The following is a 40,460-nucleotide window of genomic DNA, read 5'->3' as shown; positions in this document are numbered from 1 at the left end:
GAGGCGCGCATTCTACGCTTCCCTCAGGGCCTGTCAAGCGTTTATTTTGAAGTTTTTCGTTCAAATTCAACTGCTTGACTCGCTGCGATCTCTCGTTAGCGGGAGGCGAATTCTACAGCGTTTCAATCCGCTGTCAACCGCCTTTTTCACCGCTAGCGATCTTTCGATCGAAGCCCTTCCAACACCATCATGAACCGCTAACTCTTTGAAACTCAAGGAGTTTTTAGTTCCGACTGCGCCGGAAGAGGTGCGAATTATAGAGAGATTAAATCGAGCGTCAAGGCGTAACTCAGGAAAACCCGAACAAAAGAATAATGCGCAGTATATTGCTCATCTTTTGACCTTTGCGCATCATAATGCCCCACGCCTCTTCTTATATAAGGAACGCCCCTTCGCAATGAACAGCCAACCCCGCAGCCTGGCCGCCACGCTCTTCCCTATCGGCTTGCTGCTGATCGCCATGGCCTCGATCCAGTCCGGCGCCTCCCTGGCCAAGAGCATGTTCCCGATCGTGGGGGCCCAGGGCACCACCACCCTGCGCTTGATCTTCGCCAGCATCATCATGCTCCTGCTGCTGCGCCCCTGGCGTGCCAAGCTCAGCGCCAACACCCTGCGCACCGTGATCATCTACGGCATGGCCTTGGGCGGAATGAACTTCCTCTTCTATATGTCACTGCGTACCGTACCCTTGGGGATCGCCGTGGCACTGGAATTCACCGGCCCCTTGGCCGTAGCCCTGTATGCCTCGCGACGGGCCGTGGATTTTCTCTGGATCGGCCTGGCGGTCATTGGCTTGCTGCTGTTGATTCCGATCGGCCAGACCAACGCTGGTATTGACCTGGTCGGCGCAGGCTACGCGCTGGGAGCCGGAGTGTGTTGGGCGCTGTACATTCTATATGGGCAGAAAGCCGGCGCTGAGAACGGTATCCAGACCGCTGCCCTGGGCGTGATGATCGCCGCGCTGTTCGTCGCGCCCTTCGGCATCGCTCATGCCGGCAGCGCGTTGCTGACCCCCGCCCTGCTGCCGATCGCCCTGGGTGTAGCGATACTGTCCACGGCCCTGCCCTACAGCCTGGAAATGGTTGCACTCACACGCATGCCGACACGCACCTTCGGCACCCTGATGAGTATCGAGCCTGCCTTTGGTGCACTCTCCGGCCTGCTGTTCCTCGGTGAAGTGCTGAGCGCTGTGCAATGGCTGGCAATCGCCGCAATCATCACCGCTTCGGTCGGTGCCACCTTGTCGCTGCGCAAGGAAAGCCCACCGCTGGTCGCCGCCGACTGATTTGAGAAATATTTGCATTTAAATAGACACTGGTCATTGTGCCGGGCAGCCGCCATCTTTAAGCTGTAACTCAACGTCAATCTTGTAGATATCTAATTGACCAGGCAAGGACGCGAACAAACCGCAGGACGACGGACAGGAAATTAGACACGGGCGCCAGACCCGGTAAGCATTAAGGACAGGAATGAAACGAATTTTGCTCATCCTAGCCATATTGGCTGTCGCGGGATGTGCGGCGACGGCGAAGACCGAAGTCAAACGAGGCAAGAAAGGCCTGCATATCAATTGTTCCGGCCTGTCTTCATCCTGGGAGAAGTGCTACACCAAGGCCACCGCCTCCTGTGGCAGTAAAGGTTACAAGGTGATTGCCCGCTCAGGTGACGACGACTCCGAACCCGGAGACTATCCCTTTGGCCTCAATCCGGCCGGCTATACCAGCCGCAGCATGATTGTGCTCTGCAAGTAAGCACCTTCCAGTAAAAAGGGCAGCTCATTGACTGCCCTTTTTTGTGTCATGCCGCTGCAATCAAATTGCCGCAGCACGCCGCTGCAGCCACTCCAAGGCCTCGCCTTCGAGCAATGGCGCCAGGCGCTCGCGCACTTGGGCATGGTAGCCATTAAGCCAGTCACGCTCCTCAATAGTCAGACGCTCCGCCAGCAGGCAACGGGTATCGATCGGGCACAACGTCAGGGTTTCAAACTCGAGGAAGTCGCCAAACGCACTCTTGCCCACCTCGCGATTGAACACCAGATTCTCGATACGCACACCCCACTCACCCGGGCGGTAGGTACCTGGCTCAATTGAGGTAATCATGCCTGCCTGCATGGCAGTTTGTGCGGCGGCGACCGCCTGATAAGCGATGACCTGCGGCCCCTCATGCACATTCATGAAGTAACCGACGCCATGCCCGGTGCCATGCCCGTAGTCGACTTGCTCAGCCCAGATAGGCGCCCGGGCAATAGCATCGAGCAGTGGCGACAGGATGCCCCGCGGGAATCGCGCCCGGGACAACGCGATGACCCCCTTGAGCACGCGGGTGCAGTCGCGCTTTTGTTCAATAGTAGGGTTGCCGATCGGCACCATCCGGGTAATGTCGGTAGTGCCGCCCAGATACTGCCCACCAGAATCGATCAGCAGCAGGCCATCACCTTCAATTCGTGCGTGAGACTCATCGGTAGCGCGGTAATGCGGCATGGCGCCATTGGCATTGAAGGCCGCAATGGTTGAAAAGCTCAAGGAGACGAACCCGGGGCGACGGGCACGCGCTGCACTGAGCTGCTCATCCACCGTCAGTTCGGTGATCGGCTCGCCACGCTCGCGGGCCGCCTCGAACCAGGCGAAGAATTCACACAGTGCCGCGCCATCCTGCTCCATCACCTTGCGAATATGATTCAGGTCGGCCGTGCTTTTCTGCGACTTGGACAGCGTGGTCGGATTCAACCCCTCGACCAGGCGAACCCCGTTGACGGTGTTGGCCAACAGGCCGCTGGTGACGCGGGCCGGGTCTAGCAACAGGCTCGCGCCGGCAGGGATTGCCGCTAGCGCCGGGGCAACCTCTGCGTAATCACGCAAGGTGATGCCGTCGACCTCCAACACATAGCGCAGATGCTCGTCGACCTTGCTCCGGGCGACGAACAGGATGGCCTGGTCCTGACTGATCAAAGCAAAGGAGACAAACACCGGGTTATAGGAAACGTCGCTACCACGCAGATTGAACAGCCAGGCGATGTCGTCCAGGGTAGCGATGAAATGCCAGTCGGCGCCGCGTTCGCGCAAAGTCTGGCGCAGGCTGGCCAACTTCTCGGCGCGACTGACCGTGGCCTCGGGCGGCAAGTGCTGGTAGACCGGATTCTCAGGCAGCGCCGGGCGGTCATCCCAAACCTGCGCCAGAAGGTCTTTTTCGGTGAGCAACTGGATGCTGCGCGCCTTGAGTCGCTCGCCCAGCTGGCGTGCGGAGGCCAATGCCATCACCGCCCCGTCAACCGCAACCACCCCACCTTCAGGCGCCTGCTCGGCCAACCAGTCCAGCGGCCCGGGCTGGCCCGGCTGCAACTTCACCAGTTCGATGGTGCTACCCGCCAGCTCCTTTTCCGCCTGTTCCCAATAGCGGCTGTCAGCCCACAGGCCAGCAAAACTGGCAGTGACGATCAAGGTGCCCACCGAACCGTGGAACCCTGACAACCATTGCCTGGCCTGCCAGTACCCGGGTAGGTACTCGGAAAGATGCGGGTCGGCCGACGGTACCAACAGGGCGTCGACACCCTCGCGCTGCATTACTTCCCGAATACGTGCCAAGCGCGTATTCACCGCTTCCTGCGTTGAAGACTGAGTGTTCATGCTGACTCCTGCTACCACGGCATCCATTGTTATTGACGCAGATAATGGAGCAGGCTTCAGCCCCGGGCAACTGCCCAGAAGGGTTGTGACTGTAACGAGGCCTTTATCGCCCGCACGGCCTGGTCGATATCCTGCATCTGGGTGTAACGCCCCAGACTCAGGCGAATGCTCTGGCGCGCAGCCTGAGGCTCATGCCCAAGCGCCAGCAATACGTGGGAGGCAGCATTGGCTGCCGAGTTGCAAGCCGAGGTGGATGAGAAGGCCAGGGCGTGCGCTAACTGCTGCAAATCAGGATGCTCGCCTCGGAAGGTCAAGCTCAGCGTGTGCGCAATGCGCTGCCCGGCACTGCCATTGAGCTGTATCCCAGGTATGCCCAGCAATTGTTCCTTGAGCCGTTGCTGCAAGTGGCGAATACGCTCGGACTCTTCTGCGAACAGTGTCTGGGCCAGGGCAAACGCCTCGCCCATGCCCACGATCTGATGCGTCGCCAGGGTCCCGGAGCGCAGGCCGCCCTCATGCCCGCCGCCATGCATCTGTGCCTGCAGCAAAGGCCTGGCACGCTCACCGACATACAGCGCACCGATACCTTTGGGCCCGTAGACCTTGTGCGCGGAAAAAGACATCAGATCGACCTGCCAACGAGCCAGGTCAATCGGCAACTTGCCCGCGCCCTGCGCCGCATCCACGTGCAGCAACGCACCGTGCTTGCGAACCACCTCGGCCAACACCGGGATGTCGTTGACGGTCCCCAGTTCGTTGTTCACCAGCATGACTGAAACCAGAAAGGTATCTTCGCGCAGGGCACCACGCAGCGCCTCGGCGCTGATCAAGCCCTGCTCGTCAGGCGCAAGCAAGGTCAGGCTAAACCCGTCCCGCTCCAGCTGGTGCAACGTATCGAGCACTGCCTTGTGCTCGAGCTGGCTGCTGATGATGTGACCACCCTGGCGCCCCTGGGCGATCCCCTTGAGCGCCAGGTTGTTCGATTCAGTGGCGCCGGAAGTCCAGATGATCTGCTCGGCCTGGGCACCCACCAGCCCGGCGACCTGCTCCCGTGCATGCTCCACAGCCTCACGGGCACTGCGCCCATAGCAATGGGAGCTGGAAGCCGGGTTGCCGAAATTGCCCGAGGCGCCCAGACACGTGACCATGGCCTGGATGACTCGCTCGTCGACTGGTGTCGTGGCGGCGTAGTCGAAGTACAACGGTAGGGTATTCATGACAGCAGGCTCTCTGGTTGTCGTCGCCCTTTGAAGCAGGCGCTTCCTGAATCTATGTAGGCAAATTCACAAGGCATAGTGCATCAACCTTTCATAGAACTGTAAATTATTGATTTGCATATTTATATAACCAAAAGTACATTCCTCAACTACCTCGCTGAACTTCTGTAGTTTCTGGACTTCACAATCAGTACAGCCCTGCACGGAAGAAATCGCAATGACACAGGGAAGCAAAGCCAGGGAAAGCCCCCCCCTGAATCACCTCGAGGATCTGCCCATGCTCCGATCGACCGACCGCAAGCAAGGCGTGGTCTTGCTGGATACCCGTCAGCGCACCCCCGAGCATGAACACAGCGTACACCTGAAGCTTGCCGAACGACTGGCGCAACTGTTTGACACCGAAGTGGTAGAGCCCGGCAAACCACCGACAGCCAGGGAAAACTTCTACTACCTGCCCACTGAAACCCTGATTGGCACCGAACACTATCGGGACATGGGCATTGCCGCAGCGACGGACCTGTTTGGCGGCCTGGTCAGCCAGCCCTACATGGCGACCAAAGCAATCTCTCACCCGCTACTGACCGATGCACGCTTTCCGCTGGGCTGGACCGATGACTTTGCCCGCCTGGCCCAGGATGCGCTGCTGCGTGGCTACAGCGTTTTCAGCCTGAGCGATGCGGTTCGCGCAGCGCAACTACTACTGCGCGAGGGTCCGCTACGGTTCAAGCCCGTGCGTGCTACCGCCGGCCGCGGGCAAAGGGTGATCACCAGCATGAAAGCGCTGGAGCAGGCGCTTGAGGGCATGGATGAACAGGAGATCGCCCTCTGCGGCTTGACCCTGGAGGAAAACCTCAGCCAGGTGCAGACCTTCAGCGTCGGCCAGGCTCTGGTAGCCGGGATTCTCTGCAGCTATTACGGCACCCAGCAACTGACCCACGACCACCAGGGCGAGGAAATCTACGGGGGTTCCGATCTGGTGCTGGTACGCGGGGACTATGACGCCCTGCTGCAACTGGAACTGGAAGATCACCTGCGCCTGGCCATCACCCAGGCCAGGACTTACGAGCAAGCGGCACTGCAGGCCTTTCCAGGCTTTATTGCCTCACGGCGCAACTATGACGTAGCGCGCGGTCTGAACAGCCAAGGCAAGATACGCAGTGGTGTGCTCGAACAATCCTGGCGCGTCGGTGGCGCCAGCAGTGCCGAGGTTCTGGCGCTGCAGGCATTTGCCGCGGACCCTGCGCTCAACCGCGTGCGCGCCTCTACTCATGAGGCCTTCGATGCGCCGCCGTTGCCGGCCGATGCTACGGTTTTTTATCAGGGGGACGACAGCGAACTCGGACGCGTCTGCAAATACGCACGGATCCGCGACTATGACCATCCATAGCGAACCGATCGAGATCCAGGTAGATGGCCAAACCATCGCCGGGACCATCGTCAGCCCCGGCGCCAAGGTTCCCGGGATCCTCTTTGTCCACGGTTGGGGCGGCAGCCAGCAGCGCGACCTGGCCAGGGCCAAGCAGATCACTGGCCTGGGTTGTGTGTGCATGACCTTTGACCTGCGCGGCCACGAGAAAACCCAAAGCCAGCGTCTGAGCGTGACCCGCGAGCAGAACCTGGCCGACCTGATTGCCGCCTATGATCGGCTGGTCAGCCACCCGGCAGTCGATACCAGCGCCATCGCCCTGATCGGTAGCAGCTATGGCGGTTACCTGGCGGCCCTGTTGACGGCATTGCGGCCAATCAAATGGCTGGCATTGCGCGTCCCGGCGCTTTACTGGGATGACGAATGGAGCCTGCCCAAACAGGCTCTAGACCGTCAACGCCTAGGCGACTACCGTCAGCGCCAGCTAGGCCCCGGCGACAACCGCGCCCTGGGCGCCTGCGCCGAATTTGCCGGGGACGTGCTGCTAGTCGAGTCAGAACAAGACAACTATGTACCACACAGCACCCTGATGAGTTACCGCTCGGCTTTCGTCAGCGCCCATTCGCTGACCCACAGAATCCTCGACGGTGCTGACCACGCCCTGTCCACCGACCGTAGCCAGAAAGCCTACAGTTCGATACTCGGTGCCTGGATCAGTGAAATGGTCATTGGCGCGCGGCTTGATCGCTACCCGCACCATTCACCCTGGTATTCCTGAGGCCATCGGCAGTTGGCAATGCAGCCCGTGTTCGGCAGTGCGTGCCAGGCTGCTGAGGGTCTGGAAGGCATTGAAATTAACGCCCCTGGCCTGGTGCTCACGAATCAGCTGCAGGAAAGGTTCCTGCTCAAAGCTGCTGACCGCCGCTTCCCAGGCCGCCCGCGATTGCCATTGCAGGTATTGCAGGACCCGGCTGCCATCGTCGCTGGCCTGAACACTGGCAGCGACCAAACCACCATGCTGTACGGCCAACTGCTCGCTGCGCGCTACCAGGGCTTGAGCCAAGGCGTGTTGACGCGCCGGTGCGACCTCGAATTCGATCATCTGGGTAAACCCCAGGCTATTGGCTAAAACCCCCATGAACTTGCTCCCTCTGCCTTTGCACTTGCGGTGCGATGGCAGGCAGGGTAAAACCTCGAGCTAACTAGAGGTCAAGAGAAAATTGTGCCATGCCCGAGTCAGCCCAGAGCGTCCTCAGCGTGGGTCAGTTGTCGGCGCGCAGCGGCGTCGCCGTCACCGCCCTGCACTTTTACGAAAGCAAGGGCCTGATTTACAGCACGCGCAGCGCCGGCAACCAGCGGCGCTACTCGCGCAATACGCTGCGCCGGGTCGCGGTGATCAAGATGGCACAGCGTCTGGGTATCCCCCTGGCAACCATACATGCCGCATTGCAGACATTACCGGTAGGCCGTGCACCGAGCGTGAAGGACTGGCAGCGGCTATCGGAGCAATGGCGCCAGGACCTGAGCCGGCGTATCGACAAGCTGATGGTGCTGCGTGACCAGCTTGACAGCTGCATCGGCTGCGGCTGCATGTCGCTACAAAGCTGCCCGCTACGCAACTGTAACGACCAACTCGGCGAACAGGGCCCGGGGCCGCAATTGCTGGAGCCGGGACCCGAGCGCGATGACTAGAAGGTGCTTTCCCACCACCGGCCGCGCAAGCATAGGTATCTACACATCCCTCGATTGGGTGATGACGCAAAGGCGCAAGGCTTGAGATGAGGTCAAGCCTGCCAGGCGTATGCCGCAAGGCTTGTGGCGCACTTGAGATCGAGCGCCGCCCGCGCGGCGCATCGCCGGCAACGCCGGCTCCCACATTTTTTGCAACGTGCCATGGCCTGTGAGAGCTGCATTCTCCGTCTTATGTGCAACGGACAAACGCGCAGCCCACACCGGATCAAATCAGGATCAGTTCGCAACGCCCGCAAGGCGTCGCCGGTAATCGCTGGGGGCGAGCCCGGTCACTTTGAAGAACACTTTACGAAAGGCGCCCGGGTCCTGGTAACCGACGCCCCAGGCAATCTGGTCAATCGAGCGGTTAGTGAACTCAAGCATTCGGCACGCCCGGCCAACCCTGACCTGCTGGCAATATTCGGTAGGTTTGAGGCCGGTAGCACTGCGAAAACGGCGCAGGAAGGTGCGTTGTTCAAGGCCGGCGCAAGCAGCCATGACGGCCAGTGAAACCTCTCGCGCACCACTGCCCTGCAACCAATGCTGGACCTTGAGCACCGCCTCGTCGCCATGATCCAGGCGCGGGCTGAAGACGCTGCCTGGGTGTTGCCCACCACTGGCCCGCTCGACCGCCAGAAAGCGCGCGGTCTCCGCCGCCAGGGTCTCACCCAGATAGCGCTCGACCAGTCTCAAGCCCAGGTCAGTCCAGGCCATCAACCCGGCTGAGGTAATGATGTCGCCATCATCGAGTAGCGGCAGGTTGGCTTCGACCTGAACCTGGGGAAAACGCTCGACCAGTGATTGCGCGAAATTCCAGTGTGTGGTCGCCGGGCGGCCATCGAGCAGGCCGCTGGCAGCGATGAAGAACACTCCGACGCAGACCGACACCAGCAGCGCCCCGTCAGCATGCCATTGGCGCAGGTTGGCACAATAGCGCTCGAGTAATTCCGGCGCAGGGGCCTGGGTCAGGCTTGGCGGAACAATCATCGCTCGCACCTGGTGCTCCGCGCCAGGGTGCGTGTCGAAGGTTACCTGCAATGGCTGACCAGTGCTCTCGCTCCAGTGGCTGACACGCAATTGCGGTCGCTCCAGCGCTCCCAGCTCCAAACGCAGGCGGTTGGCCACCGCAAACAGGTCGGTCAAGCCATGGACGGCGGCCAACTGCGCACCGGGATAGACCAGCACGCCAATTTCCAGAGTGTCCTGCGCCGTTGCCATTGTCAGTTTTTCCCGCCAATTTGTCGTTCGCGCCAATCCGCAAGCGCATCGCTCAAGCCTATAACTATCACCACGCCACAACCACTCCCTGACATGAGGCTTTTGACATGAGCAAGCAGGCACTGATAGTCATCGACATCCAGAACGACTACTTCCCCGGCGGCCAATGGCCCCTGGACGGCGCCGATGCGGCAGCCGACAACGCCGCCAGCATCCTTGAGGCCGCCCGCGCCCGCGCAGACCTGGTGGTGCATGTGCGCCATGAGTTCGAGTCCAGTGATGCGCCGTTCTTCACCCCGGGCTCGGAAGGCGCGCAGATTCACCCCAAGGCGGCCAACCGCAAAGGTGAGCCGGTGTTGCTCAAGCACAAGGTCAATTCCTTTCTCGGTACCGGGCTCAAGCAATTGCTCGATGACGGGAAAATCAGCCACGTCACGGTGATCGGCAGCATGAGCCACATGTGCATCGATGCGGTCAGCCGCGCGGCTGCCGATTATGGTTATGGCGTAACAGTGATTCACGACGCCTGCGCGACCCGTGCCCTGGAATTCAACGGTGTCACCGTACCGGCGGCGCAGGTGCATGCAGCCTTTATGGCGGCCCTGGCCTTCGCTTACGCCCAGGTGATTTCCACCGAGGACTATCTGACAAGCGTCACGCGCTAGGTGCACTGACCCGCTGCGTGCTCAGATCACTACATTGCGCACAAAGCGGGTCGCCACCTCGCCGTCATTGCGATAGGTATAGCGGCGGTTGCTGGCAAAGGTGAAGAATTCGCCGGAATTGAGCAGGTGCTTTTGCCCCTCGACGTCAAGGGTCAGGCAACCTTCGAACACGAACAACTGCTCGCTCCAACCATCAGCATCGGGCTCGCAGGGATAGACCTCACCAGGCTCCAGGCGCCATTCCCACAACTCAACTTCACGGCTGGCGGCGGAGCTGGCCAGCAGCACGGCCTTGCTGCCAGGATGCACACCGGTCCAGGCCAGCTCGTTGATCCGGCTCGGGTCGCGGTTGTCTGGCGCTTTGATCAAGTCGCTGAAGGCAACTTGCAGGGCTTCGGCGATCAGGTCGAGGGTGGTCAGGCTGACATTCTTCTCACCGGCTTCGATGGCCACCAACATGCGCCGGCTGACCCCGGACTTCTGCGCCAGGGCACTCTGGCTCAAGTCGGCGGCATGGCGCAGGCGGCGAATGTTCTGGCTGACATGTTGCAGCACGGACGCGCGCTGACTGGAATCTTTGTGCACTATATTGCTCATTAATAGGGGTTGCGCAGTATACTGCCCACTTTCGCCGCAATTGTGCGTCGACCTTCATCCGTGTGCAAGGCCATGACCCCGACGAACTCCGCTGAACGCCCTTCCGTTTCCTTCCGGCTGAGCAAGGCCGAACTGGTGCTGGTGTTTATCACCATGCTCTGGGGCGGGACGTTTTTGCTGGTGCATAACGTGATGACGGTCAGCGGCCCGATGTTCTTCGTCGGTCTGCGCTTCGCCGCCGCAGCGCTGTTCGTCGGTCTGGTCTCGGCCCGCTCGCTGTCCGGCCTGACCGCCACCGAACTCAAGGCCGGGGTGCTGATCGGTGTGTCGATCATGCTCGGCTACGGCCTGCAGACCGCTGGCCTGCAAACCATCAGCAGCAGCCAGTCGGCGTTCATCACGGCGCTGTACGTGCCCTTCGTGCCCTTGCTGCAATGGCTGGTGCTGGGCCGCCGCCCGGGTTTGATGCCAAGCCTGGGTATCGGCCTGGCGTTTGCCGGGCTGATGCTGCTGGCTGGCCCTGGCGGTGGTTCCCTGCAGTTCAGCCCCGGCGAGATCGCCACCCTGATCAGTGCCGTGGCCATTGCCGCAGAAATCATCCTGATCAGCCGCTACGCTGGCCAAGTGGACGTGCGCCGGGTGACCGTGGTGCAACTGGCTACCGCCTCGGCGTTATCATTCATGATGGTGGTGCCGACCCAGGAACGTCTGCCGGACTTCTCCTGGCTGTTACTGCTCAGCGCCGTGGGCCTGGGGGCAATGAGCGCAGTGATCCAGGTGGCGATGAACTGGGCGCAGCAATCGGTTTCGCCGACCCGCGCCACCCTGATCTATGCCGGTGAGCCGGTCTGGGCCGGCATCGTCGGGCGCATCGCCGGCGAACGCCTGCCGGGGGTGGCTTTGCTTGGAGGGCTGCTGATTGTTATTGCCGTGGTGGTCAGTGAACTAAAGATTCGCCGCCGTGACCAGGAGCAGCCCCGGGAGATCGCCAGCGAAGAACGGGAAGCGGGCCTCTGATCTGCAAATGCAGGCTATCCTTTGAAAAAAACTGTTATAAAAAAAAGGATTGATACAGCGCTCTTGTAGGATTCTGCGACAGCTTGCGGGTTGGTGATCCACCAGTCGCCACGTATGATCCCTTACAAACTCCTGCAGATTAGAAATCTATGTCCTTGATAGTGCTACTGCTTCTGCCGTTTGTCGGCAGCTGCCTGGCGGCTGTCTTGCCGCACAACGCACGCAACAGCGAATCGCTGCTGGCCGGTCTGGTCGCCCTAGTGGGCACCGTCCAGGTCGCCTTGATGTACCCGCAGATCGCCCATGGCGGCGTGATCCGTGAAGAATTCCTCTGGCTGCCGAGCCTGGGCCTGAATCTGGTCCTGCGCATGGACGGTTTCGCCTGGCTGTTCTCCTTGCTGGTGTTGGGCATCGGCACTCTGGTATCGCTGTACGCGCGCTACTACATGTCCCCACAAGACCCGGTACCGCGCTTTTTTGCCTTCTTCCTGGCGTTCATGGGCGCGATGCTCGGCCTGGTGATTTCCGGCAACCTGATCCAGATCGTGTTCTTCTGGGAGCTGACCAGCCTGTTCTCGTTCCTCTTGATTGGTTACTGGCACCACCGCGCCGACGCCCGGCGTGGTGCCTACATGGCCCTGATGGTCACCGGTGCAGGCGGGCTATGCCTGCTGGCGGGGGTACTGCTGCTCGGCCATGTGGTTGGCAGCTACGACCTGGACAAGGTCCTTGCTGCCGGCGAGCAGATTCGCAACCATGCCCTGTATCCCATCCTGTTACCCCTGATCCTGCTTGGCGCGCTGAGCAAAAGCGCGCAATTCCCCTTCCACTTCTGGCTGCCCCATGCCATGGCGGCGCCTACGCCTGTCTCGGCTTACCTGCACTCGGCAACCATGGTCAAAGCTGGGGTGTTCCTCCTGGCGCGCCTGTGGCCTTCGCTCTCCGGCACTGAAGAATGGTTCTGGATCGTCAGCGGCGCCGGCGCCGCCACCCTGGTGCTGGGCGCCTTCGCGGCGATGTTCCAGAACGACCTCAAGGGCCTGCTGGCCTACTCGACCATCAGCCACCTGGGCCTGATTACCCTGCTGCTCGGCCTGAACAGCCCATTGGCGGCGGTCGCAGCAGTGTTTCACATCCTCAACCACGCGACCTTCAAGGCATCGCTATTCATGGCCGCAGGCATCATCGACCACGAAAGCGGCACCCGAGACATTCGCCGCCTCAGCGGCTTGTTCCGGTTGATCCCCTTCACTGCGACCCTGGCCATGGTGGCCAGCGCCTCGATGGCCGGGGTGCCGTTGATGAACGGTTTCCTGTCCAAGGAGATGTTCTTTGCCGAAACCGTGTTCATCAATTCCACCGCCTGGGTCGAAGTAGCCCTGCCGGTGATTGCCACCCTCGCCGGCACCTTCAGCGTGGCCTATGCCTTGCGCTTTACCGTCGACGTGTTCTTCGGCCCTGCGGCCAGCGACCTGCCGCATACGCCCCACGAGCCGCCTCGCTGGATGCGTGCACCAGTCGAATTGCTGGTGATGACTTGCCTCGTGGTCGGCATCTTCCCGGCACAGTCGGTCGGCCCGCTACTGGCCGCCGCCGCCTTGCCGGTCGTCGGCGGCACGCTGCCCGAGTACAGCCTGGCCATCTGGCATGGCTGGAACGCCCCGCTGATCATGAGTCTGATCGCCATGAGCGGCGGTATCGTGCTCTACCTGCTGCTGCGCAACCAGTTCAAGCGTGGGCGCTTCCCCGCACCACCGCTGATCGAGCGCTTCAACGGCAAACGTCTGTTTGAGCATGGCCAGGTGCTGATCATGCGTATCGCCCGACGTTTCGAGCGGGTGTTCACCACCCGTCGCCTGCAGAAACAGCTGTTCATGCTGGTACTGATTGCCCTGCTGGCCGGCTTGCTGCCGATGCTGCACAGCGGCCTGAGCTGGGGCGACAGGCCGAAGATCCCGGGTTCCGGGGTATTTGTCATGCTCTGGCTGATCGCCATTGCCTGCGCCCTGGGCGCGGCCTGGCAGGCCAAGTACCACCGCCTGGCGGCCCTGACCATGGTCAGTGTCTGCGGCCTGATGACCTGCATCACCTTCGTCTGGTTCTCGGCCCCGGACCTGGCCCTGACCCAACTGGTGGTCGAAGTGGTCACCACGGTGCTGATCCTGCTCGGCCTGCGCTGGCTGCCACGGCGAATCGAAGGCGTCTCGCCGCTACCAGGCACCCAGGAGCGCGCACGCCTGCGCCGCTTGCGCGACCTGCTACTCGCGGTAGGCGTGGGCGGCGGCATGGCGTTGCTGTCCTATGCCATGCTGACCCGCCCGACGCCCAACGACATTTCCTCGTTCTACCTGAGCCGCGCCCTGCCCCAAGGCGGCGGTAGCAACGTGGTCAACGTGATGCTGGTGGACTTTCGGGGTTTTGACACCCTCGGCGAGATCACCGTGCTGGTGGCCGTGGCCCTGGCGGTATTCGCCCTGCTGCGGCGCTTCCGCCCGCCCAAGGAGAGCATGCAACTGCCGGCCCAGCAACGGCTGCTGGCCCCGGACGTGGTCACCGACCTGGTCAACCCGCGCCACGCCGCCGACACTGCGCTGGGCTTCATGATGGTGCCGGCTGCCCTGGTGCGACTGCTGCTGCCGATTGCCCTGGTGATCTCGATGTACCTGTTCATGCGTGGTCACAACCAGCCCGGTGGCGGCTTCGTGGCCGGCCTGGTGATGTCGGTGGCGTTCATCCTTCAGTACATGGTGGCCGGCACCCAGTGGGTCGAGGCGCAGATGAGCCTGCGGCCGCTGCGCTGGATGGGCACCGGCCTGCTCTGCGCGACCCTCACCGGGGTCGGGGCCATGCTGCTCGGCTACCCGTTCCTCACCACCCATACCGCGCATCTGCACCTGCCATTGCTGGGTGACACCCACCTGGCCAGTGCGCTGTTCTTCGACATCGGCGTGTTTACCGTGGTGGTCGGCTCGACCCTGCTGATCCTCACCGCGCTGGCGCACCAGTCGGTGCGTGGTCACCGCCCGGGCGGCCAACACAAACCCACCCAAGCAGGAGCCGCCTGATGGAAGAAGTCATTGCAATTGCCATTGGTGTGCTCGCCGCCTCGGGGGTCTGGCTGATCCTGCGGCCACGCACCTTCCAGGTGGTGATGGGCCTGTGCCTGCTGTCGTACGGGGTCAACCTGTTCATCTTCAGCATGGGCAGCCTGTTCATCGGCAAGGAACCGAGCATCAAGGACGGCGTGCCCCAGGACCTGCTCCACTACACCGACCCGCTGCCACAGGCGCTGGTGCTCACCGCGATCGTCATCAGCTTCGCCATGACCGCACTGTTCCTGGTAGTACTGCTGGCCTCTCGCGGCCTGACCGGGACCGACCATGTCGATGGCCGGGAGCCTAACGAATGAATGCGATGAACCAATTGATCGTCGCACCCATTCTGCTGCCACTGCTGACGGCGGCGCTGATGCTGCTGCTCGGGGAAAAACGCCGCCCCCTCAAGGCCCGCCTCAACCTGATTTCCAGCCTGGTTGGGCTGGGCATCTCTATTACCCTGCTGCTATGGGTACAGGGCCAGGGGCAAGCCAGCTCAATCGGCGTGTACCTGCCCGGCAACTGGCCGGCACCCTTCGGTATCGTCCTGGTGGTAGACCGCCTTTCGGCCCTGATGCTGGTACTGACCGGCATCGTCGGGGTCAGCGCCCTGGTGTTTGCCATGGCCCGCTGGGACGGCGCCGGCGCCAGTTTCCACGCTTTGTTCCAAATCCAGCTGATGGGCCTGTATGGGGCGTTCCTCACCGCCGACCTGTTCAATCTGTTCGTGTTCTTCGAGGTCTTGCTGGCCGCCTCCTACGGCCTGATCCTGCATGGTTCAGGCCGCGCTCGGGTCAAGGCCGGGCTGCACTACATCGCCATCAACCTGCTGGCCTCGTCGTTGTTCCTGATTGGCGCGGCGATGCTCTACGGCGTCACCGGCACTCTGAACATGGCGGACCTGGCCGTGAAGATCCCGCTGGTGCCAGAGGCCGACCGCGGCCTGCTGCATGCCGGTGCGGCGATCCTGGCTACAGCGTTTTTGGCCAAGGCCGGGATCTGGCCGTTGAACTTCTGGCTGGTACCGGCATACTCCTCGGCCAGTGCGCCGGTGGCTGCGCTGTTCGCGATCATGACCAAAGTCGGCTTCTATACCGTGCTGCGCCTATGGACCTTGCTGTTCTCCGGCCAGGCCGGTGCCTCGGCGTACTTTGGCGGCGACTGGTTGATCTATGGCGGCCTGGCCACCCTGGGTTGCGCGGCGGTCTCGATCCTGGCAGCCCAGCGCCTGGAGCGCATGGCCAGCCTGAGCATCCTGGTTTCAGCCGGCACCTTGCTTGCGGCCATCGGCTTCGGCCAGGCGGCCCTGACCGCAGCGGCGCTGTTTTATCTGGTCAGCTCGACCCTGGCGCTGTGTGCGTTGTTCCTGCTTGCTGAACTGATCGAACGCTCACGCTCGGCCAACGATATCCCGCTGGACGATGACGGTGAGGGCCTGCCCTCGCCGGTGGAGTCGCTGCATCCACCCAAAGGCATCAACCTGGATGATGAACAGAAGGCGGTGATCGGCCAGGTGATTCCCTGGACCATGGCCTTCCTGGGCTTGAGCTTCATTGCCTGCGCCTTGCTGATCATTGGCATGCCACCGCTGTCGGGCTTCATCGGCAAGCTCAGCCTGATCAGTGCACTGTTCAATCCGCAGGGCCTGGGTGTAGCGCCGGAGCAACCGCTGAGTGTCGCTGGCTGGATGCTGGTGGCCTTGCTGGTGCTCTCGGGCATGGCCTCACTGATTGCCCTGACCCGTGTCGGCATCCAGCGCTTCTGGACGCCACAAGAACGCCCGTCGCCACTGCTGCGCCGTTACGAATGCATACCGATCGTGCTGCTGCTGGGCTTGTGCGTACTGCTCAGCCTGCGCGCCGAACCCTTGCTGCGCTATACCCAGGATACCGCCGCAGCCCTGCAGGACCCGGAGCAGTACGTGAATGCCGTGTTCGGTACCCGACCGATTCCGGGCCCCACCAGCCTGGCCGCCAGCGCCGGGGTGCAGCCATGAAGCGCCTGTTCCCTGCTCCGCTGCTGTCATTTTCGTTGTGGCTGTTGTGGCTGGTGCTGAACCTGTCGCTCAGCCCCGGCAATCTGCTGCTGGGTGCCCTGCTGGGCTTCATTGCGCCGCTGCTGATGGCGCCATTGCGGCCGCTGCCAGTGCGCATCCGCCGCCCCGGCACCATCGTGCGCCTGATCCTGCGGGTTGGCGTCGACGTGCTGGTGTCCAACCTACAGGTTGCCCGTGCCGTATGGACAGCCAAGCGGCGCCCACCGCGCTCACGCTTCGTCCACATCCCCCTGGACCTGCGCGACGCTCACGGCCTGGCGGCCTTGTCGATGATCACCACGGTGGTCCCCGGGACCATCTGGTCGGAACTGGCACTGGACCGCAGTGTGCTCTTGCTGCATGTTTTCGATCTGGGTGACGAGGCGCAGTTCATCGAACATTTCAAGCACACCTACGAACGCCCGCTGATGGAGATCTTCGAATGACTGGCCTGCTTGCCAACGCCATTCTCGCCAGCCTGTTCATCTTCTCCCTGGCCATGGCCCTGACCCTGGTGCGACTGTTTCGTGGTCCCTCGGCACAGGACCGGGTACTGGCGCTGGATTACCTGTACATCCTGGCCATGCTGATGATGCTGGTGCTGGGTATCCGCTATGCCAGTGACACCTATTTCGAAGGCGCCCTGCTGATCGCCCTGTTCGGCTTTGTCGGCTCCTTCGCCCTGGCCAAATTCCTCTTGCGTGGCGAGGTGATCGAATGATCAATGCCAATGAATTGCCGTTCTGGGTAGAAGTCCTGGTCGCCAGCCTATTATTGCTGAGCAGCTTGTTTGCCCTGAGCGGCGCTGTCGGCCTGATTCGCCTGAAAGACTTCTTTCAGCGCATGCACCCGCCGGCACTGGCTTCGACCCTGGGCGCCTGGTGCGTGGCCCTGGCCTCGATCCTGTACTTTTCCATGCTCAAGCAAACGCCGGTGCTGCATGCCTGGCTGATTCCAGTGCTGCTGGCGATCACCGTGCCGGTCACCACCTTGCTGCTGGCACGGGCGGCGTTGTTTCGCAAGCGCATGGCCGGTGACCAGGTACCTGAAGAAATCAGCAGCGGGCGTGATCGCGGAAACTGAAATCAGCCACTGAGGTGTTGCAGCTCGCGGCGCACCATGGCCGCGTACTCGGGCGGGCTCAATGTGTAGAGCTCTGTGGCGACCCAGTCGAACCAGGCAGCCTGCAGGCGCGGACGCTCGGCAAGCCATTGCTCGGCCAAGGCACGTGCATGGGCCTGGTGCCGGGCATGAAAGTCAGCACGACGGGTACGCTCGACAGGCTCGTTCACTCGCTGGCCTTGAAAGTGGTCAGCTCACCCTTCTGCCATTTGGCAACCTTGCGGGTCACAGCCTTGAGCGTCTTGCTCAACCCTTCCTGCAACTGCTCATGGGCAGCAAACACCAGCACCACACCTTGCCCTTCTTTGAACACGATGCCTTCGCCTTCGGGCACCGATACAAAGGCGTAGTCGCCCAGGCCATAGACCGTCAGTTTTATTTCACGAAAGCGGATTTCCAGCTTGCCACCTTCGCGGCTGGGCAACACTGCGGCGCGAAAATGATCGCCGACCTTGAGCTCCAGTCGCTGCTTGTCGTCCACCACCAATGCGGCTGCAGTATCGATCTCAGCCATGTAAAGGCCTTCCGCGCTCTGTTCAGTGACATAAACAAAACGCGATTGAAACTGTTTGACCAGTTTCGCCCTGAGGTCGCCCAGAACAAACAGGGCATGTGTATCCAGATTGCTGACTGCCAAAGAAAAATTCCTCAAAAACCGATTACACGCCGCTCCCCCAGTGGGCCGCAAGGCAGCCACAGGGCAGCGGTACTTCAATTCGAAGTCCGAAAGACTAGTAGATTTGTGCATGAAAAGTCTGTGCAGACCGGCAAAGCAACCCGCAGGAATCTTTACCCAATGCTGCAAGCTATCGTCAGCTTGCAGATTTTCAGTAGATTTCCTTAAACGTAGAAGCTTTTTCTGACAGCACTATCGCAATAAAAGTGCGATAGATGAGAGCAAGCCCTTCACCAGGGCGGGCTCCTGATCATCATCCATAGTACACAGGGAAGTGAATATGCACGAAAACACCGAATTGCGTCGAGAGCCTAAAGGCGTTTCCTACCTAGAGTATACAGTTCACTCACCCGACAGCACCCCACGCTTTGTCGTGGTGGCGGCCGGTATCGGCTTCTTTCACATCACCGAGCAAGCCACCGGGCGCGTCCGCGGCTTTCGCCGCGAACATACCGAAGCCTGCGCCCTGGCCCGTCATCTGGAAAATTGACCACGCCCTGGCTCAACCGGCCTGACGCGCAGTAACGGGCCAGACCACCCCACACAAAAGCGCCTCAGGCTGCTACCGCCTGCTGCGGCCGATAACCCAAACGCAAGCCACCCCAGTGCCGGCCTTGCACCTGGATCGGTACCGAGAGGTCATGCATCAGCTCACCGGTATCGCGGGTATAGGTCTGCAGCAGCACGGCCTGCTGGTGGCTGCCACAACGAATACCTGTACGGTCGTCGAACTTGCGCTTGCTACGGTTGTGCGCGGTATCCACGGCTTGATCGCCGGTCAAGGGTTGATTGAAAGCATTGTTGTGAGTAGGCACATAGCCCTGCGGGGTACAGGCAATGGCAAACACCAGGCCGTCATGCTGGGTGAGCAACGGCTCCTGGATTGGCGGCAGGATCTGGTCGGTGTACTGGTCAAAGCGGGTCCGGTAGCGCGCCGGGGCAGTACCCGGCAGCTGCTGGTAATGCCGGTCAAACAGGTCTTCGAGGCTGATCCGCCCCTGGGCGATATCGGCCTCGAACTTCGCGGCAATCTGTTGTGCACCTGCCCTGGCCAGGTCATAGATGCGCTGGTGGTATTCATCCAGGCCCACCTCGGCCAAGCGCTCGCTGATGCTTTCGGCCTGTCCTTCCAGTTGCACGGCGGCCTGGGCCAGGCGTTGGGTCTGCTGATCGCTGACCTGCAGGTCGCCGCGCATGCGCGCAACCGCCTCGAACAGGCTGTCCAGTTGCAGACGATTGGTTTCGGTACCCTCGGCGATGGTGCCAATCTGCTGCTCGACCCCGGCGGTCAGCCCGGCAATGCTGTCCAGTTGCTCCCCGGTATGTTCAACCTGGTCCACACCGCGGTGCAGGTCATCCGACAGCTCGCGGATCTGCTCCACCACCTGCGCCGTTCGCTGCTGGATGTCGGCGACCATCTGTCCGACTTCTTCGGTGGCGCTGGCGGTGCGTCCGGCCAGGCCGCGCACTTCATCGGCCACCACGGCAAAGCCGCGGCCGTGATCTCCCGCCCGGGCTGCTTCGATGGCAGCATTGAGGGCCAGCAGGTTGGTCTGGCTGGCAATGGTCTGAATCACCAGGGTGACCCGGGCAATGTCTTCGCTGCGCTGGTGCAACGCCTCGATCAACTCGCGGCTGGCAGTAGCCCGAGCACTCAGGTGATGCATGCGCTGGATCGATTCGGCCAGCACGTTGCGCCCGTTGGCGCTGCTTTCATGAGCGCTGCGGGCAGCGACCAGCGCTTGCTGGCTGAGCTGCGAGGTGGCCTTCTCTGTGCCAATCATCACTTCAGCATTGCTGACAATCTGCGCAGCGGAATCCAGTTGCGATTGCAGCTTGTCCGCCAGTTGCTTTACCGAAAATGCAACGCCGGCTGCCGACAAGGCATTATGGCTGGTGGTACGAGACAGGTCGCGGGTAAGCTCGGCCAGAGGATCGCTGAGCACCTGCGCTGCCCGTGCGGGTTTGCGCAGGCGGGGCAGCCACAGCGCCAGCAAGGCCAGCGGCAGGACGAGATAAAACGAAAGCCCGGCAAAGGCCGTAGCCGCCAGCAACCCCGCCAGCACCACACTCTGCAACAGCGTGTCTGACCACGGCGCAATACTCAACGGCGCAGATTGTCCTTCAACCACGGCGCCGGGCAGAGATCCTTCTCGCAACATGTTATGGCTCCAGTGCAGCACATCGTTACTGTCCGGCCATTTAACGCCACTATTAGGCCATTAGCCATGCTTCCTTGAGTGTAAGACTGCAGCCATTGATGCAACGCAAGAAAAACAAAACCCCCGAAGATCGCTCCCCGGGGGTTTTGTCTGACACCTGCGCAGGTCAGGCCTGGCGCTGGTGCTTGTCGATTTGCTCGTGGCGCTCTTGCGCTTCGATGCAGTATTTGGTGGTAGGGCTGATCAGCAGGCGCTTGAGGCCGATCGGCTCGCCGCTGTCGTCGCACCAGCCAAAGCTCTCGTCGTGGATCCGGCCCAGGGCCATTTCCAGTTGCGGCAGCAGACGCTGATCACGGTCGATCGTGTTGACCAACCAGTGGCGCTCTTCTTCAACCGAGGCGGCGTCGGCAGGATCGGCAGGCGTGTCCAGGCTTTCGATGGTTACACGGCTTTGCTCGATGCGCTCATGGATCTCGACCTTCATCGACTGCAACAGCCCGGTGAAGAAAGCCAATTGCTCAGCGTTCATGTAGTCATCGGCCGGCATGGCCAGCAACTTTTCCTTTGTCATTGATTTCTCTATAAAAAATACGTGCATTAAGGCGAATCGGGTGCTCCTGGCGAACAGCGCGCCAACAGCGGAATTCTTCAAGCACCATCCGGCACTCAATTTACAGGGGGCGGCAGTCTAAGGCCGAGATTCACACTGGGCAACAGAAATGACGGTGGATTTGACCGAAAAGGTGCCAATGGTCCTCTCCTGGCGCTGGTTTATAACAAAAAAACCGCGTCGTAGGCGCTTTCTCGGGGACAGACGGTAGCCCTCCCACAAAAACCTTGTAACAAAGATCCTCGTGTCGGAGCAACTGGCTCAGCAACGCCGGGTACTACTCCAGTACCACCGTGCAATCGGCCTTGCACTGTTCAATCAGCATTCCACCCGCTACCAACCATTGGAGTGACTGCATGATCACGGATGACCATACCCAACGACTTGCCCGCAATATCAACCTGCCTTGCGCTGTCGCCAAGCGTTTCGACGCCCGCCCGCTGCTGTTCGAAGTGGCCGGTCTGGTGCTGCTGGAGCAATGGTCAGACTATCAACTGGACGCTGCGCTCAACCCGGTCAACCTGTTCATCATCAGCCCTAGGACGACACCGGCGAGCCCCTGGATTCGCCCACTGAACTATCTGCTGGTCGAGCGCTACTGCCACAGGCAAACCCTGAACCTGACCCCAGGGGAGGATTTTGTCAGCTACCAGGCGAATGCCGATCTTGCCTGGCAAGTCGATGTTGACCTGTCCAGGCTCGAACAGTTAATCAACGAGTGTGGCCCGCTGCTCATCGAGCGCTACCAACAAACACTGGTCGACTTCTGGTGTTACGATGACCAGAGCGGGCAGAGCCCCTGGCAGTGGTACAGTGCTTTTCTGCAAACCCAGCTACAAAACGCGATCAGCGCCGGAGTTCGCACTGCCAACCTCAGCAGTGCCCAAGCCGCCACTGCGCAATTGCTCAACATTTACCCCCGGAGCCAGGATCGCGAGCGCTATAACAATACGCTGCACATGAAGGTATATGCGCTTGATGTCGACCTGCCGGCGTTAAGTACCATGGACACCGATCTTGCCTGTGCGGTGATGATCGAACAGGCCGATCCACCCTTCAAGCGCTCGTTCAGCCTGCTGTACACCTTTCTCGGCGACTTGGTAAGCTTTGACTCACGCCAGGCGTTTCTGCAAATCCTCGGGCGGCAATGGCCACAACGTCTGGCGCAGTGGGTGCCCGCTGTCACCCTCACGCCATCACAGGGCCAGGTGTTCGAAAACCAGGCTCGTGGACTGTTGTCACATCAATTACGACTGCTCCAGGCGATCGGCGCAGGATACCGGTCGCGCCAAAATGCCCTGGAATTGGCGCTGTCGCTGGATCGGGTAACCTCGATGCTGGACATGTGCAGCGCCGCCGAACAATCGTACCGTGAACTGCTGGCAGCACAGCTCCCAGCCTGGATCCGTGATGCCGACAGTGCCCAAGCGATTCGCTTCAGTGGCATGCTGATCGAAGTCGCCCGGGCAACCCGAGACAGTAAGGACCAGTCCTGGCTCGATGGCATCGAGGATTTCCAGGCCTATGCCTTCACGCAACTGGCCGCCCGTATCAGCGCGGATCATCCCGATTCGCTACTGGCGGTGCACGATGTGGTAGTACGCAATTATCAAGTGCTGGGCGCTGCCGTGCCCGGTCAAGAGGCGGTGATTACCGACGGCAGCGTCAGGCTCGTCGAGTATTCCCTGGCACAACTGGCAATCGGCAATTTAGGGCTGCTCAAGTCTGGAAAAGTCGAACTGCGCACTGGCAGTGGCGTGGCCCTGCCCCCCTGGATGGATGAACGCTACCTGCGTGAACTGGTCACGGCCCTGGATGTGGGGACCAGCTATCCGCAAATGCTCAAGCAAAAGCTATTAGACGATCAAGCACAGCGCCAGACTCGTGGACGCCTGTTCTCCAACCAGCTACAGGCGCAGTTGCCTGCCAAAGTCATGGAGATGCACCTGCGTAATCAGGGAATCAGCCTGCCAGGTGTCGACGCCGTGGCCCGGATGCTCCAGCCCGCACTCAATACCGAGCAACCAAACTGGGTGCTGCGCCCGCTGGGATTGGTGCGCGAGCCGGGCGCTGACGCGGACCTTGTCCTTAATACCTGGCTGATCGAAGCAGAACAGCCTAGAGCGACCCTATGCCTGCTGTATCGCCCCCTGCATGTCGACAGCCTGCTCGAGTACCCGGATCGCTTGGCGTTGCTGGTTGCCATTGCAACCCCCGGGGCACTACAAAACGACCTGCTCTGCCGCTTGCCCAGTAGTGTTCGCGCTATCTACGCCCACGGTGGGTTTCGCGAGCCACACCTGTTTTTTCCACTGGATGACACCTTCGCGGTACCGCATGGCACACCTGCGCCTGTCACCCTGGCGCTGACACCTGCCAGCAGCGACCCGGGCCTGGACATTTATCTGGCCAGTGCCAACGAGAGCGTCCAACGCGCGCAAAACCAATCCAGCAGTAACGCCGAGGCCCGCTGGACCCGTTGGACCGAGCTGGGCGCCCTGCTGTTCAACAGCCTCTTGCCACTGGCCACCGGCCCCTTGGCCAAGGCTGCCTGGCTGCTGCAAATGGAGCTCGACCTGGCGCAAGTCCTGAACCCGGACAACGACAATACGCTGACTCGACATGCGAGTCTGGTCAACCTACTGGCCAGTGTCTCCGTGCTGGCATTTGGCCATGAAGTCAAACGCATTGCGCGCTTCCATCAGCCCACTCTCCCGGCCTCGCCGAACACCGCGCAAAAACCTGCGGCGATCTTGCTCGACAACCCAAGCGCACAAACCCTGCTGGATTTCAGCTGGTCGCGCGCCACCCCTGTGCTCAGTACCGAACAGCAGGCGGCACTGGCCGGATTGCGCGCGCAGACGCTCCCGGTTTCGTTGGGCCAGCCCATCGAAACCGGACAATGGCGTGGTCTGTATCTGCAGGATGACCAGTTCTGGGTTGCGCTTGACGGCGCCGTCTACAACACCGTGCTTGACCCTGAGGTCGGGCAGATGCGCATTGTCGGCCCGTCCAGCTCTGAGTTGCCCGGTCCATTTCTGGCACGCGATGACCTCGGCCGCTGGCAGCTGGACCTGAAGTTGCGCCTTCGCGGCGGAGCACCGATGCCAAAGAAGATCCAACAACTGCGCCAAGCCAATGCTGCTCGCAGGGATGCCCTGCTCCGCCAGCTACAGGAAGAAGTGGCCTATATACAGGCGCAGTCGCAACAGGCCAAAACCGCGATCATGGCGCTCAACCCGGAGACCACGGAACTGCAACTCAACACCTTGCTTGAACAACAGAAGGCCTATTGCACCTACTTGGACAAGCACCTGCAGACCCTGGAAGCCTGCAACGAACTCAACGTATTGGCCAACTACAAAGTCGTGAAGGCGGAGGCGGTGTTTCAGCAGAAGCAGAACGCTCAGATCATGTATCTGATCCTCGAACTTCTGCACAGGCCCCTGCGCCAGCAACTGATAGCGATGATTGAGCAACAATCCGAAGGAGGGCAACCGAGTGCACAGCCTGGCAAGCTACTGGACAAGATCGCCCCATTACTGGATCAGTTGGTGACCACCAGCCAAAGCCTGGCCCGCAGTCACGAGCAACTGACGCGACTGGCCAGCCTCAGCCAACCAAGGATCAAGCAGTTACTGGAAACCAGCAACAGGACACTGCCGCCACCCTACTTTGCACTACGTTGGCAGCGGTTGCGTATCGAACTGGCAAGCAACCGCCTGATACTGCTCCAGCAACTGGATATGGAGGCCTACTATTGGCTGGAACGTTGCTGGGACAACCTCGAGTTAGCCATGCGCCAGCATCGTGAACACACCAGCACAGCAGCGCTTGGCGAAGAGCTGCAGGTTCGGTTGCTCAAGACCAGCCGCCGCTTGCTGCACACCGCCCGCCGGCAATTGGGCAACCTCGAACAACTGCTGACCCAGGCCGACGCCATTGCCGCGACCCGGGTCATCAGCGCCGACCTCGACAGCTTGAGCGGACTTGTCCAGCAGGCCCTGGATGATCTTCCCGATTACCCTGAGCAAAATACCCTGCAACAGTTGCGCATCCATCAACCCTCTCTGGTCGAACGCGAGAACGACGGCCTGCTGCTAGGCGCCGCGCAAGCCGATAGCGAAGTGGCGACTATCGCCCAGCGCCTGCAAGACACCACGCTAGAGGCGCCGACCAGCAGCGCCAGCACTGCTGAAAAAGGCGCCATCGACCGACAGGTCGCCGCGCTGCTCGATCGCGGCAAGCGCCAGCTCAAGCTCGCCAGCAGCGAACTCGAACGCCTGCGAGCCGGTAGCATCGGTCAATATCTGCCGATCGAGGTCGAAGAGATTCTCGAGCGTCGGCGCCAAGGGTTGCTCGAACACCGCGAAGCCATCGAGCGAACCCTGACCCGGGGCAATCAAACTGACCTGGCAAGTGGTGACGCGGATGCCGCTCAAACGAGCAAAGCACTCGACCAGCAGGCTTGGTTGCTGAAAACTTCGGCCAAAGCGCTGCGTATTCGCCTTGCCCTTGAGCAAAAGCCACGCATGAGTGAAGTGCAGTATTTGCTCGACGAGGGCGCGGTGACGGTAGAAAAATTGCAAAGCCGCAAGGTCCTTGACCGATCAGGGCGGCCGCAGGATTACCTCGATGAGTACGTCATCAAGCACAAGGACAAGGCGCTGTGGTACGCGCACTTTCACTACCCCAAGGCCGACAGCGTGGTCACCCACTTTACTGCAGGGCACCTGAAGACCGCTGCGCAGCGTTACAGCCAGGGGCAAACCCTCCAGGACGGCAAAGGCCAAAGCGTCGAGGTCTATCGTTCCCCCATCAGCCTGGCCGCAGCGCAGAAGTGTTTCTTCAAACCGTGACCCCATCAGGGGCGCTGCAAGCAGCGCCCCTGTGCCTTCAGCGGTCCTTGAACTGCGCCTCACGCTTGGCGATAAATGCCGCCATGCCTTCCTTCTGGTCCTCGGTGGCAAACGCCGCATGGAACACCCGACGCTCGAACCGCACGCCTTCGGCCAGGTTGACCTCGAAAGCACGGTTGACGCTTTCCTTGACCATCATGGTCATCGGCACCGACTTGCTGGCGATGGTTGCCGCCACCTTCAGCGCCTCTTCGAGCAGCTCCGCCTGCGGCACCACCCGCGCCACCAGGCCGGCACGTTCGGCTTCCTCGGCGCCCATCAGGCGGCCGCTCAGGCACAGTTCCATGGCCTTGGCCTTGCCCACCGCGCGGGTCAGGCGCTGGGTGCCACCCATGCCCGGCAGTACGCCGAGGTTGATTTCCGGCTGGCCGAACTTGGCGTTGTCGGCGGCGAGAATGAAGTCGCACATCATCGCCAGTTCACAACCGCCGCCCAGGGCAAACCCGGACACCGCAGCGATGATCGGCTTGCGCCGGTTGGCGATGCGGTCGGCGTCGCTGAACAGGTCGTCTACGTAGATCTGCGGGTAGCGCAGGTCAGCCATTTCCTTGATGTCGGCGCCAGCGGCGAAGGCCTTGGCCGAGCCGGTCAGTACCACGCAACCTATGCTCGGGTTGGCTTCGAGCTGGTCCAGGGCCTGGTTGATTTCGCCAACGATTTGCGCGTTCAGGGCATTGAGCGCCTGGGGGCGATTGAGGGTGATCAGGCCGACCTTGCCGCGGATCTCCAACAGAATGGTTTCAAATGACATGCAAGCTGCTCCCTTCAAAGATTGCGCGCAATGACCATGCGCTGAATATCGCTGGTGCCTTCGTAGATCTGGCAGACCCGCACATCGCGGTAGATGCGCTCCAGCGGAAAGTCGCTCAGATAGCCATATCCGCCCAGGGTCTGCAAGGCATCCGAACAGACCTTTTCGGCCATTTCCGAGGCGAACAGCTTGGCCATCGAGGCTTCGACCAACGCCGGACGCCCGGCATCACGCAGCGCCGCAGCATGCAAGACCATCTGCCGAGCCACGGCAACACGGGTGGCCATGTCGGCCAGACGGAAAGCCACCGCCTGGTGCTCGATCAGCGGCTTGCCAAAGCTCTCGCGCTCGCGGGCATAGTCACGCGCCACCTCGAATGCGGCGCGGGCCATACCCACCGATTGCGAGGCGATGCCGATGCGACCACCTTCCAGATTGGCCAGGGCAATCTTGTAACCTTCGCCCTCTTCCCCCAGACGGTTGGCCACGGGCACGCGCACGTTCTCGAAAACGATCTGGCAGGTGTCGGAGGCGTGCTGGCCGAGCTTGTCCTCGACCCGCGCCACCTGGTAACCGGCTGAATCGGTGGGTACGATAAAGGCACTGATGCCACGCTTGCCCGCTGCCGGGTCGGTCACGGCAAACACGATCACCACCCCGGCATTCTGCCCGGAGGTGATGAACTGTTTGCAGCCATTGAGCACGTAGTGATCGCCCTCACGGCGGGCACGGGTCTTCAGGCTGCTGGCGTCGGAGCCGGCTTGCGGTTCGGTCAGGGCGAAGGCGCCGAGCATCGCGCCGCTGGCCAGTGGCGTGAGGAACTGTTGCTTTTGTTGCTCGTTGCCGAACTTGAGGATCGGCACACAGCCTACCGAGTTGTGCACGCTCATGATGGTCGAGCAGGCACCATCGCCAGCAGCGATTTCTTCCAGAGCCATGGCATAGGCGACATAACCGGTATCACTACCACCCCACTGTTCTGGCACCAGCATGCCGAACAGGCCCAGCTCGGCCATCTCCTGGATGGCCTCTTTCGGGAAGCGGTGCTCGCGGTCCCACTGCTCGGCAAACGGCCGCAAGCGCTCTTGGGCGAACTGGCATACCGCATCACTGATTTGCTGTTGTTCGTCATTGATAAGCATGGTGCACCTCAGTACAGACACTCGACGGCCATGGCCGTGGCTTCACCACCGCCGATGCAGATGGCGGCAATACCGCGATGCAGACCCTTCTGGCGCAGGGCAGCCAGCAAGGTGACCAGAATGCGCGCGCCCGAAGCACCTATCGGGTGGCCCAGGGCGCAGGCGCCGCCATGCACGTTGACCTTGTCGTGCGGCAGGTCCAGGTGCTTCATGGCCGCCAGGGTGACCACGGCGAACGCCTCGTTGATTTCAAACAGGTCGACTTCGGCCAGGTTCCAGCCGGTGCGTTTGATCAGCTTGTCGATAGCACCGATTGGCGCGCTGGGGAACAACGCCGGGGTGTCGGCAAACGCCGCATGTCCGTGGATCACCGCCAATGGCTTCAAACCCTGTTTCTGCGCCTGGGAACGGCGCATCAGCACCAGCGCCGCAGCACCGTCAGAAATCGAGCTGGAGTTGGCCGCGGTCACCGTGCCCCCGTCGCGGAACGCCGGCTTGAGCTGCGGAATTTTATCCAGGCGGGCCTTGGGCGGCTGTTCGTCGTCGCTGATCAGGCGCTGGGTCTTGCCCTCGGTGACTTCAACCGGAACGATCTCACTGGCAAAGTTGCCGTCCTTGATCGCCTGCTGGGCACGGGTCAGCGAGGCGATGGCGAAGTCGTCCTGTTGCTGACGGGTAAAACCATTGTGCTCGGCGCAGTCCTCGGCAAAGGTGCCCATCAGACGGCCCTTGTCGTAGGCATCTTCGAGCCCGTCGAAGAACATATGGTCGATGATCCTGCCATGGCCCATGCGGTAGCCGCTACGTGCCTTGTCCAGCAGGTAGGGGGCGTTGGACATGCTCTCCATGCCACCGGCCACCACCACGTCGGCGCTGCCGGCCAGCAGCAGGTCATGGGCCATGATGGCGGCCTGCATGCCCGAGCCGCACATTTTGTTCAGGGTGGTGCAGGTGGTGCCTTTGTTCAGGCCGGCGCCCAGGGCGGCCTGGCGCGCCGGAGCCTGGCCCAGCCCTGCGGGCAGCACGCAACCGAACAGCACTTGTTCGACGCTGTCCGCGGCGACACCGGCACGCTCGACGGCGGCGCGAATCGCGGCAGCGCCCAGTTGCGGCGCGGTGAGGCTTTTCAGGTCGCCCTGCAGGCCGCCCATGGGCGTGCGCACGGCGCTGACGATTACGATGGGATCATTGGCGAGGGTCATGTCTATCTACTCCGAAAATTACTTGGCAGCCATGCGCAAGGCACCGTCGAGACGGATCACCTCACCGTTGAGCATGCTGTTTTCAATGATGTGACGGGCCAGCGCGGCGTACTCATGCGGGCGGCCCAGGCGTGGCGGGAACGGCACCCCGGCGGCCAGCGAGTCACGCACTTCCTGGGTCATGCCGGCCATCATCGGGGTCTCGAAAATACCCGGGGCGATGGTCATTACACGGATACCGAAACGCGCCAGCTCACGGGCCGCCGGCAAGGTCAGGCTGGCGATCGCACCCTTGGAAGCGGCGTAGGCGGCTTGGCCGATCTGGCCGTCGTAGGCGGCAATCGAAGCGGTGTTGATGATCACCCCGCGCTCACCGTCGGCACCCGCCTCGCCCTCGGCCATGGCCGCTGCGGCCAGGCGCAGCAGGTTGAAGCTGCCGATCAGGTTGACGTTGATCACCCGGCTGAAGCTGTCCAGGCCATGGGGGCCATTCTTGCCCAGGACTTTTTCGGCGCCGACAATACCGGCGCAGTTGATCAGCCCGTGGATGCTGCCGAAGGCGCTAACGGCAGCATCGATCGCCGCCTTGGCCGCCGCTTCCTGGCTGATGTCGGCCACTGCGAACTGGGCCAAGGCGCCCAGTTCACGCGCCTTGGCGGCTACGGCCTCGGCATTGAGGTCAACCAGCATCACCCGGGCTCCAGCCTCGATGAGCATCTGTGCGGTGGCAGCGCCCAGCCCGGAGGCTGCGCCGCTGACGATGAAGTTATGATTGGCAATCTGCATGATGATCGTTCCTCTGGCGCGGGCGTTTCAGGCCTGCACGGCTTGTTGTTTGGCTATTTCCTGATTGCGCAGGATGAAACGCTGCAGCTTGCCGCTCGGGGTCTTGGGCAGCTCGCTGACGAATTCGATTTCCCGTGGATAAGCGTGGGCATAAAGGCGTTGACGCACGTGCTGCTGCAAGGCTTCGGCGAGCGCCTCGCTGGCTTGCTGGCCCTTGGCGAGCACCACAAAGGCTTTGATCAGTTCAGTACGCTGCGGGTCCGGCTTGCCGACCACCGCCGCTTCAATCACCGACGCATGTTCTATCAGCGCGCTCTCGACATCGAAGGGGCCGACCCGATAGCCGGAGGTGGTGATCACGTCATCGCTGCGGCCGACGAAGCTGATGCTGCCATCGCTATTGAGCTCGACGGTGTCGCCACTGAGGTAGTACTTGCCAACGAAGGCTTTGGTCGGCAAACCGTGGTAGCCGGTAAACCAGCACAGCGGCGACTGCTCGCGGTCGACGGCGAGAATGCCCGGCTGCCCGGCCGGCAGTTCGTTATGTTGTTCATCGAGCACGACGATGCGGTGCCCGGGCACGGCAAACCCGGCCGATCCCAGGTGCACCGGGTGCTCCAGGCCGTGGTGATTGCACAGCACCATGCCCAGCTCGGTCTGCCCGTAATGGTCGTGGATAGTCACGCCCAGCTCGTCGGCGAACCAGCGGATCACTTGCGGGTTGAGCGGTTCGCCAGCACTGCTGACCACCCGCAGACGGCCCTTGATCGGCGCACTGAATTCACTGCCGGCAGCGATCAGCAACCGATACGCGGTGGGCGAGCCGGCCAGGTTGCTGATGGCGTATTTGTTGATGACCCCGCAGGTACTTTCGACACTGAACGGGCCATCAAAAAAAGTCGTGGCATGGCCCAGCGCCAATGGCCCGGTGACCGCGTAGTACAGGCCATAGGCCCAGCCCGGATCAGCAAGGTTCCAGAAATTGTCCTGAGCACGCAGGTCGATGGCGTCGCGCATGTAGCCCTTGAAGGCGACGATCGCACGCAGCGGCACTTCCAGCGGCTTGGCCGGGCCGGTGGTGCCGGACGTGAACATCAGCAGGAACGGGGAGTCCGCCCCCAGTAGCGTGGGTTCGCACTGATCGCTGGAAGCGTTGACTGCGCGGTGAAAATCGATATCGCCAGTACCCTCGCCAGCATCCACACAGATGATCATCGGGCAACCCTGCACCTCGTCGAGCTTGGCCCGATTGAGCCGTTCGGTGACCACCAGCCGGGCCCCGGATTGCTCAAGGCGGTGTTCGATGGCCTTGGGCCCGAAGGCGGTAAACAGGGGTTGATAGACCGCGCCAATGCGCCAGGTGGCCAGCACCGTAATCAGCAGTTCGGCGGTACGCGGCATCAGCCCGGCGACCCGATCGCCAACGCCCACACCTTGGGCCTTGAGGACATTGGCCAGGCGCGCCGACGCCTGTTGCAACTGCTCGAAACTGTACTGTGCGCTGCTACCGTCGCGCCCTTCCCAGTTCAACGCAATCCGGTTGTCACCGACATGCCGGTCACAGCACTCGACACAGGCGTTTAGCGCCTCCAGGCTGCCCTGCAGCGCCTGCGCCGCACTGCGCTGGTAATTGAATCCTTTCGCGGCGCCAAGGTAATCGCCCATCGCCAGCCTCCTCGTTTTTTATTGTTGGAATCAAACGATCGATAGGAAGATAGTCGCGCCAGCGCAACACGAGGACAATGGCCAAAGCTGTCAATCTGGATGACTGGTTTGGCCGCGCAGAATGTGTTCAGCCATTGACTATTGCCTCTGCGGCCAGGGCCTCCTTGGTAAGGCGCAAATCCAGGGCCTTGAGCGTGCTCGTGCGCTCCTGTGCCAAGCTGTTCACTTGTGCCAGGTAGTCGCCGTCGCTCAGGCTTGCCTGCTGCTCGGTCAGGGTATCCAGCCGATCGTGAAAGGGCTGCTCGGTACGGCTGTAGAGCTCGGCATGAGCCTGGTGCAGCGCTTCCAGCCAGAAATCGCGCTCGCTGATGTAGTCAGCCAACCCCTCGCCCGCCTGTGCCTCACGTACGCTACGGGCGGCTTCGGCCAGTTGTTCTGCACTGACACCAGCTACCGTGGCGAACTGCAGGGTGCGCGGCTGCCCCGGCAGCTCCAGCTCCGCTGCCAGGCCGCTGCGATAGGCAAGGCTCACTTCGATTTCGTCGACATCACGCCCGTCAGCCCGGCGGGCGGCGATGTCACCCTGGGCAAATTGCTCCACCTGCTCCAGGCGAAACAGCCGACGCGCCAGGGACAGAAGCACCGCCTGTTCCTCGCCAGGACTGCTGCGTTGCAGGGCACGGGCCATGTATACCTTGACCTCCAGGGCACTGAAACAGTTTGCCACGCTGTCGACGCAGGTTCGGGGGCTAGCCGCCAGTTCGAACAGCTCGTGGCGCAACTGGCTATTCTCCTGCGCCGCGTCGATCATCTCCCATACACGGCGGTCCAGGTCTTGGCGCGCCAAGCGAAAGTCGCTGGTCCCGGTCAATTCGGCCAGCACCTGGAAAAAATCCGCACTGTGCGCCTCCTCGAACAATTGATCCCATTGCTCGCCCCGGCGCCCTTGCTCATCGCTCGCCAGCGATTGCAGCCAAAGTTCCCGAGCAGGGGTCACTTGTACTGGGGCTGGGGGCGCGTCCTGGCCTAGAAGACGCTGCCAGGTTTCCTCCGACAACGGGTTACCCGCCAGGCTCAGTTGCTCGCGAAACGCCATTGGTGCATCGATTAGCTCCTGCGGCAGCTCAGTGATGTTATTGCCCCGCAGGTCCGCATATTCCAGAAAGGTCCTGCTGAGCAAGCTCGCCGGCAAGCTCTGCAAGTTGGCCTGCCTGAGCGACAGTTCGCGCAAACGATGCAGCGAGTGCAGGTCCAGACGGGTCGACCCCAGGGGATTGTGACTCATGTCGAGCAACCGTAACTGGTGCAGGGCGCCGATGCGCTCCACTCCTGGTCCATCCAGGCGGATGCGGTTGTTCCCCAGGCGCAGTTCGCGCAGCGAGGTCAGGTAGTTCAAGCCCTCCGGCACCCGGCGCAGTTCGTTGTTGCTCAGGTTCAGCCAGCGCACCTTGCTGAAGCGTTGCAGAAAGACTGCGGGCACGTCCTGCAGGCTGAGGTTGACCAGCACAAGATCGGTGACATGGGAAAAGTCAGCCACTTGTGGCAACTCTGGCAAGTGGCCCACCCTCGTACCAATCAGACTCAGACGCATGCCTAATTGACGACCGCTGCCATCGGTCAGCAGCTCACCCTGAAAGCGCCAACAACGCCGCAGCTCATCGGCGACCAACCGGCGACCAACATTGCGCTGCACACCCGCAGCGGCCCATCGCGACAGGTGGTAATCAAATTCGCGATACGCCGCTTCATGGCGCAGCAACGCCTGAAAAGCACTTCCCGGGGTCTCATGCAACCGGCTCAAGAAACGGCTCACCTGTTGCTCGTCCAGCCCCGGATACAGGCTGCGCACTCTGTCGCGGATGGTCATGCGTGACGGGCTGCTGGTTCTGTTGCCGCGGCCACTGAGCAGGTAACCCACACGGCCATCCTCCAGGCGTTGCCCCGGATTGAACCACCGACGGGCTTTTGGCCACCCCAACAAGTGCACCAATTGCCGACGCGAGCGGGGTAACCAGGCTTGCAGATCGCTTCGCAATTGCTGCACCGGGTGTGCTCCAGCCCACCCCAGACGTTGTCGATGCGCCAAGGGTAATAGCGCGATCAACACTTCGTACAAATCCATCGGTTCGACAAGATCCAGGTCCAGCTCTACGCCTTGATGATCATATAGCTCAACCCAACCGGCATGACGGACCAGTATCCTGAGCTCCGAACGGTCGCGTTCAGGATACATGCGTGTAACCCGACGTCCGATAGCAGAGCCTTCACGCCATTCAAGGTTGAGGCTCTGCGGCCAGTCGGCCTTTTGCCGCAACAGTGCAAACACCAGTTCAACTGTCTCTGACGCAAAACTGTTGTTCAGGTAAACCCCTTCCAGTGCCCGGTTTAATCGAGCCACCCGTAACAACGACCGTGCCTGCTCCGCCAATGCCAAAGGCAGGCGCGAACGCTGTTGCAGGTGCACACGTTGGCCATCGTCAGCCTGCTGCAACAGTGCCAGCGCGTAGGGGTCTGACAAGCCTGGGAAGAAGCGTTTGAAGGTCGCAAGCAACGGGTCGCGGCGTAAATAAACTTGGGAGAAATGCGCCATCAGTTTTTCTCGCAACGCTGGCACCTGGGCCAGCACCTGCGCCCGCCCGTCGGGATCTGACAAGGCAGAGGCACCGACCTCATCCAGGCAATAGGCATGCATCTGCGGGTCGGGCACCACCTCTGGCAAAGACAACTGCCCAAGGTACATCTCAATGCGGGCGTCCACGCTGAATCGCTCCAGGGTATCGCGCAGGCTCACCGGCAAAACACGGTTTTCCACCAGCAGGCCGCGCAACTGCTCCTCGTCGACGTCAGCCACGTGCAATATCTGCGTGATCCGGGTCTCATCCAGCGCCGCTGCCTCGGGCCATAGATGCTCCAGCAGCCTTACACCGCCCTGCCACTCCAAGGGCCGCTGGTAAAGCAGGCGCCAACCGCGCTCACCGTTAAACTGCAGCGCGGGCGCAAAACCGCCACGCCCCCTGGAGTCAAGCAGCCGCCATGGACTCAGGGCATCTGCCTGTCCTACTTCATAAGTCACGCCCTGGTCTTGCCACCAATAGCGCCCCTCAAGACCCAATAGGCCATTGTCCAGACGCTTGGCCGTGGCCGGTACCGCGTCGACCTGAAACGAGCTCAGGTCATACAGCCAAAGGCGCGTGGCCTGATCAAGCGAGGTAACCGGCTGCATGCGTTCAACGGTACTGCTGCGAACAAAGCCGCGCGCAATCAGGTGACTCGCGCCAACCTGGGCCGCGCTGATCGCCACGGTTTCGGCCACGCCCAGCATATGCTCGAGCGCCTCATGACGGCGACCACGTGCCCAGCCGGCAACACCCTCGAAGACCTCGGCCAGGGTTTGCCCCACCACCTGCCCCACCAGTAGTACGCCCAAGGCCGGAACGAACAGCCCCGCGACGTTGAGCAACACCAGCCCCACATCCTCGAAGGCGTTGATACGCGCCGTACTGGCCGCGTCATCGACATCGGCCGTCGGCACCGCCAGTAGCCGTGCATCGTCCCTGATACCTTGCAGTTGCTGGCTGGCAAGGCTGGCAAACAGATCGTTGTCGGCAAGCGAACCTGTGGGGGCCATGTCGGTATGGGCGTCCTGCAATCGCTTTTGCAAAGTGCTCATGAATGCCGGACGGTCCTTCAACCCAATCAAGCGCAGCAGGTACTGCTGGTAGCCAGGTTGCTTCACGGCAGTACCCAGGGCGGTAGCCAGGGCATACCAGGAGTCGTAGCGCCGAAGCGGCGCTTGGCTGCCCGGCAGATACACGATCACCCCTTGCACCTGAGGCCCCGGCAGTGGGCTCGGGGTAATGCCCCAGTTGCCTAGCAATTCGAACGCCAAGGCGCCCTCGACCCGGCTACTCAGCAGCTCCAACGTCAGCACCCTCACCTTCGGGCTATCGGCGTGGGTCGGAACCTGGTCATTGACGACCTTGCGTAACATCTGCAGATCTACCTGGCTGATCTGCCCCTTGAGCGCCGCGATTTCGCTGGCCAATGCCAGGCTGTGGCGCTTGTCCTGGGCCAGCGCCCGTTGCAGCATTGCGTCGAAGACTTGAGCCAGGTGCTCCTGGTAGCGTTGCCCGACATCAAGCCCTCGGCACAACCGTACAATGCCTGCAACCTTGTCGCAAAGCACCTGACCATCGCCCTCCTGCGCCACCAACGCCGTGCTTGGATAGAACGACGGGCTGTCACTGAAGTTCTGCAGCAAGCGCTGCAGCGCAGGCTGAAACTCATGGAAGAACTCGTCGTCCGGCAATTGGCCGGGGCTTACGCGGAAGCTACGCTTGACCTCGCGCCAGCGCGCCTGGCGCAGGTCAACCGAACAGGCCAGTTGCTCTCCTAACGCTTGCTCGAACAACGGTGCGGCAAAAGCGTCGAGGCGGGTCAACCTCGCCAGCGCGCCCTGTACTTGCGCCTGAGAGGCCTGGTGATGTTTGAAATGGTCTCGCAGCAAATTGATGTCCTGCGCCGATGCTTGACGCAACCAGGCAGGAAGAATCTGCGCAATGAACTCGTCACTGGCATTGTCGAGCTGGGGCGAGACAACAGGTTCGCTGGCAGATGCGGTGGGGGCCATGATGGGTTTCCTTGAACAGGTGGAAACCATCAACACTGTGCCATTGCCACTCGCCCTGGCAGGGGGAAAGCAGACCCCAGGTCAGTCGTTGACCCCTCGCTGGAGGATCAGCGTGCGGTAATGCCCTGGATTGCAGCCAAACCATTTGCGAAACGCCTTGTAGAAGGAACTGCTGTCGGCAAACCCCAGGCGCTCGGCGATCTGGGCAACGCTCAACTCGACTTCGGCAAGCCAACTGATCGCCAGCTCCTTGCGCACGCTGTCCTTGAGCCCCTGGTACGTCTGGCCTTCATCGGCCAGGCGACGGCGCAGGGTCGAGGCAGAGATACACAGGCGTTCGGCGAGACTGGCCGTTTCTGGCCAGATACAGGGCGCTATCTGACGTAAATCCTGACGGATTCGTCGCGCAAGGCTGGCAGGGTCGCGGTACTTGACCAGGATGTTACCCGGCGCTTGCGCGAGAAAACGCTGCAACTCTTGCGCTGAGCGCCTGATCGGCACATCCAGGCTGTCGGCGGCGAAAATCATCCGCGTACGCGGGCGGTCGAACTGCAAATTCTCGGAAAACATCACCCGATAATCGTCACAGAACGGCGGCTCGGCGCACCGCAGTTCGATGGCCAGGATTGGAATCCGCCGCCCGGCCAGCCAGCAGGCCACACCGTGCACAATCATCCAGAAAGTGAAGTAGGTAAAGGCCCGGCGTGGTTCGTCCTGAGGCTCGCCAATGACGATCTCCGCCAGGCTCTTCTGACGTACCAGCGCCGGCTGCAGGTGTTCGAACATCAGCCCGAGAAACGCCAGTGTCGTCTCCAGCCCTGCGCCCAGCGTGGGCTGCGTCATGGCCGCACGACACATGAAGGCCAGGCTGCCGGTACGCAGGCCGCGCGGGTCCATGCAAAAGAACTCGTCATGGCAACGCTGCGCCAGCAAGCGCCACAGTTGTGCGTAGGCACTGGCGGGCACCCGTGCATCAGCCTCATGCAACTGCCCGGGGTCGATACCCACGCGGCTGAGCATGGCCTGGCTCGGCGCACCCGGGGCGCAGCTCTGCAACAGGGCCTCGCGCACCAATTGCATGGAGATGGTGTCTTTCTCCGTCATCAGCACTGCATCGCCTTGGCTGTGTTGTTTGAGCGTCATCTTAGGGGCCTGCCCGGAAAAAACCAGCCCAGGGTCATAGTGTCGGAGCCAGGCTGAGAAAGGCCTGGATCAGGCGCAGCTCGCGGCGCCGCTCCAGGCAGCCGAGCATGTGCTGGTTGATCAGCCCGGAGGCGGCGATGGGCCGAGCCACCACCCGCGGGTCATGGCTGATTTCCACTGACGAGACAATACCGATGCCAAGCTCGGCCGCCACCGCTTCGGTCACCGCTTCACGGCTGTCCAGCTCCAGCAGCACAAGTGGCTGCACTCCCGCCTGGCCACAAGCCTGGTCAAAGGTGCGGCGGGTGATCGAGCTGGGCTCGCGCAGCACCATGATCTGCCGGTCCAGCTCGGCCAACTGCAGTTCATCTACGCTGGCCGCCCAAGGGTGTCCGGCCGGCAGCAAGGCACAGATCCGCGAGTCTCCCAGGCTTTGCAGGTGCAGGCCCTTGCGCGGCTCAACCTCGGTCAGTACCGCCACATCGGCGTGTTCCGAAAGCAATGCGGCGAGGGTTTCCTGGGCATTGCCCAGACGCAGGTTGACGGTGATGCCTGGATAGCGTGCACGCAATTGGGCCAGCATCGGCATGACCCGATGCGGGCCGTCCGCCGCCACTTCCAGGCGGCCAGTGAGCAACTGCCGGTTGGCTTCGAGCATGGCCTGCGCTTCTTCTGCCAGGCCGAACATGGCGCGGGTAATGGCCGCCAGGCGAGTACCTTCCTCGGTCAACTCGACCCGCCGTGCAGTGCGGCGCAGCAAGGTGATCTGATAGTGCTCCTCCAGGGCCTTGATATGCCCGGTGACCGCGGGCTGGCTGATGAACAGGCGGCCAGCGGCGCGGGTGAAGCTGCCCTCGCGGGCCACGGCATCGAAAGCGCGAAGCTGAAACAGGTTCATACTTATCGGCCTTACTTATGGTTGGCATAACAACAAACAATTTGATTGATGACGCACAGAATTGCAACTTAGGCCCCGTAGATTCAGCCCACCGCTTGCGAGGATTACCGGAATGAGTAACGCCCCTGTCCTGCTGACCCCCGGCCCCCTGACCACCTCGGCCCGCACCCGCCAAGCGATGATGCTCGATTGGGGTTCGTGGGACCGCGACTTCAACCAATTGACCGCCAGCCTGTGCGAACAACTGCTGGCGATCGTCAACGGCGCCGACAGCCACCACTGCGTGCCCCTGCAAGGCAGCGGCACCTTCGCCGTGGAAGCAGCCATCGGCACCCTGGTGCCGCGCGACGGCAAGGTCCTGGTGCTGATCAACGGCGCCTACGGCCAACGCCTGGCGAAGATCTGCAAGGTCCTGGGCCGTGCCTACAGCACCTTTGAAACAGCCGAAGACCAGCCGACCACCGCCGCCGACGTCGACCGTCTGCTGGGCGCCGACCGCAGCATCACCCATGTGGCGCTGATCCACTGCGAAACCAGCACCGGCATTCTCAACCCGCTGCTTGAAATCGCCCAGGTCATCGCCCACCACGGCAAACGCCTGATCATCGATGCCATGAGCTCGTTCGGGGCCTTGCCGATCGATGCCCGCGAAGTGCCCTTCGATGCCCTTATCGCAGCCTCCGGAAAATGCCTGGAAGGCGTTCCCGGCATGGGCTTCGTGTTTGCCCACAAACAGTCGCTGGCTGCCGCCGAAGGCAATTCGCCGTCCCTGGCCATGGACCTGCAGGACCAGCATGCCTACATGGCCAAGACCGGCCAATGGCGCTTCACCCCGCCGACCCATGTGGTGGCGGCGCTGCACGAAGCCCTGCTGCAATACAACGAAGAAGGCGGCCTGCCGGCCCGTCACCAGCGCTATGCCGCCAACTGCAAGACGCTGCTCGAGGGCATGGCCGCCCTTGGCCTGCGCAGCTTTCTGCCGGCCGCCATCCAGGCACCGATCATCGTCACCTTCCACGCACCGAACGATCCACGCTACCAGTTCAAAGACTTCTACGAGCGGGTCAAGGCCAAGGGTTTCATCCTCTACCCGGGCAAGTTGACCCAGGTCGAGACCTTCCGCGTCGGCTGCATCGGCTGTGTCGGCCCAGACGGGATGCAGGCTGCGGTCGATGCCGTCGCCGATGTCCTGCGGGAAATGGAAGTGCTGGACATCTGAAAACACGAATTCCTATTACCTGATCAGCGAAAACTTGCGCTCAAGGAAAACCGAACATGAACTACCGCAACCCGACGCATTTGCAAGCCGCCATCCTCGACTGGGCCGGTACCGTGGTCGACTTTGGCTCGTTCGCCCCGACCCAGATCTTCGTCGAAGCCTTCGCCGAATTCGATGTCGAAGTCTCTATCGAAGAAGCCCGGGGCCCTATGGGCATGGGCAAGTGGGACCACATCCGCACCCTGTGCGACCAGCCGCAGATCGCCGAGCGCTATCGCAAAGTGTTCGGCCGCACTCCGAGCGATGCTGACGTCACCGCCATCTACGAGCGCTTCATGCCACTGCAGATCGAAAAAATCGCCGTGCACTCGGCGCTGATCCCCGGCGCCCTGCAGACCCTGACCGGTCTGCGCCAGGAGGGCCTGAAGATCGGCTCCTGCTCAGGCTACCCAAAAGTGGTGATGGACAAGGTCGTGGCTCTGGCGGCGCAGAACGGCTACGTTGCCGACCATGTGGTGGCCACCGACGAAACCCCCAATGGCCGCCCATGGCCGGCCCAGGCCCTGGCTAACGTGATCGCCCTGGGTATCGATGACGTCGCTGCCTGCGTCAAGGTCGACGACACGGTGCCGGGCATCCTCGAAGGGCGGCGTGCCGGCATGTGGACCGTGGCCTTGGTGTGCTCGGGCAACGCCCTGGGCCTGACTTACGAAGGCTACCGGGCGCTGGCCTCGGACCAGCTCGGCAGCGAGCGCAAGCGTATCCATGGGTTGTTCGAAGGCTCGCGCCCACACTATCTGATCGACACCATCAACGAGCTGCCGGGAGTGATTGCCGACATCAACAAGCGCCTGGCGCGAGGTGAAATGCCCCAGGCGATGTAATCGCGCCATCGCGGGGCAAGTCGGGCTGCCGCCGCTCCTACAGGCAGGAGCGTCGATGCGGCGAACCGACTTGCCCCGCGATGGGCT

The 40,460-nt window shown here is 61.7% G+C and carries 34 protein-coding genes and 1 pseudogene; 18 read left to right on the top strand and 17 right to left on the bottom strand.

Annotation, left to right across the window (positions count from 1 at the left end; translation table 11 throughout):
• The 3 genes from M5G17_RS07310 to M5G17_RS07300 all read left to right on the top strand — a co-directional run.
• Positions 1-193 (top strand): hypothetical protein (locus M5G17_RS07310; protein ID WP_273892308.1); only part of this gene is annotated, 193 nt, incomplete at its 5' end.
• Positions 194-397: 204 nt separating this feature from the next.
• Positions 398-1,285 (top strand): threonine/homoserine exporter RhtA, encoded by an 888-nt coding sequence (gene rhtA, locus M5G17_RS07305; RefSeq protein ID WP_273892307.1) that lies wholly within the window; start codon positions 398-400, stop codon positions 1,283-1,285.
• A gap of 184 nt (positions 1,286-1,469) precedes the next feature.
• The gene (locus M5G17_RS07300; protein WP_273892305.1) at positions 1,470-1,751 is read left to right on the top strand and encodes a hypothetical protein; all 282 of its coding nucleotides are present in this window, start codon (positions 1,470-1,472) and stop codon (positions 1,749-1,751) included.
• 60 nt (positions 1,752-1,811) lie between these two features.
• On the opposite strand, the gene M5G17_RS07295 is transcribed toward M5G17_RS07300, so the two are convergent.
• Both M5G17_RS07295 and M5G17_RS07290 read right to left on the bottom strand, forming a co-directional pair.
• Positions 1,812-3,623, bottom strand: a complete 1,812-nt coding sequence (locus tag M5G17_RS07295) for an aminopeptidase P family protein (protein WP_273892304.1) — start codon at positions 3,621-3,623, stop codon at positions 1,812-1,814.
• 56 nt (positions 3,624-3,679) lie between these two features.
• On the bottom strand, positions 3,680-4,840 hold the full coding sequence (locus tag M5G17_RS07290) for a cysteine desulfurase family protein (RefSeq protein ID WP_273892303.1): 1,161 nt from the start codon (positions 4,838-4,840) through the stop codon (positions 3,680-3,682).
• Between the two features lie 277 nt (positions 4,841-5,117).
• Between M5G17_RS07290 and M5G17_RS07285 the strand changes: the two genes are divergently transcribed.
• Positions 5,118-6,227, top strand: a complete 1,110-nt coding sequence (locus M5G17_RS07285; protein ID WP_420793394.1) for a DUF3182 family protein — start codon at positions 5,118-5,120, stop codon at positions 6,225-6,227.
• Positions 6,214-6,984, top strand: a complete 771-nt coding sequence (locus M5G17_RS07280; protein WP_273892302.1) for an alpha/beta hydrolase family protein — start codon at positions 6,214-6,216, stop codon at positions 6,982-6,984. The genes M5G17_RS07285 and M5G17_RS07280 overlap by 14 nt, the downstream gene beginning before the upstream one ends.
• On the opposite strand, the pseudogene M5G17_RS07275 reads toward M5G17_RS07280, so the two are convergent.
• Positions 6,954-7,344: pseudogene (locus M5G17_RS07275) on the bottom strand (antibiotic biosynthesis monooxygenase family protein). The gene M5G17_RS07280 and the pseudogene M5G17_RS07275 overlap by 31 nt on opposite strands.
• 89 nt (positions 7,345-7,433) lie before the next feature.
• Here M5G17_RS07275 and soxR point away from each other — a divergent pair.
• Positions 7,434-7,898 carry a redox-sensitive transcriptional activator SoxR gene (gene soxR, locus M5G17_RS07270; protein ID WP_273892300.1) on the top strand — a complete coding sequence of 155 codons (465 nt, stop codon included), beginning with the start codon at positions 7,434-7,436 and terminating at the stop codon, positions 7,896-7,898.
• 276 nt (positions 7,899-8,174) lie between these two features.
• Here the strand turns inward: soxR and M5G17_RS07265 are convergent, their stop codons facing one another.
• The gene (locus M5G17_RS07265) at positions 8,175-9,155 is read right to left on the bottom strand and encodes a GlxA family transcriptional regulator (RefSeq protein WP_337993366.1); all 981 of its coding nucleotides are present in this window, start codon (positions 9,153-9,155) and stop codon (positions 8,175-8,177) included.
• Between the two features lie 107 nt (positions 9,156-9,262).
• Here M5G17_RS07265 and M5G17_RS07260 point away from each other — a divergent pair, with 107 nt between their 5' ends.
• The gene (locus M5G17_RS07260) at positions 9,263-9,820 is read left to right on the top strand and encodes a cysteine hydrolase family protein (RefSeq protein WP_273892299.1); all 558 of its coding nucleotides are present in this window, start codon (positions 9,263-9,265) and stop codon (positions 9,818-9,820) included.
• A 21-nt stretch (positions 9,821-9,841) separates the two neighbouring features.
• On the opposite strand, the gene M5G17_RS07255 is transcribed toward M5G17_RS07260, so the two are convergent.
• Complete coding sequence (locus tag M5G17_RS07255; RefSeq protein WP_273892298.1) at positions 9,842-10,405, bottom strand: helix-turn-helix domain-containing protein; 564 nt, start codon at positions 10,403-10,405, stop codon at positions 9,842-9,844.
• Between the two features lie 84 nt (positions 10,406-10,489).
• On the opposite strand from M5G17_RS07255, the gene M5G17_RS07250 reads away from it, so the two are divergent.
• From M5G17_RS07250 to M5G17_RS07220, 7 genes are all read left to right on the top strand, one after another.
• Positions 10,490-11,434, top strand: a complete 945-nt coding sequence (locus M5G17_RS07250; protein ID WP_273892297.1) for a DMT family transporter — start codon at positions 10,490-10,492, stop codon at positions 11,432-11,434.
• A gap of 149 nt (positions 11,435-11,583) precedes the next feature.
• Positions 11,584-14,499 (top strand): monovalent cation/H+ antiporter subunit A, encoded by a 2,916-nt coding sequence (locus M5G17_RS07245; RefSeq protein ID WP_273892296.1) that lies wholly within the window; start codon positions 11,584-11,586, stop codon positions 14,497-14,499.
• Positions 14,499-14,843, top strand: a complete 345-nt coding sequence (locus M5G17_RS07240; RefSeq protein ID WP_130263990.1) for a Na+/H+ antiporter subunit C — start codon at positions 14,499-14,501, stop codon at positions 14,841-14,843. The genes M5G17_RS07245 and M5G17_RS07240 overlap by 1 nt, the downstream gene beginning before the upstream one ends.
• Positions 14,840-16,525 (top strand): monovalent cation/H+ antiporter subunit D, encoded by a 1,686-nt coding sequence (locus M5G17_RS07235; RefSeq protein ID WP_273892295.1) that lies wholly within the window; start codon positions 14,840-14,842, stop codon positions 16,523-16,525. Before M5G17_RS07240 ends, M5G17_RS07235 begins: the two co-directional genes overlap by 4 nt.
• Positions 16,522-17,010, top strand: coding sequence for a Na+/H+ antiporter subunit E (locus tag M5G17_RS07230; protein WP_273892294.1), 489 nt, complete (start codon positions 16,522-16,524; stop codon positions 17,008-17,010). The genes M5G17_RS07235 and M5G17_RS07230 overlap by 4 nt, the downstream gene beginning before the upstream one ends.
• Positions 17,007-17,285: a K+/H+ antiporter subunit F gene (locus M5G17_RS07225; RefSeq protein ID WP_130263987.1), complete on the top strand. Its 279-nt coding sequence runs from the start codon at positions 17,007-17,009 to the stop codon at positions 17,283-17,285. The genes M5G17_RS07230 and M5G17_RS07225 overlap by 4 nt, the downstream gene beginning before the upstream one ends.
• Complete coding sequence (locus M5G17_RS07220) at positions 17,282-17,647, top strand: Na+/H+ antiporter subunit G (protein ID WP_273892293.1); 366 nt, start codon at positions 17,282-17,284, stop codon at positions 17,645-17,647. Before M5G17_RS07225 ends, M5G17_RS07220 begins: the two co-directional genes overlap by 4 nt.
• Positions 17,648-17,649: 2 nt before the next feature.
• Here the strand turns inward: M5G17_RS07220 and M5G17_RS07215 are convergent, their stop codons facing one another.
• Entirely contained in the window at positions 17,650-17,856 is a 207-nt protein-coding gene (locus tag M5G17_RS07215; protein WP_273892292.1) for a hypothetical protein, read from the bottom strand.
• On the bottom strand, positions 17,853-18,323 hold the full coding sequence (locus M5G17_RS07210; RefSeq protein ID WP_273892311.1) for a hypothetical protein: 471 nt from the start codon (positions 18,321-18,323) through the stop codon (positions 17,853-17,855). Before M5G17_RS07210 ends, M5G17_RS07215 begins: the two co-directional genes overlap by 4 nt.
• A 319-nt stretch (positions 18,324-18,642) precedes the next feature.
• Between M5G17_RS07210 and M5G17_RS07205 the strand changes: the two genes are divergently transcribed.
• A complete protein-coding gene (locus M5G17_RS07205) occupies positions 18,643-18,852 on the top strand; it encodes a hypothetical protein (protein ID WP_273892291.1) in 210 nt (69 codons plus the stop codon).
• A 64-nt stretch (positions 18,853-18,916) separates the two neighbouring features.
• Here the strand turns inward: M5G17_RS07205 and M5G17_RS07200 are convergent, their stop codons facing one another.
• Both M5G17_RS07200 and M5G17_RS07195 read right to left on the bottom strand, forming a co-directional pair.
• Positions 18,917-20,146: a methyl-accepting chemotaxis protein gene (locus M5G17_RS07200; protein WP_420793608.1), complete on the bottom strand. Its 1,230-nt coding sequence runs from the start codon at positions 20,144-20,146 to the stop codon at positions 18,917-18,919.
• Between the two features lie 544 nt (positions 20,147-20,690).
• Positions 20,691-21,095: a TraR/DksA family transcriptional regulator gene (locus tag M5G17_RS07195; protein WP_273892289.1), complete on the bottom strand. Its 405-nt coding sequence runs from the start codon at positions 21,093-21,095 to the stop codon at positions 20,691-20,693.
• A gap of 395 nt (positions 21,096-21,490) precedes the next feature.
• Here M5G17_RS07195 and M5G17_RS07190 point away from each other — a divergent pair, with 395 nt between their 5' ends.
• Complete coding sequence (locus tag M5G17_RS07190; RefSeq protein WP_273892288.1) at positions 21,491-25,993, top strand: DUF6543 domain-containing protein; 4,503 nt, start codon at positions 21,491-21,493, stop codon at positions 25,991-25,993.
• 37 nt (positions 25,994-26,030) lie between these two features.
• Here the strand turns inward: M5G17_RS07190 and M5G17_RS07185 are convergent, their stop codons facing one another.
• The 8 genes from M5G17_RS07185 to M5G17_RS07150 form a co-directional block, all read right to left on the bottom strand.
• Entirely contained in the window at positions 26,031-26,804 is a 774-nt protein-coding gene (locus M5G17_RS07185; RefSeq protein ID WP_273892287.1) for an enoyl-CoA hydratase, read from the bottom strand.
• 14 nt (positions 26,805-26,818) lie between these two features.
• Entirely contained in the window at positions 26,819-27,946 is a 1,128-nt protein-coding gene (locus tag M5G17_RS07180) for an acyl-CoA dehydrogenase (RefSeq protein WP_273892286.1), read from the bottom strand.
• An 8-nt stretch (positions 27,947-27,954) separates the two neighbouring features.
• Positions 27,955-29,148, bottom strand: a complete 1,194-nt coding sequence (locus tag M5G17_RS07175) for an acetyl-CoA C-acyltransferase (protein WP_273892285.1) — start codon at positions 29,146-29,148, stop codon at positions 27,955-27,957.
• 18 nt (positions 29,149-29,166) lie between these two features.
• Entirely contained in the window at positions 29,167-29,934 is a 768-nt protein-coding gene (locus M5G17_RS07170; RefSeq protein WP_273892284.1) for an SDR family NAD(P)-dependent oxidoreductase, read from the bottom strand.
• Between the two features lie 27 nt (positions 29,935-29,961).
• Entirely contained in the window at positions 29,962-31,599 is a 1,638-nt protein-coding gene (locus tag M5G17_RS07165; protein ID WP_273892283.1) for an AMP-binding protein, read from the bottom strand.
• 127 nt (positions 31,600-31,726) lie between these two features.
• Complete coding sequence (locus M5G17_RS07160; RefSeq protein WP_273892282.1) at positions 31,727-36,229, bottom strand: NEL-type E3 ubiquitin ligase domain-containing protein; 4,503 nt, start codon at positions 36,227-36,229, stop codon at positions 31,727-31,729.
• An 81-nt stretch (positions 36,230-36,310) separates the two neighbouring features.
• Positions 36,311-37,333 carry an AraC family transcriptional regulator gene (locus M5G17_RS07155; RefSeq protein ID WP_273892310.1) on the bottom strand — a complete coding sequence of 341 codons (1,023 nt, stop codon included), beginning with the start codon at positions 37,331-37,333 and terminating at the stop codon, positions 36,311-36,313.
• A 73-nt stretch (positions 37,334-37,406) separates the two neighbouring features.
• Entirely contained in the window at positions 37,407-38,270 is an 864-nt protein-coding gene (locus M5G17_RS07150) for a LysR substrate-binding domain-containing protein (RefSeq protein ID WP_273892281.1), read from the bottom strand.
• Positions 38,271-38,382: 112 nt separating this feature from the next.
• Between M5G17_RS07150 and M5G17_RS07145 the strand changes: the two genes are divergently transcribed.
• Both M5G17_RS07145 and phnX read left to right on the top strand, forming a co-directional pair.
• Positions 38,383-39,489 carry a 2-aminoethylphosphonate--pyruvate transaminase gene (locus M5G17_RS07145; RefSeq protein WP_273892280.1) on the top strand — a complete coding sequence of 369 codons (1,107 nt, stop codon included), beginning with the start codon at positions 38,383-38,385 and terminating at the stop codon, positions 39,487-39,489.
• A gap of 56 nt (positions 39,490-39,545) precedes the next feature.
• Positions 39,546-40,373 carry a phosphonoacetaldehyde hydrolase gene (gene phnX / locus M5G17_RS07140; RefSeq protein WP_273892279.1) on the top strand — a complete coding sequence of 276 codons (828 nt, stop codon included), beginning with the start codon at positions 39,546-39,548 and terminating at the stop codon, positions 40,371-40,373.
• Positions 40,374-40,460 lie beyond the last annotated feature (87 nt).

The organism is Pseudomonas rubra, assembly GCF_028656935.1.
Taxonomy (GTDB): Bacteria; Pseudomonadota; Gammaproteobacteria; order Pseudomonadales; family Pseudomonadaceae; genus Aquipseudomonas; species Aquipseudomonas rubra.
This window is presented reverse-complemented; position numbering and strand designations above follow the sequence as displayed.

Excerpts from the sequence above, each read along its gene's own strand:
- rhtA (WP_273892307.1), top strand. The coding sequence starts at position 398 with ATGAACAGCCAACCCCGCAGCCTGGCCGCCACGCTCTTCCCTATCGGC.
- M5G17_RS07300 (WP_273892305.1), top strand. The coding sequence starts at position 1,470 with ATGAAACGAATTTTGCTCATCCTAGCCATATTGGCTGTCGCGGGATGT.
- M5G17_RS07295 (WP_273892304.1), bottom strand. The coding sequence starts at position 3,623 with ATGAACACTCAGTCTTCAACGCAGGAAGCGGTGAATACGCGCTTGGCA.
- M5G17_RS07290 (WP_273892303.1), bottom strand. The coding sequence starts at position 4,840 with ATGAATACCCTACCGTTGTACTTCGACTACGCCGCCACGACACCAGTC.
- M5G17_RS07285 (WP_420793394.1), top strand. The coding sequence starts at position 5,118 with ATGCTCCGATCGACCGACCGCAAGCAAGGCGTGGTCTTGCTGGATACC.
- M5G17_RS07280 (WP_273892302.1), top strand. The coding sequence starts at position 6,214 with ATGACCATCCATAGCGAACCGATCGAGATCCAGGTAGATGGCCAAACC.
- soxR (WP_273892300.1), top strand. The coding sequence starts at position 7,434 with ATGCCCGAGTCAGCCCAGAGCGTCCTCAGCGTGGGTCAGTTGTCGGCG.
- M5G17_RS07265 (WP_337993366.1), bottom strand. The coding sequence starts at position 9,155 with ATGGCAACGGCGCAGGACACTCTGGAAATTGGCGTGCTGGTCTATCCC.
- M5G17_RS07260 (WP_273892299.1), top strand. The coding sequence starts at position 9,263 with ATGAGCAAGCAGGCACTGATAGTCATCGACATCCAGAACGACTACTTC.
- M5G17_RS07250 (WP_273892297.1), top strand. The coding sequence starts at position 10,490 with ATGACCCCGACGAACTCCGCTGAACGCCCTTCCGTTTCCTTCCGGCTG.
- M5G17_RS07245 (WP_273892296.1), top strand. The coding sequence starts at position 11,584 with ATGTCCTTGATAGTGCTACTGCTTCTGCCGTTTGTCGGCAGCTGCCTG.
- M5G17_RS07240 (WP_130263990.1), top strand. The coding sequence starts at position 14,499 with ATGGAAGAAGTCATTGCAATTGCCATTGGTGTGCTCGCCGCCTCGGGG.
- M5G17_RS07235 (WP_273892295.1), top strand. The coding sequence starts at position 14,840 with ATGAATGCGATGAACCAATTGATCGTCGCACCCATTCTGCTGCCACTG.
- M5G17_RS07230 (WP_273892294.1), top strand. The coding sequence starts at position 16,522 with ATGAAGCGCCTGTTCCCTGCTCCGCTGCTGTCATTTTCGTTGTGGCTG.
- M5G17_RS07225 (WP_130263987.1), top strand. The coding sequence starts at position 17,007 with ATGACTGGCCTGCTTGCCAACGCCATTCTCGCCAGCCTGTTCATCTTC.
- M5G17_RS07220 (WP_273892293.1), top strand. The coding sequence starts at position 17,282 with ATGATCAATGCCAATGAATTGCCGTTCTGGGTAGAAGTCCTGGTCGCC.
- M5G17_RS07205 (WP_273892291.1), top strand. The coding sequence starts at position 18,643 with ATGCACGAAAACACCGAATTGCGTCGAGAGCCTAAAGGCGTTTCCTAC.
- M5G17_RS07200 (WP_420793608.1), bottom strand. The coding sequence starts at position 20,146 with ATGATTGGCACAGAGAAGGCCACCTCGCAGCTCAGCCAGCAAGCGCTG.
- M5G17_RS07195 (WP_273892289.1), bottom strand. The coding sequence starts at position 21,095 with ATGACAAAGGAAAAGTTGCTGGCCATGCCGGCCGATGACTACATGAAC.
- M5G17_RS07190 (WP_273892288.1), top strand. The coding sequence starts at position 21,491 with ATGATCACGGATGACCATACCCAACGACTTGCCCGCAATATCAACCTG.
- M5G17_RS07185 (WP_273892287.1), bottom strand. The coding sequence starts at position 26,804 with ATGTCATTTGAAACCATTCTGTTGGAGATCCGCGGCAAGGTCGGCCTG.
- M5G17_RS07180 (WP_273892286.1), bottom strand. The coding sequence starts at position 27,946 with ATGCTTATCAATGACGAACAACAGCAAATCAGTGATGCGGTATGCCAG.
- M5G17_RS07175 (WP_273892285.1), bottom strand. The coding sequence starts at position 29,148 with ATGACCCTCGCCAATGATCCCATCGTAATCGTCAGCGCCGTGCGCACG.
- M5G17_RS07170 (WP_273892284.1), bottom strand. The coding sequence starts at position 29,934 with ATGCAGATTGCCAATCATAACTTCATCGTCAGCGGCGCAGCCTCCGGG.
- M5G17_RS07165 (WP_273892283.1), bottom strand. The coding sequence starts at position 31,599 with ATGGGCGATTACCTTGGCGCCGCGAAAGGATTCAATTACCAGCGCAGT.
- M5G17_RS07160 (WP_273892282.1), bottom strand. The coding sequence starts at position 36,229 with ATGGCCCCCACCGCATCTGCCAGCGAACCTGTTGTCTCGCCCCAGCTC.
- M5G17_RS07155 (WP_273892310.1), bottom strand. The coding sequence starts at position 37,333 with ATGACGGAGAAAGACACCATCTCCATGCAATTGGTGCGCGAGGCCCTG.
- M5G17_RS07150 (WP_273892281.1), bottom strand. The coding sequence starts at position 38,270 with ATGAACCTGTTTCAGCTTCGCGCTTTCGATGCCGTGGCCCGCGAGGGC.
- M5G17_RS07145 (WP_273892280.1), top strand. The coding sequence starts at position 38,383 with ATGAGTAACGCCCCTGTCCTGCTGACCCCCGGCCCCCTGACCACCTCG.
- phnX (WP_273892279.1), top strand. The coding sequence starts at position 39,546 with ATGAACTACCGCAACCCGACGCATTTGCAAGCCGCCATCCTCGACTGG.